General features: G+C 65.5%; 58 protein-coding genes and 2 tRNA genes (2 of these 60 cut by a window edge). 29 read left to right on the top strand and 31 right to left on the bottom strand.

What is annotated here, in order from left to right:
- From PI990_RS23630 to PI990_RS23660, 7 genes are all read right to left on the bottom strand, one after another.
- Positions 1–955: the 5' portion of a sensor domain-containing diguanylate cyclase gene (locus tag PI990_RS23630; RefSeq protein WP_271658668.1), read on the bottom strand. It extends 560 nt beyond the left edge of the window; 955 of the gene's 1,515 nt are visible here — the first part of the coding sequence; it begins with the start codon at positions 953–955; its stop codon lies beyond the left edge, outside the window.
- A 278-nt stretch (positions 956–1,233) separates the two neighbouring features.
- Positions 1,234–1,542 (bottom strand): hypothetical protein, encoded by a 309-nt coding sequence (locus tag PI990_RS23635; protein ID WP_021221270.1) that lies wholly within the window; start codon positions 1,540–1,542, stop codon positions 1,234–1,236.
- Between the two features lie 137 nt (positions 1,543–1,679).
- Positions 1,680–2,012 carry a YnfA family protein gene (locus PI990_RS23640; protein ID WP_021221271.1) on the bottom strand — a complete coding sequence of 111 codons (333 nt, stop codon included), beginning with the start codon at positions 2,010–2,012 and terminating at the stop codon, positions 1,680–1,682.
- A gap of 91 nt (positions 2,013–2,103) precedes the next feature.
- Positions 2,104–2,532: a hypothetical protein gene (locus tag PI990_RS23645; RefSeq protein WP_111260484.1), complete on the bottom strand. Its 429-nt coding sequence runs from the start codon at positions 2,530–2,532 to the stop codon at positions 2,104–2,106.
- 90 nt (positions 2,533–2,622) lie between these two features.
- Complete coding sequence (locus PI990_RS23650) at positions 2,623–3,780, bottom strand: MFS transporter (RefSeq protein WP_184487784.1); 1,158 nt, start codon at positions 3,778–3,780, stop codon at positions 2,623–2,625.
- Between the two features lie 171 nt (positions 3,781–3,951).
- Complete coding sequence (locus tag PI990_RS23655) at positions 3,952–4,764, bottom strand: SDR family oxidoreductase (RefSeq protein ID WP_021221274.1); 813 nt, start codon at positions 4,762–4,764, stop codon at positions 3,952–3,954.
- 137 nt (positions 4,765–4,901) lie between these two features.
- A complete protein-coding gene (locus tag PI990_RS23660) occupies positions 4,902–5,273 on the bottom strand; it encodes a DUF2784 domain-containing protein (RefSeq protein WP_271658669.1) in 372 nt (123 codons plus the stop codon).
- Positions 5,274–5,498: 225 nt separating this feature from the next.
- Between PI990_RS23660 and PI990_RS23665 the strand changes: the two genes are divergently transcribed.
- Positions 5,499–5,657: a DUF3309 family protein gene (locus PI990_RS23665; RefSeq protein ID WP_021221276.1), complete on the top strand. Its 159-nt coding sequence runs from the start codon at positions 5,499–5,501 to the stop codon at positions 5,655–5,657.
- Between the two features lie 378 nt (positions 5,658–6,035).
- Here the strand turns inward: PI990_RS23665 and PI990_RS23670 are convergent, their stop codons facing one another.
- Both PI990_RS23670 and PI990_RS23675 read right to left on the bottom strand, forming a co-directional pair.
- Positions 6,036–7,703 (bottom strand): cation acetate symporter, encoded by a 1,668-nt coding sequence (locus tag PI990_RS23670; RefSeq protein WP_271658670.1) that lies wholly within the window; start codon positions 7,701–7,703, stop codon positions 6,036–6,038.
- Complete coding sequence (locus PI990_RS23675) at positions 7,700–8,011, bottom strand: DUF485 domain-containing protein (RefSeq protein WP_021221278.1); 312 nt, start codon at positions 8,009–8,011, stop codon at positions 7,700–7,702. The genes PI990_RS23670 and PI990_RS23675 overlap by 4 nt, the downstream gene beginning before the upstream one ends.
- Before the next feature lie 228 nt (positions 8,012–8,239).
- Here PI990_RS23675 and PI990_RS23680 point away from each other — a divergent pair, with 228 nt between their 5' ends.
- On the top strand, positions 8,240–8,464 hold the full coding sequence (locus tag PI990_RS23680; RefSeq protein WP_271658671.1) for a DUF2061 domain-containing protein: 225 nt from the start codon (positions 8,240–8,242) through the stop codon (positions 8,462–8,464).
- Between the two features lie 121 nt (positions 8,465–8,585).
- Entirely contained in the window at positions 8,586–10,136 is a 1,551-nt protein-coding gene (locus tag PI990_RS23685; protein ID WP_184487781.1) for a glycoside hydrolase family 17 protein, read from the top strand.
- 876 nt (positions 10,137–11,012) lie between these two features.
- Here PI990_RS23685 and PI990_RS23690 read toward each other — a convergent pair.
- Complete coding sequence (locus PI990_RS23690; protein ID WP_021221281.1) at positions 11,013–11,393, bottom strand: hypothetical protein; 381 nt, start codon at positions 11,391–11,393, stop codon at positions 11,013–11,015.
- Positions 11,394–11,629: 236 nt separating this feature from the next.
- On the opposite strand from PI990_RS23690, the gene PI990_RS23695 reads away from it, so the two are divergent.
- From PI990_RS23695 to PI990_RS23705, 3 genes are all read left to right on the top strand, one after another.
- Entirely contained in the window at positions 11,630–12,925 is a 1,296-nt protein-coding gene (locus tag PI990_RS23695) for a serine/threonine protein kinase (protein ID WP_271658672.1), read from the top strand.
- Positions 12,918–13,685 carry an MlaA family lipoprotein gene (locus PI990_RS23700; RefSeq protein WP_442969296.1) on the top strand — a complete coding sequence of 256 codons (768 nt, stop codon included), beginning with the start codon at positions 12,918–12,920 and terminating at the stop codon, positions 13,683–13,685. Before PI990_RS23695 ends, PI990_RS23700 begins: the two co-directional genes overlap by 8 nt.
- A gap of 143 nt (positions 13,686–13,828) precedes the next feature.
- The gene (locus PI990_RS23705; RefSeq protein WP_021221284.1) at positions 13,829–14,677 is read left to right on the top strand and encodes a pirin family protein; all 849 of its coding nucleotides are present in this window, start codon (positions 13,829–13,831) and stop codon (positions 14,675–14,677) included.
- Here PI990_RS23705 and PI990_RS23710 read toward each other — a convergent pair.
- Positions 14,674–15,870: a patatin-like phospholipase family protein gene (locus PI990_RS23710; RefSeq protein ID WP_021221285.1), complete on the bottom strand. Its 1,197-nt coding sequence runs from the start codon at positions 15,868–15,870 to the stop codon at positions 14,674–14,676. The genes PI990_RS23705 and PI990_RS23710 overlap by 4 nt on opposite strands.
- A 54-nt stretch (positions 15,871–15,924) precedes the next feature.
- On the bottom strand, positions 15,925–16,845 hold the full coding sequence (locus PI990_RS23715) for a lipid A biosynthesis lauroyl acyltransferase (RefSeq protein ID WP_184487777.1): 921 nt from the start codon (positions 16,843–16,845) through the stop codon (positions 15,925–15,927).
- Positions 16,846–16,987: 142 nt separating this feature from the next.
- On the opposite strand from PI990_RS23715, the gene minC reads away from it, so the two are divergent.
- The 7 genes from minC (at position 16,988) to lpcA (ending at position 22,190) form a co-directional block, all read left to right on the top strand.
- Complete coding sequence (gene minC, locus PI990_RS23720; RefSeq protein ID WP_271658673.1) at positions 16,988–17,734, top strand: septum site-determining protein MinC; 747 nt, start codon at positions 16,988–16,990, stop codon at positions 17,732–17,734.
- Positions 17,735–17,833: 99 nt separating this feature from the next.
- The gene (gene minD / locus PI990_RS23725; protein ID WP_021221289.1) at positions 17,834–18,649 is read left to right on the top strand and encodes a septum site-determining protein MinD; all 816 of its coding nucleotides are present in this window, start codon (positions 17,834–17,836) and stop codon (positions 18,647–18,649) included.
- Positions 18,646–18,900, top strand: coding sequence for a cell division topological specificity factor MinE (gene minE / locus PI990_RS23730; protein WP_021221290.1), 255 nt, complete (start codon positions 18,646–18,648; stop codon positions 18,898–18,900). The genes minD and minE overlap by 4 nt, the downstream gene beginning before the upstream one ends.
- Before the next feature lie 60 nt (positions 18,901–18,960).
- On the top strand, positions 18,961–19,596 hold the full coding sequence (locus PI990_RS23735) for an RluA family pseudouridine synthase (protein ID WP_021221291.1): 636 nt from the start codon (positions 18,961–18,963) through the stop codon (positions 19,594–19,596).
- Positions 19,597–19,600: 4 nt separating this feature from the next.
- Positions 19,601–20,176 (top strand): class I SAM-dependent methyltransferase, encoded by a 576-nt coding sequence (locus tag PI990_RS23740; RefSeq protein WP_271658674.1) that lies wholly within the window; start codon positions 19,601–19,603, stop codon positions 20,174–20,176.
- Between the two features lie 122 nt (positions 20,177–20,298).
- Positions 20,299–21,588 carry a M18 family aminopeptidase gene (locus PI990_RS23745; protein WP_043245473.1) on the top strand — a complete coding sequence of 430 codons (1,290 nt, stop codon included), beginning with the start codon at positions 20,299–20,301 and terminating at the stop codon, positions 21,586–21,588.
- A gap of 14 nt (positions 21,589–21,602) precedes the next feature.
- Positions 21,603–22,190, top strand: coding sequence for a D-sedoheptulose 7-phosphate isomerase (gene lpcA / locus PI990_RS23750; protein ID WP_184487774.1), 588 nt, complete (start codon positions 21,603–21,605; stop codon positions 22,188–22,190).
- A gap of 260 nt (positions 22,191–22,450) precedes the next feature.
- On the opposite strand, the gene PI990_RS23755 is transcribed toward lpcA, so the two are convergent.
- On the bottom strand, positions 22,451–23,167 hold the full coding sequence (locus PI990_RS23755; protein ID WP_021221295.1) for a UTRA domain-containing protein: 717 nt from the start codon (positions 23,165–23,167) through the stop codon (positions 22,451–22,453).
- 301 nt (positions 23,168–23,468) lie between these two features.
- Between PI990_RS23755 and PI990_RS23760 the strand changes: the two genes are divergently transcribed.
- From PI990_RS23760 to PI990_RS23785, 6 genes are read left to right on the top strand one after another with little or no spacing between them, the layout of a single operon-like run.
- Positions 23,469–24,527, top strand: coding sequence for an ABC transporter substrate-binding protein (locus PI990_RS23760; protein WP_021221296.1), 1,059 nt, complete (start codon positions 23,469–23,471; stop codon positions 24,525–24,527).
- Between the two features lie 55 nt (positions 24,528–24,582).
- A complete protein-coding gene (locus PI990_RS23765; protein ID WP_271658675.1) occupies positions 24,583–25,389 on the top strand; it encodes an alkaline phosphatase family protein in 807 nt (268 codons plus the stop codon).
- Positions 25,368–26,228, top strand: coding sequence for an ABC transporter permease (locus tag PI990_RS23770; RefSeq protein ID WP_043245477.1), 861 nt, complete (start codon positions 25,368–25,370; stop codon positions 26,226–26,228). Before PI990_RS23765 ends, PI990_RS23770 begins: the two co-directional genes overlap by 22 nt.
- On the top strand, positions 26,215–27,012 hold the full coding sequence (locus PI990_RS23775) for an ABC transporter permease (protein WP_021221299.1): 798 nt from the start codon (positions 26,215–26,217) through the stop codon (positions 27,010–27,012). Before PI990_RS23770 ends, PI990_RS23775 begins: the two co-directional genes overlap by 14 nt.
- Positions 27,009–27,998 (top strand): ABC transporter ATP-binding protein, encoded by a 990-nt coding sequence (locus PI990_RS23780; protein ID WP_271658676.1) that lies wholly within the window; start codon positions 27,009–27,011, stop codon positions 27,996–27,998. Before PI990_RS23775 ends, PI990_RS23780 begins: the two co-directional genes overlap by 4 nt.
- Positions 27,998–28,651, top strand: coding sequence for an HAD family hydrolase (locus PI990_RS23785; RefSeq protein WP_021221301.1), 654 nt, complete (start codon positions 27,998–28,000; stop codon positions 28,649–28,651). Before PI990_RS23780 ends, PI990_RS23785 begins: the two co-directional genes overlap by 1 nt.
- A 62-nt stretch (positions 28,652–28,713) precedes the next feature.
- Here PI990_RS23785 and PI990_RS23790 read toward each other — a convergent pair whose 3' ends face one another.
- Positions 28,714–29,199, bottom strand: coding sequence for a GNAT family N-acetyltransferase (locus PI990_RS23790; protein ID WP_184487772.1), 486 nt, complete (start codon positions 29,197–29,199; stop codon positions 28,714–28,716).
- Between the two features lie 122 nt (positions 29,200–29,321).
- Between PI990_RS23790 and PI990_RS23795 the strand changes: the two genes are divergently transcribed.
- Positions 29,322–29,714, top strand: coding sequence for a VOC family protein (locus tag PI990_RS23795; protein ID WP_184487771.1), 393 nt, complete (start codon positions 29,322–29,324; stop codon positions 29,712–29,714).
- 3 nt (positions 29,715–29,717) lie between these two features.
- Here the strand turns inward: PI990_RS23795 and PI990_RS23800 are convergent, their stop codons facing one another.
- Entirely contained in the window at positions 29,718–29,900 is a 183-nt protein-coding gene (locus PI990_RS23800; RefSeq protein WP_021221306.1) for a hypothetical protein, read from the bottom strand.
- A 201-nt stretch (positions 29,901–30,101) separates the two neighbouring features.
- Here PI990_RS23800 and PI990_RS23805 point away from each other — a divergent pair, with 201 nt between their 5' ends.
- Positions 30,102–30,653, top strand: a complete 552-nt coding sequence (locus PI990_RS23805) for an RNA 2'-phosphotransferase (RefSeq protein ID WP_184487769.1) — start codon at positions 30,102–30,104, stop codon at positions 30,651–30,653.
- A gap of 102 nt (positions 30,654–30,755) precedes the next feature.
- On the opposite strand, the gene ahpF is transcribed toward PI990_RS23805, so the two are convergent.
- The 3 genes from ahpF to PI990_RS23820 form a co-directional block, all read right to left on the bottom strand.
- Positions 30,756–32,312 carry an alkyl hydroperoxide reductase subunit F gene (gene ahpF, locus PI990_RS23810; RefSeq protein ID WP_184487768.1) on the bottom strand — a complete coding sequence of 519 codons (1,557 nt, stop codon included), beginning with the start codon at positions 32,310–32,312 and terminating at the stop codon, positions 30,756–30,758.
- Between the two features lie 140 nt (positions 32,313–32,452).
- Positions 32,453–33,016 carry an alkyl hydroperoxide reductase subunit C gene (gene ahpC / locus PI990_RS23815; RefSeq protein WP_021221309.1) on the bottom strand — a complete coding sequence of 188 codons (564 nt, stop codon included), beginning with the start codon at positions 33,014–33,016 and terminating at the stop codon, positions 32,453–32,455.
- A 178-nt stretch (positions 33,017–33,194) separates the two neighbouring features.
- On the bottom strand, positions 33,195–34,157 hold the full coding sequence (locus PI990_RS23820; RefSeq protein WP_031288407.1) for an NAD(P)H-quinone oxidoreductase: 963 nt from the start codon (positions 34,155–34,157) through the stop codon (positions 33,195–33,197).
- Between the two features lie 128 nt (positions 34,158–34,285).
- On the opposite strand from PI990_RS23820, the gene PI990_RS23825 reads away from it, so the two are divergent.
- Both PI990_RS23825 and PI990_RS23830 read left to right on the top strand, forming a co-directional pair.
- The gene (locus PI990_RS23825) at positions 34,286–36,370 is read left to right on the top strand and encodes a carboxy terminal-processing peptidase (RefSeq protein WP_021221311.1); all 2,085 of its coding nucleotides are present in this window, start codon (positions 34,286–34,288) and stop codon (positions 36,368–36,370) included.
- Between the two features lie 93 nt (positions 36,371–36,463).
- Positions 36,464–38,209 (top strand): bifunctional diguanylate cyclase/phosphodiesterase, encoded by a 1,746-nt coding sequence (locus PI990_RS23830; RefSeq protein WP_021221312.1) that lies wholly within the window; start codon positions 36,464–36,466, stop codon positions 38,207–38,209.
- Positions 38,210–38,236: 27 nt separating this feature from the next.
- Here the strand turns inward: PI990_RS23830 and PI990_RS23835 are convergent, their stop codons facing one another.
- The 7 genes from PI990_RS23835 to PI990_RS23865 all read right to left on the bottom strand — a co-directional run bounded on the left by PI990_RS23835 (position 38,237) and on the right by PI990_RS23865 (position 41,504).
- A complete protein-coding gene (locus PI990_RS23835) occupies positions 38,237–38,707 on the bottom strand; it encodes a hypothetical protein (RefSeq protein ID WP_021221313.1) in 471 nt (156 codons plus the stop codon).
- Positions 38,707–39,072, bottom strand: coding sequence for a hypothetical protein (locus PI990_RS23840; protein WP_021221314.1), 366 nt, complete (start codon positions 39,070–39,072; stop codon positions 38,707–38,709). The genes PI990_RS23835 and PI990_RS23840 overlap by 1 nt, the downstream gene beginning before the upstream one ends.
- Positions 39,069–39,383, bottom strand: a complete 315-nt coding sequence (locus PI990_RS23845; RefSeq protein ID WP_021221315.1) for a helix-turn-helix domain-containing protein — start codon at positions 39,381–39,383, stop codon at positions 39,069–39,071. Before PI990_RS23845 ends, PI990_RS23840 begins: the two co-directional genes overlap by 4 nt.
- Positions 39,384–39,518: 135 nt before the next feature.
- Complete coding sequence (locus PI990_RS23850; RefSeq protein ID WP_043245488.1) at positions 39,519–39,962, bottom strand: YkvA family protein; 444 nt, start codon at positions 39,960–39,962, stop codon at positions 39,519–39,521.
- Positions 39,963–40,384: 422 nt separating this feature from the next.
- Positions 40,385–41,095 (bottom strand): FKBP-type peptidyl-prolyl cis-trans isomerase, encoded by a 711-nt coding sequence (locus tag PI990_RS23855; RefSeq protein ID WP_263403617.1) that lies wholly within the window; start codon positions 41,093–41,095, stop codon positions 40,385–40,387.
- Positions 41,096–41,336: 241 nt separating this feature from the next.
- Positions 41,337–41,413, bottom strand: a tRNA-Asp gene (locus PI990_RS23860).
- A 15-nt stretch (positions 41,414–41,428) separates the two neighbouring features.
- Positions 41,429–41,504 (bottom strand) — tRNA-Val (locus tag PI990_RS23865).
- A gap of 159 nt (positions 41,505–41,663) precedes the next feature.
- Between PI990_RS23865 and rdgC the strand changes: the two genes are divergently transcribed.
- The 3 genes from rdgC to sugE all read left to right on the top strand — a co-directional run bounded on the left by rdgC (position 41,664) and on the right by sugE (position 44,042).
- On the top strand, positions 41,664–42,584 hold the full coding sequence (rdgC, locus tag PI990_RS23870) for a recombination-associated protein RdgC (RefSeq protein WP_021221381.1): 921 nt from the start codon (positions 41,664–41,666) through the stop codon (positions 42,582–42,584).
- Positions 42,585–42,632: 48 nt separating this feature from the next.
- The gene (locus PI990_RS23875; RefSeq protein WP_271658677.1) at positions 42,633–43,580 is read left to right on the top strand and encodes a bile acid:sodium symporter family protein; all 948 of its coding nucleotides are present in this window, start codon (positions 42,633–42,635) and stop codon (positions 43,578–43,580) included.
- A 147-nt stretch (positions 43,581–43,727) separates the two neighbouring features.
- Positions 43,728–44,042: a quaternary ammonium compound efflux SMR transporter SugE gene (gene sugE, locus PI990_RS23880; protein WP_021221383.1), complete on the top strand. Its 315-nt coding sequence runs from the start codon at positions 43,728–43,730 to the stop codon at positions 44,040–44,042.
- Between the two features lie 69 nt (positions 44,043–44,111).
- On the opposite strand, the gene PI990_RS23885 is transcribed toward sugE, so the two are convergent.
- From PI990_RS23885 to PI990_RS23905, 5 genes are all read right to left on the bottom strand, one after another.
- A complete protein-coding gene (locus tag PI990_RS23885; protein ID WP_021221384.1) occupies positions 44,112–45,986 on the bottom strand; it encodes an MFS transporter in 1,875 nt (624 codons plus the stop codon).
- Between the two features lie 152 nt (positions 45,987–46,138).
- On the bottom strand, positions 46,139–46,468 hold the full coding sequence (locus PI990_RS23890; RefSeq protein WP_021221385.1) for an AzlD domain-containing protein: 330 nt from the start codon (positions 46,466–46,468) through the stop codon (positions 46,139–46,141).
- The gene (locus PI990_RS23895) at positions 46,468–47,181 is read right to left on the bottom strand and encodes an AzlC family ABC transporter permease (protein ID WP_043243090.1); all 714 of its coding nucleotides are present in this window, start codon (positions 47,179–47,181) and stop codon (positions 46,468–46,470) included. The genes PI990_RS23890 and PI990_RS23895 overlap by 1 nt, the downstream gene beginning before the upstream one ends.
- Positions 47,182–47,217: 36 nt before the next feature.
- Positions 47,218–48,063, bottom strand: coding sequence for an AraC family transcriptional regulator (locus PI990_RS23900; RefSeq protein ID WP_271658678.1), 846 nt, complete (start codon positions 48,061–48,063; stop codon positions 47,218–47,220).
- Between the two features lie 2 nt (positions 48,064–48,065).
- On the bottom strand, positions 48,066–48,635 hold the full coding sequence (locus PI990_RS23905) for a GNAT family N-acetyltransferase (RefSeq protein WP_021221388.1): 570 nt from the start codon (positions 48,633–48,635) through the stop codon (positions 48,066–48,068).
- A 251-nt stretch (positions 48,636–48,886) separates the two neighbouring features.
- On the opposite strand from PI990_RS23905, the gene PI990_RS23910 reads away from it, so the two are divergent.
- The gene (locus tag PI990_RS23910) at positions 48,887–52,363 is read left to right on the top strand and encodes a hybrid sensor histidine kinase/response regulator (RefSeq protein ID WP_184487762.1); all 3,477 of its coding nucleotides are present in this window, start codon (positions 48,887–48,889) and stop codon (positions 52,361–52,363) included.
- Between the two features lie 245 nt (positions 52,364–52,608).
- Positions 52,609–53,811 carry a GGDEF domain-containing protein gene (locus PI990_RS23915; RefSeq protein WP_271658679.1) on the top strand — a complete coding sequence of 401 codons (1,203 nt, stop codon included), beginning with the start codon at positions 52,609–52,611 and terminating at the stop codon, positions 53,809–53,811.
- Positions 53,812–53,822: 11 nt separating this feature from the next.
- Here the strand turns inward: PI990_RS23915 and PI990_RS23920 are convergent, their stop codons facing one another.
- Entirely contained in the window at positions 53,823–54,635 is an 813-nt protein-coding gene (locus PI990_RS23920) for a MerR family transcriptional regulator (protein ID WP_271658680.1), read from the bottom strand.
- A gap of 312 nt (positions 54,636–54,947) precedes the next feature.
- Between PI990_RS23920 and PI990_RS23925 the strand changes: the two genes are divergently transcribed.
- Positions 54,948–55,274 carry the 5' end (the start) of an alpha/beta fold hydrolase gene (locus PI990_RS23925; protein ID WP_184487759.1) on the top strand. 588 nt of this gene lie beyond the right edge of the window, so 327 of the gene's 915 nt are visible here — the first part of the coding sequence; its start codon is at positions 54,948–54,950; its stop codon lies beyond the right edge, outside the window.

The following is a 55,274-nucleotide window of genomic DNA, read 5'->3' on the forward strand; positions in this document are numbered from 1 at the left end:
GGGTACGCCGCACCAGCACCACGCCGATGCTCATCAGCGCCAACACCAGACCGGTGACCAGGGTCACCAGCACCACGGCCTTCTGCCGCCATTCGGTGAGCACTTCGCTCTTCTGCATCGCGGCCACCACCAGCAGCGGGTAGCCATCCAGCACCCGGTAGGCGTAGACGCGCTCGCGGCCGTCCAGGCTGGAAAGGCCGGCGCCGGTGCCCACCGGCGAGTTCTTCAGGTCGTCCATGAACAGCGGGCTGTCCTTCAGGTTGCCGGTACCGGGCTCCATCACCGGGCGCCGCACCACCAGGGTGCCGTCGTTCTCGGCCAGGAGGATGGCGCCGTTGCGGCCGATGTCGAAGTCCTTGTAGAAGGCGTTGAAGTAGCTGATGCGGATGGTCGCCAGCACCACCCCGGCGAACTCGCCATGGGGGCCGTTGAGGCGGCGCGAGATGGGCAGCACCCACTCGCCGGTGGAACGGCTCTGCATGGGCGAGCTGACCTCGATGTCGCGGCTCACCGAGTTGAGGTGGTGCTGGAAGTATTCCTGGTCGGCACTGCTGGTGGTGGGCGACGGCGGCGCGCTGGTGTAGTGGAGCCAACGCCCGCTGCTGTCGAACACGTAGATGCCGGACAGCTGCTGCGCGCGCAGCTTGTAGGCGGTGATCAGGCCCTTGATGCGCTGCTGGTCGTGCAGGTCGACGCTTTCCAGCAGGTAGACCAGGCCGCTGAGGATCAGGTCGGCTTCCTTGATGGTCTCCTCCGCGTGCTGGGAAACCGAGTAGGCCAGGTTGGCGTTGGATTTGTCCGCCTCGCTGAGGTAGTGAGTGCGGGAGTCGAACACCTGATAGAGGTTGACGCCGATGGCCACCACACCACCGAACAGGATCAGGAAGTAGGCCAGCCATAGAGCCAGGCGCGTGCGCAGGAACAGCGCCAGGCGTTTGGCTTCTACTTTCTCCATCCGTCGCTCCCCTGTGGGCCGGCTGCATGCAGCGGCTGATGTTGATGGTGGTTGAAGCCAGCTCTTCGCTTCAGACAGGAAGCTTAGCCAGCGGTGCCCGGAACGGGCCTGAAATGACGGCGGCAGGCGGAAGATTGCAAAATGCCATCACGCAGGCGGATGCTACGCGATTGCGCCCCTTGCGCGCACCCGCGCTGTCGAGCCGGCGACAGGCATGGCGCTGTGGGAACAGTGCATCGGCAGAATGGCCGCCTGGATAACCGGCAGCCCGGAGCGCCTCAGAAGCCGGCGCGGGAAAGCGCCTGGGCCAGTGCCAGCGGGTCGTGGCCATGGCAGTGGAGCACGCCGTGCTCGTCCGCCACGCCAAGGCCGAAACCCTCGTCCGCCTCCTCGAAATAGAGGAGACCGCTGGGCAGCTCGGCGACGACCAGCACCGGCTCCAGCTCGCCGAGGCGCAGCCGGGTGTGGGCATAGAAGGGAACGCGACAGGCGGCGAACACCACCTGCTGGGCAGGGGAACAGTCGTGCAGTTGCTGATGGACCAGGTTCTTCAATTCGGCAGCGGAAATGCTCTGACAAGTATCCATGGCGGGTCCGTCCTGTTCTTGTTGGGTAACCGGGCCTGGCGAAAGGATGATCGAGACCGAGGACGAAAATCTAGCAGCCCGGGAGCGCCTTGCCACCCCCATCTGTATCAGGATTCGACGAAAGCACGGGTTGCCCTTCAGCTCTGGGAGAAGCGTGGCCCCAGCAGGATGACCAGCGCACCCGCGACGCAGAGCGCCGCGCCCAGCCAATCGCTGGCCAGCGGGCGGGTGCGCTCCACCAGGCCTAGCCAGAGCAGCGAGGTGATGATGTAGATGCCACCGTAGGCCGCATAGGCGCGACCGGCGTAGGCCGCTTCGACGCGGGTCAGCAGCAGGGCGAAGCACAGCAGGCTGAGCAGCCCGGGGGCGATCCACCAGGCGCTGCGATCCAGGCGCAGCCACATGAAGAAGGCATAGCAACCGGCGATCTCGAAGAGTGCGGCGAGGAAGAACCAGAGGTAGTTGAGCATGGGGGGATGTCCTCGTCTGGAGCCGATCAGGGCGCGGCTCACGCTGCAGCTCATTGCAAGGAGCTGAAGGCAAGGAGCGCACCAGGTGTGTTCAGCCGCGCAACGCGCCTTCGCGTTCCCAGGCGCAGCGTACGCGCAGGTTGGCTTCCTGGGGGCTGTGGAAACCCTGTTCGCTTTCCCAGCGGAAGGTGTGGGTGCCGTTGAGCTCGGTCTCCAGGTGCACCACCGCACTGCCCCAGTAGAGCTGCTTGAGCAGGGCCTCGAACTGTTGCACCCACAGGTTCCACTCGTACTCCACCGCCGCGTAGCTGGCACCGAAGTGGATCACCTGGGTCTGGTAGAGCCCCTGGCCGGGGTGGGCGCTGAAGGAGAACATCTCGCGCCCGAGGAAGGGCCAGATGTCGCCGGCAGGCAGGCTTTCGATCACGCGGCGGTTGGTCGCGCGGCGCAGTTGCCGCACCTCGTCGTCGTCCGACGGCCAGTCGCGGATGCAGCCATAGACGATGGATTCAGAGTCCACGCGAGCACTCCAGAAAAACAGTGGCAGCCTTCTATCACAGGGCTGCCAGGCAGGAAAGGAATTGCCGCTGATTTCCTCGACCAGGCCCCATCAGGCCCGGCGCCGGCCCAACATCCAGGCCAGCACGCACATGGTCACCGCCAGGCCGGTGAAGACCATGAAGGGCAACTGGTAGTTACCGCCCAGGTCGCGACCGAGGCCGGCGAGCACCGGCGTCAGGCTGCCCAGGCTGTACCCGGCGAAGAGCATCATCGCCGTCCAGCGGCTCACCGCCAGGGAGGTGTTCACCTCGTACAGCGGCAGCACCATGGACAGCGCGAAGGAGCCGGAAAGCCCCAGCCCCAGCAGCACCGCCCAGACCTCGGGGTAGAGGCCGGGGGCAAAGGTGATCATCCCTAGGCACAGCGAACTGGTGATGCCGCAACCGAGCAGCAGTTGGTAGCGGTTGTCGTAGCGCTGGGCCAGCCAGGGCAGGATGAAGGCGCTGGGCAGCCCCACCAGCATGAACAGGCTGAACAGGCTGTTGCTGCGCAGCACACTGAAGCCGGCCTCGTGGTAACGCGCCACCAGCCAGGTGGTGAGGGCGTAGAACAGCCCGGCCTGGATGGCGAAGAAGGCGGTGATCAGCCAGGCACGCGGCTCACGCCAGGGCAGCCCGCCGGAGCCCCCGGCCTCGCTGCTCGTCTCCGCGCGGTTGGGCAGGAACAGCCAGAGAATCATCGCGGCCAGCGCCGGCAACGCCCAGAACGCCAGGCCCATCGACCACTCGTTGGCCAGCGCCTGGGTCACCGGCTCGGTGAGCACCGCGCCGGAGGCGCCACCGATCGTCATGCTCAGGGAATACCAGGCGACCACGCGGCCGACCTGGTCATGGAAATGACGCTTGATGAACCCGGACACCAGCGGCCCGGCGATGGCGATGCCGGCCCCCAGCAGCACGGCGCTGCCGATCAGCACCGCACTGGCGTGCCCGGCCACGCGCACGCCGCAGGCGATGACGATGAGTAGCAGGCACAGGGCGATCACCCGTTCCAGGCCGAAGCGCATGGCCAGGCGTGGTGCCAGGGGCGCAAGCAGGCCCATGCACAGCACCGGCAACGCGGTGGTGAGGCTGATCAGCCCACGGCTCAGGTCGAGCTCGCTGGCGATGCGTTCGATCAGGGGGGCAAGGGAGGTGATGCCGGGGCGCAGGTTGATTGCCGCCAGCACCAGAGCCAGCATGAACAGGGCTCGGGAAGCAGGTTTCACAGGCAGTCCAGAAGGTAAACGGCATCCAGGCCGGGGGTGCAACCCTACTCCGCGCAAGCGCAACCGGGCAAGCCACCGGCATGGATAAACTGACCGACCGGACAGAAAAACCAGCCACTAAACGCCGCTGGCAGGCCTGGCCCCACCTGCGTGGAGCCGGGCCGGAAGGGCTCACGCCTGCTGGCGGCCCTTGGCGCGCATCTTGTCCGACATGTTGGCCATCTCGTCGTAGAGCATCTGCGGGTTCTTCTGCTTCACCGCCCAGGCCATGCGGCCCTGCTCGTGGGGCAGGATCATGAAGGTGCCGGCGGCCACTTCATTGAAGATGTAGTCGGCGATATCGGCGGCGCTGATCGGCGAGCTTTCCAGCAGCTTGCCCACCTGCTGCTTCATGGCCGGGGTCGGGCCACGGAAGGAGTCCAGCAGGTTGGTCTGGAAGAACGACGGGCAGACCACGTGCACGCCGACACCTTCCTGCTTGAGTTCGATCAGCAGGCTTTCCGAGAGCGCCACCACGCCGGCCTTGGCCACGTTGTAGTTGCTCATCGCCGGGCCCTGCATCAGCGCCGCCATGGAGGCAATGTTGACGATGCGGCCCTTGCTGCGCTGCAGCAGCGGCAGGAAGGCCTTGCAGCCCTTGACCACGCCCATCAGGTTGATCGCGATCTGCCAGTCCCAGTCTTCCAGGGACAGCTCCTCGAAGAAGCCGCCGGAGGCCACGCCCGCGTTGTTGACGATGATGTCGATGCCGCCGAGCTTCTGCTCGCAGGCCTGGGCGAAGGCGGTGAGCTGGCTGTAGTCGCGAACGTCGCAGCGTTGGGTGAAGCCGTCGCCACCCGCTTCGCGGACCAGTGCGAGGGTTTCCGCCAGCCCGGGCTCGTTGACGTCGGAAAGGGCCAGCTTGCTGCCTTCACGGGCCCAGCGCAGGGCGATCTCACGGCCCAGACCGGAGCCAGCGCCGGTGATCATGATGCGGTTCTGCATGGTGAGGTTGCCTTCTTGGTATGTGCGTTGGTGCCCCGCAGTTTAGCGAGGCGCCACCCGCCAAAGCGCGAAATCAGGGCGCTGAATGACGGGGGCAAATCAACGCATCGGCGCCTTGCGCGCACCCTCGACAGGCGCTAGCGGGCGCGACGCAGCAGGCGCACCAGGAGAACACCGTAGACCAGCAGGTTGAGGCCGACGACGATGCCGCCGAGCCAGAGCTGGATGCCCGGCGTGAGGCCCGCCGGGTAGATCACCGGCAACACGTGGTGCTCGATGAAACCGCCTTCGTAGCCCTGCTCGCCGGCCGCGCGGCGCAGGCTGTTTTCCAGCGGTGTGAGCGGGCAGATCAGGTGCAGCCATTCGACGGCCACGCCCCAGCAGGCGGCGGGCAGGTGCAACAGCGCCAGCTTCGGCCAGCGCAGCACCAGCAGGCCACCCAGCAGCACGAAGAGGATGAAACCCAGGTGGAAAAGCACCACCGCGTCCGCTGCAATCCGATAAAGCATCCTGCTGTCCCCGTTCGTTCCGTGACTCGCCCCTAACTTCTGATAGTCGGCAAGCCCTTGTTTTCACTCGGCAAAAACGCCCGCGCAAGAATCTTTCATGAACCTTTGCAAAACAGGCGAAGTCGGAATTTACAGGAGCGGTCACTCACCTTGCATGCAGCGATGCATGAAGTGTGCGGCGGCTCCGGGAAGTCCAAGAACAAGGTTCATAGAAGGAGTTCCACCATGGGTATCAGTACCATTCTGCTCGTCATCCTGATCCTGCTGCTCATTGGCGGCCTGCCTGTATTCCCCCACTCCCGTGGCTGGGGTTACGGTCCCTCTGGCATCATCGGCACCCTGCTGATCATCCTGCTGGTTCTGATGATATTGGGCCGTATCTGACCACGCTCCCTCCCGGGCCACATTGGCGGATGTGGTTCGCGAGGCGAGCACCCCTTACTGTCTCCTCCCCCCCTTCTCATCCCCTCCCACCTGCAGCAGCCCCATAGGCCACACAGGCAGGGCACAGGGTGGACGTAGCATGCGCATAGGGTGGGCGTAGGGTGGGCTTCAGCCCACCGCCTCTCCGAAGCAGACCCCAACCGCGTAATCCAACCTCGCTGATCCTTTCTTCCTCGCTTCACCTCTTTCAATCACCAAAGTCCACGAGCACACCCGGCCCTCTCGGACCTGCACGTTGCCCCTTCCTCTCTCCGTCCCCCCGCCCCAAACAAAAAGGGCAGCCCGAAGGCTGCCCAATGTCACGGAGTGGTGCGTGGATCAGTGGGCGACGGCGCCGCTGGCGCCCAGGCCGGTCTGCGAGCGGACGAACTGCGGGAAGAAGCGTGCGCGTTCCTCGTCTGCAGCGGCGGACTTGTCGGTGATGGAGAAGAACCAGATACCCACGAAGGCCACCAGGATCGAGAACAGCGCCGGGTACTCGTAGGGGTAGATGGCTTCGGCATGACCGAGGATCTGCACCCAGATGGTTGGGCCGAGGATCATCAGGCCGACCGCGGTGACCAGGCCCAGCCAGCCGCCGATCATGGCGCCACGGGTGGTCAGCTTCTTCCAGTACATGGAAAGGATCAGCACCGGGAAGTTGCAGCTGGCCGCGATGGAGAAGGCCAGGCCCACCATGAAGGCGATGTTCTGCTTCTCGAACAGGATGCCCAGGCCGATGGCCAGGACGCCGAGTGCGACGGTGGTGATCTTCGATACGCGCAGCTCATCCTTCTCGTTGGCCTTGCCCTTCTTGATGACCGAGGCGTACAGGTCGTGGGACACCGCCGAGGCACCGGCCAGGGTCAGGCCGGCGACCACTGCCAGGATGGTGGCGAAGGCCACGGCCGAGATGAAGCCGAGGAACAGGCTGCCGCCCACGGCGTTGGCCAGGTGCACCGCCGCCATGTTGTTGCCGCCCAGCAGCGCGCCGGTGGCGTCCTTGAACATCGGGTTGGTGCTGACCAGGAGGATGGCGCCGAAACCGATGATGAAGGTGAGAATGTAGAAGTAGCCGATGAAGCCGGTGGCGAAGAACACCGATTTACGGGCTTCCTTGGCATCGCTGACGGTGAAGAAGCGCATCAGGATGTGCGGCAGGCCGGCGGTGCCGAACATCAGCGCCAGGCCGAGGGAGATCGCCGAGATCGGGTCCTTCACCAGGCCGCCGGGGCTCATGATGGCCTCGCCTTTCGGGTGGACCTTGATGGCCTCGCTGAACAGCATGCCGATGTCGAAGTTGACGTGCTTGAGCACCATGATCGCCATGAAGGAGGCGCCGGACAGCAACATCACCGCCTTGATGATCTGCACCCAGGTGGTGGCCAGCATGCCGCCGAACAGCACGTAGAGCACCATCAGCACGCCCACCAGGACCACGGCCACGTGGTAGTTCAGGCCGAACAGCAGTTCGATCAGCTTGCCGGCACCGACCATCTGCGCGATCAGGTAGAAGGCCACCACCACCAGAGAACCGCAGGCGGACAGGGTGCGGATTTCCTTCTGCTTGAGGCGGTAGGAGGCGACGTCGGCGAAGGTGTACTTGCCCAGGTTGCGCAGGCGCTCGGCGATCAGGAAGAGGATCACCGGCCAGCCGACGAGGAACCCGATCGAATAGATCAGGCCGTCGTAGCCGGAGGTGTAGACCAGGGCGGAAATACCCAGGAAGGACGCCGCGGACATGTAGTCACCGGCGATCGCCAGGCCGTTCTGGAAACCGGTGATGCTGCCGCCGGCGGTATAGAAGTCGGCGGTCGACTTGCTGCGCTTGGACGCCCAGTAGGTGATGTAGAGGGTGAAGCCGACAAATACCACGAACATCACGATGGCGGAGACGTTCAGCGGCTGGCGCTGCACGTCGCCTTCGAGGGCGCCGGCGGCCCACAGGGCCGGGGCCACGGCCATCAGGCCGACAATGCCGCAGATGGAGAGAATGCGCGCGATCATTGCTGCGCCTCCTTGAGGACTTCGCGGTTCAGACGGTCGAACTCGCCATTGGCGCGGCGCACGTAGATGCCGGTGAGCACGAAGGCGGAGACGATCAGGCCGACGCCGATCGGGATGCCCCAGGTGATGGACGAGCCCGGGCTGAGCTTGGTGCCGAGCACCTGGGGCTCGAAGGCGATGAGCAGGATGAAGGCCAGGTACAGGCCGAGCATGATGGCGGAGAGAATCCAGGCGAAGCGTTCGCGCTTGGCGACCAACTCCTGGAATCGCGGATTCTCGTGAATCCGCTGGTAGATGCTGTCGTTCATTGTTGTTGTCCTCTACACAGCACGTTAGTGGTGAAAACAACTCTAGAACGCTCGTACACAGGCAACAGACGACCTTAGTCGTAGCGTCGGGGCTTTCTCGACCAAGGTCGTAGGCCATTCATATAGGCGCTCTATCAGCACCATTTCCCATGCATATTTCCTTGCATGAAACAGGGCCTCTACTCTGCACCTAACTCGGAATCATTCCCATCTGCAGGGAGACCCATCATGCTCAAGACCGTCACCTTCACCGTCATGCACTTCGGCATCGCCTTCACCGTCGCCTACCTGCTCACCGGTAGCGTCGCCATCGGCGGCCTGGTGGCGATCGTCGAGCCGCTGGTCAACTCCGTGGGCTTCTACGTCCACGAGAAGGTCTGGAAGCGCTTCGAGAAGGCCAAGGCCGAAGGCACGACCGCACTTCGGGGCAACTGGCTGCACCAGCACGCCTGAACAGGCCGGAAAACACCTCGGTAATGCGCTGAAACCAGTTAGCAGGTGGCCAGCGCATTCCTACCGAACAGCTGAATCCGCTAAGATGCGCGGCTTTGCCGCCACCACGCGCCCTTAGCCCATGAGCCAGACCCGCCGCTTCCCCGTTCTGCCCTACCTGCTCGCCTCGATCGCCGCCCTGCTGCTGCTCGCCGCCCTCTGGTACGGCCAGGGCAAGCCGGTGATCCTGCCCGATGCGGCCACCCCGACGCACAAGCTGCAATGCGCCTCCTACAGCCCGTTCGACAAGGACCAGTCGCCGTTCGACCAGCCCTTCGTGCTGCGCCCCGAGCGCATGGACGCCGACCTCGAACTGCTCGCCACCCGCTTCCATTGCGTGCGCACCTACTCCATGACCGGCCTCGAAGCCATCCCGGAGCTGGCCCGCAAGCACGGCCTGAAGCTGATGCTCGGCGCCTGGGTCAACGGCAACCCGGTGGACACCGGCAAGGAGATCGACGCGCTGATCAAGGCCGCCAACGCCAACCCGGACGTGGTCGAGGCGGTGATCGTCGGTAACGAAACCCTGCTGCGCAAGGAAGTCACCGGCGCCCAGCTGGCCAAGCTGATCGGCCAGGTGAAGGCCCAGGTCAAGCAGCCGGTCACCTACGCGGACGTGTGGGAGTTCTGGCTCAAGCACCCCGAAGTCGCCCCGGCGGTGGACTTCCTCACCATCCACCTGCTGCCCTACTGGGAAGACGACCCCGCCGGCATCCACGAGGCCCTGGCCCACGTGAAGGACATCCGCGAGGAATTCGGCACGCGCTTCGCGCCCAAGGACATCGTGATCGGCGAAACCGGCTGGCCCAGCGAAGGCCGCCAGCGCGAAACCGCCCTGCCCAGCCGCGTCAACGAAGCCCTGTTCATCCGTGGCTTCGTGCACATGGCCGAAGAGAACGGCTGGCGCTACAACCTGATCGAAGCCTTCGACCAGCCCTGGAAGCGCGAAAGCGAAGGCGCTGTCGGCGGCTACTGGGGCCTGTTCAGTGCTGACCGTACCGAGAAGGGCGTGCTCGCCGGCCCGGTTTCCAACCTGCCGAACTGGCCGCTGTGGCTTTCCGTCAGCGGGCTGATCTTCGCCCTCACCCTGATCGTCGCCGGGCGCCCCGCCTCCAGCCGCGCCGCCCTGCTGCTGCCCCTGCTGGCCGCACTCGGTGCCGGTTGCATCGGTATGTGGGCCGAACTGGCACGCATCACCGCTCGCTTCGCCGGTGAATGGGCCTGGGCGGCCTTCATCGTCGGCCTCAACCTGGTGGTGCTGATGCACGGCGCCCTGGCGCTGTCGACCCGCGAAGGCGCCCGTGGCCGCCTGTTCGCCTGGCTCGACACCCGTGCCAGCTGGTGGCTGTCCGCCTCTGGCTTCGCCGGTGCCGTGCTGATGCTGGCCCTGGTCTTCGACGCCCGCTATCGCAGCTTCCCCAGCGCCGCACTGCTGCTGCCGGCGGTGGTCTACCTGTGCCGCCCGGTGAAGGCACCGCGCCGCGAGATCGCCCTGCTGGCTCTGTTCATCGGCCTGGGCATCATCCCGCAGCTCTATGAGGAGACCCTAGGCAATATCCAGGCGATCGGCTGGGCCGCCACCGCCCTGCTGCTGACCCTCGCCCTGGTACGCAGCCTGCGCCTCGGCCGCTGAGCCAGATGCAACGAAAAAGGGATGCCTCGGCATCCCTTTTTTATGGCCCGCGATAACCGGCCTGCTGGCGTGGGAGCGGTTTCAACCGCGATGCAGCGGGCAGGGCCTTTCGCGAATGAATTGGCTCTGTCTGCGTTAGCTGTTGTGGTTTTAAAGCAAGCGCTCAAGCACGGCCCTTTTCGGGCGTCCAAGAGTTCGTACCACCTCCACCGCATGGGTTTCGCTTCGCTCTACACCATCCTACGAAAGCCCGTGCGCACCACGTGGCGATGCGCTGGACGAAGAAAGGTGGGGCAGCCGCCAACGCCCCTCCAGGAGGCCGAACGCAGTCGTTGCGCCGGGGGACGAGCGGCATGGATGCCGCGAGAGGCGCGCCAGGCCATGGATGGCCCATCGCGCCGGCCCCCAGAGCAACGATGGAGTGAGGGAACCCCGGCGAAGCCGGGGCCGGATGATGGGGCAAGCCCTTTTGGTTCCTTTTAAGGCGATTGTTAAAAGGGACTCGCCCGGGGGGGCGAAACCAGAAACATCACCAGAGCTCGGCAATCAGCTGGGCTCAAATCCTCTAGCAACACTTAACGCAGACAGAGCCAATGAATTCGCCCACGACAACGCCCCAGGGCATCCCGCACACAAACAACGGGTTGCACCCGACCTACAGGCTCACCCACGCCATGTAGGGGCGACTTCAGTCGCCAAGCAGGCCGCAGGGCTGCCACTGCAGGGTGTTCCCCGGCGGCACCGCCTGGTGGATGAGAAGAGCGCCATCCACCCTTACACAGCCCAACGCAACGAAGCCGAATCCGGCCATGCCGCCCCAACCCGCAGGCGAAAAAAAGGACGCCGAAGCGTCCTTTTTCATTCCGCACCGAATCTTCAGGCGATGCTCAGCCCACCACGCGGCGCGCGCACCAGGCGCAGGGCGGCGATGACGATGGCGAACACACCGAGGCTGGCGCTGTAGAGCACCAGGGCCGGCAGGGCGAAGAGCATGGCCGCCACGCCCAGGCCCCAGCCGGCGCGGCCGGGTACGAAGAAGGCGACCAGGGACAGCACCAGGGCGCTCCAGGCGATGACGCGGAAGTGGATGAGCAGGCCGAGGTTGGCACGCACCTGGCATTCCCAGCGCTGGGCATTGTCGACACACAGGCCGACCCACTGGCCGTCCTCCATCAGGCCGTAGCGCAGGCCATAGCTGGCCGCCAGCCAGAGCGACAGGACCACCAGCAGGATGATCAGGGGCAGACGGCGTGACATGGTTCTCTCCGAAGAATTGAAAGCGGCGCCAAGGATAAACGCACGCTCGCCGTATGCAAGACAAAGTCTGTAAACAGCGCTAACAAGGAGGCCTGGACCCGCCGTTGCGCCGGGTGCATGCTGTCCGGCGCCCCGTGAAGGCATTTCGCCTTCCCTCACGGCACTTTGGCGAGCCCGCACTTGTCATAGCATCGGTATCCCCTCAGCCCGACTTCCTGCAAAGGGACTTGAACCTCATGCTCCGTCTCCGCCTCGCTGCCCTGCTCGGCAGCCTGCTTCTGAGTGCCCCGCTGTGGGCGGCCGATATAGATGCTGCCGGCTATGGCTTCCCGCTGACCAACCCGTTCGAGGCGACCATCGCCACCACGCCACCGGAGCTGCGCCCCGACCTGCCGGCGGACGAGGACATCGACCAGGCCGACTACGACCTCAAGCTGCGCCCCGAGCGCGAGTTCAAGCTGCCGGACAACTTCTGGCCGGTGAAGACCCTGCGTTACCGCCTGGCCCAGCAGGACCACGCCGCGCCGCTGATCTTTATCATCGCCGGCACCGGGGCCCACTATTCCAGCAGCCAGGCCGAGTACCTGAAGCGGCTGTTCTACGGCGCCGGCTTCCACGTGGTGCAGCTGTCCTCGCCCACCAGCTACGACTTCATGGCCGCCGCCTCGCGCTTCGCCACGCCGGGGCTTTCCAACGAAGACGCCGATGACCTCTACCGGGTGATGCAGGCCGTGCGCGCCCAGCACCCGAAACTGCCGGTCACCGAGTACCACCTCACCGGCTACAGCCTCGGCGCCCTCGAGGCGGCCTTCGTCAGCAAGCTCGACGAGACCCGCCGCAGCTTCAACTTCAAGCGCGTGCTGCTGCTCAACCCGCCGGTGAACCTCTACACCTCCATCACCAACCTCGACCGCCTGGTGCAGACCCGGGTCAAGGGCATCGACGACAACACCACCTTCTACCAGGTGGTGCTGGGCAAGCTGACCCGGTACTTTCAGCAGCGCGGCTACGTCGACCTCAACGACGCCCTGCTCTACGATTTCCAGCAATCCAAGCAGAAGCTCTCGGACGAGCAGATGGCGATGCTCATCGGCACCTCCTTCCGCTTCTCCTCCTCGGACATCGCCTTCACCTCGGACCTGATCAACCGTCGCGGCCTGATCACCCCGGTGAAACTGCCGATCACCGAAGGCACCAGCCTCACGCCCTTCTTCAAGCGCGCGCTGCAGTGCGACTTCGACTGCTACATCACCGAGCAGCTGATTCCCTTCTGGCGCGCCCGCTTCGACGGTGGCAGCCTCACCCAGTTGATCAACCAGGTGAGCCTCTACGGTCTGGAGGATTACCTGAAACAGAGCGGGAAGATCGCCGTGATGCACAACGCCGACGACGTCATCCTCGGCCCGGGCGACCTGGGCTTCCTGCGCCGCACCTTCGGCAACCGCCTGACCGTCTACCCCCATGGCGGCCACTGCGGCAACCTCAACTACCGCGTCAACAGCGACGCCATGCTGGAGTTCTTCCGTGGCTAAGCACGTTCTCCTCCTCGCCCTGCTGCTGGCCAGCGCCCCCCTTCTCGCCGACGAGCGCCAGGAGCCGGATGGCTTCACCGAGCCGCTCCAGCGCTTGCAGTTCAACCCCGGGCTCGACCAGCGCGAATTCGAGCGCTCCACCTTCGACGCCCTGGAGGTCTACGACCCGCTGGAGTCCTGGAACCGACGCGTCTACCACTTCAACTACCGCTTCGACCAATGGGTGTTCCTGCCCGCGGTGCGCGGCTACACCTACGTCACCCCGCGCTTCCTGCGCAGTGGCGTGAGCAACTTCTTCAGCAACCTGGGTGATGTGCCCAACCTGCTCAACAGCCTGCTGCAGTTCAAGGGCCAGCGTTCGATGGAAGTCACCGGGCGCCTGCTGCTCAACACCACCCTCGGCGTGGCCGGGCTCTGGGACCCGGCCACGATGATGGGCCTGCCCAAGCAGAGCGAGGACTTTGGCCAGACCCTGGGCTTCTACGGCCTCGGTGCCGGGCCCTACCTGATGCTGCCGATCCTCGGCCCCTCCAACCTGCGCGACACCGGCGGCCTGGTGGTGGACTTCGTGGCAGACAACCAGATCAACTTCCTCAACGTGCCCGAGGTCAGCCGCGACCACCCGGAGATCAGCCTGCTGCGGGCGGTGGACAAGCGCTACACCACCAGCTTCCGCTACGGCCAGCTCAACTCGCCCTTCGAGTACGAGAAGATCCGCTACGTGTACACCGAGTCGCGCAAGCTGCAGATCGCCGAGTGATGCAGCCCCAGGCTGGCGCCGACCATGGCGCCAGCCGGGGGCTTAGAATCCATCCAACGGCTCGATAGGAACCACGCAAAATCACGCACCATCGATTCGATTCCCTGGATTAGCATCGCCCCATTCTTTTCAGGGAGGCTCCTATGAACCGCTATCGCCAGATCATCGAACAACGCCCCGGCCAGCCCGCATCCGACGGCGCTGGGGTCAACCTGACCCGCGTCTTCGCCGAGCAGGGCATTCCGCGCTTCGACCCCTTCCTGATGCTCGACGAGTTCGGCTCGGCCAACCCGGACGACTACGTCGCCGGCTTCCCGCCCCACCCCCATCGAGGCTTCGAGACCATCACCTACATGATCGAGGGGCGCATGCGCCACGAGGACCACCTGGGCAACGTCGGCCTGCTGGAGAACGGCGGCGTGCAGTGGATGACCGCCGCGCGCGGCATCATTCACAGCGAGATGCCGGAGCAGCAGGAGGGCGTGATGCGCGGCTTCCAGATCTGGCTCAACCTGCCGGGCAAGGACAAGCTGGGCGACCCGGGCTACCGCGACTTCGCACCACATGAAATCCCGCGCCTGCGCACCTCGGGCGGCGTCGACGCGCTGGTGATCGCCGGGCACTTCGATGACGGCGAGCAGCAACAGGACGGCGCCGTGCAGCGCCCGCACACCGAACCGCAGCTGTTCGACCTGCACCTGCAGGCCGGCAGCCACGCGGCCCCGCGCCTGGCGGATGGCTTGCGGGTGCTGCTCTACGTCTACGAGGGCGAGGTGCACGTCAACGGCAACCCGGTGGCCAAGGGTCGCCTGGTGCGCCTCTCGGAGCAGGGTGCGCTGGAACTGGCCAGCACCGAGGGTGCCCGTGTGTTGCTGCTCGCCGGTCGCCCTTTGGGGGAGCCCATCGTGCAGTACGGCCCCTTCGTGATGAACACCCGTGAGGAAATCGAACAGGCCCTGCGCGACTACCGCGACGGCCGCCTGGCGGGCTAGTAGGCCACCGGCGTCGGCAGCACCGACGCCGTCTCAAGGCCGAGGAAGCTTTGCAGGTCGGCCTTTTGCGCCATGGCGTCCTGGTAGCCCAGCTCGATCAGTTCATTGCAGTAGCCGGGTTCGAACAGCAGGTAACTGATCACCCCGGCACCACTGGCCTTGGTCGCTCCCGGCCCACGCAGGAAGGTGCGGATCGCCCGCGGCATCTCGCGGCGGTGACGCGCGGCGATGGTGTCCAGCGGCTGGCTCGGCGAAATCACCAGCACCTCCACAGGCTTCAGGCCCAGGTTTCGCGGGCGCTGCCCGGCAGGGATCGCCTGGCTCAGCTGGTTGATGCGTTCCAGCAGCTCGATGTCGCTTTCCAGGTTGTCGATGAAGGTGCTGTTGAGCATGTGCCCGCCGATCTGCGCCAGGCTCGGCGGGTTGCCCGTACTGGCGCGGACCACGCCATCGTTGACGTTGCCCACCCGCGGGTTGCCGCTCACCCCCACCACCAGGATGCGATTGGCCCCCAGGTGCAGCGCCGGGCTGATGGGCGCCGACTGGCGCACCGCGCCGTCGCCGAAGTATTCGCGGTTGATTCGCACCGGCGGGAAGATCAGCGGAATGGCCGCACTGGCCAGCAGGTGGTCAAGCGCCAGGCGCGTGGGCACGCCGACGCGGCGGTGGCGGAACCAGGGGTCGATGGTGGCGCGGCCCTGGTAGAAGGTCACCGCCTGGCCGGACTCGTAGCCGAAGGCGGTCACCGCCACGGCCCGCAACTGGCGCAGGCGTACGGCGGCGGCGATGCCGGTGAAGTCCAGCTCGCGCTCCAGCAAGCCGCGCAGGGGGGCGTTGTCCAGCAGCGCCACCGGCGCGTGGCGGTTCATCCCCAGCAGGCTGTGACCGAGGAAGCGCGCGCTCTGGCGCAATACACCGGGCCAGTCGCTGCGGTACACCTGGGAGGTGTGGAAGCCTTGCCAGACGGCGGTGAGGCGGCGGATCGCCTCGCTGAAATGCAGGGCACCGCAGGCCAGGCCCACGGCATTGATGGCGCCGGCCGAGGTGCCGACTATCACCGGGAAGGGGTTGTGCATCGAGTCGGGCAGCAGGTCGGCGATCGCCGCCAGCACGCCCACCTGGTAGGCCGCTCGCGCGCCGCCGCCCGAGAGGATGAGTCCGGTCACGGGCTTGGTTGCGGCGGGTTCACTCATGAAAGGCTTCCGTTTTTTTCCGCGAGTATAGGGCCCGCGTGGGCCCGGCGCTGCTCAGTAGAGCTTCGGCTCGCCTTCCGGCCGGGTCTTGAAGCGGCGATGGGCCCAGAGGTACTGCTCGGGGAGGCGGCTTACGGCCTGTTCGATCCACTGGTTGATGCGCAGGCAATCCGCCTCCTCGCTCTCGCCCGGGAAGTCGGCCAGCGGCGGGTGGATCACCAGGCGGTAGCCGGAGCCGTCGGCCAGGCGTTCCTGGGTGAAGGGCAGCACCCGCGCGCGGCCCAGGCGGGCGAACTTGGTGGTGGCGGTGACGGTGGCGGCGGTGACGCCGAACAGCGGCACGAACAGGCTCTGCTTGCGCCCGTAGTCCTGGTCCGGCGCGTACCAGATGGCACGCCCGGCACGCAGCACCTTGAGCATGGCGCGTACGTCTTCACGCTCGATGGCCGTGGCGTCGAGATTGTGCCGCTCGCGCCCCTGGCGTTGGACGAAGTCGAACAGCGGGTTCTTGTGCTCGCGGTACATGCCGTCGATGGTGTGCACCTGGCCGAGCAGCGCGGCGCCGATCTCCAGGGTGGTGAAGTGCAGCGCCATGAGAATCACGCCCTGGCCGTCCGCCTGGGCCTGGCGCAGATGCTCCAGGCCTTCTATATGGGCGAGTTTGCGCAGGCGCGAGGCCGGCCACCACCAGCTCATGGCCATCTCGAAGAAGGCGATGCCGGTGGAGGCGAAGTTCTCCCTGAGCAAGCGCTTGCGCTCGGCAACGGACAACGCGGGGAAACACAGCTCCAGGTTGCGCCGGACGATGTGTCGACGCGAACCGGCGACCCGCAGCATCAGCCAGCCCAGGGCGCGCCCCAGGCGCAGCAGCACCGGGTAGGGCAACAGGGTAATCAGCCACAGCACCGCTAGGCCCAGCCACAGGGGCCAGAAGCGCGGGTGGAGGAAGGCGGCGCGGAAGCGGGGACGTTCCATCGGTGGATCCGTAGGGCTGCGTGGGCAAAGGCCGGCATTCTACAGAAATAGCTGCCGGCCGGCGCCCATCCCGCCCCGCGCGTCTTGCGACGGCCCGGCGTTCTCGCTATAAGTCCTGCCCATCAGACCCAGCAGAAAGACCATGAGCCAAGCTGACCTTCTCGACCAAGATCCCGTGTTCCAGCTCAAGGGCAGCATGCTCGCCATCACCGTGATGGAGCTGGCGCACAACGACCTCGAACGCCTCGACCGGCAACTGGCCGACAAGGTCGCCCAGGCCCCCAACTTCTTCCAGAACACCCCGCTGGTGATGGCCCTCGACAAACTGCCGGCCAGCGAAGGCGAAGTGGACCTCGCCGCGCTGCTCGACGTCTGCCGCCGCCATGGCCTGCGCACCCTGGCCATCCGCGCCAGCAACGAACAGCACATCGCCGCCGCCAATACCCTCGACATACCCGTGCTGCCGCCCTCGGGCGCTCGCGAGCGGGTCATCGACCCGGTGGGGCCCGGCGCCAAGAAGGCGACGAAAGTCCCGGAGAAACCCGCCGAGCCCGTGACCCGCCCGACCAAGGTGGTGACTACCCCGGTACGCGGCGGCCAGCAGATCTACGCTCCCGGCGGCGACCTGGTGGTAGTCGCCCCGGTGAGCCCGGGTGCGGAACTTCTCGCCGATGGCAACATCCATGTGTACGGTCCCATGCGTGGCAGGGCACTGGCAGGCATAAAGGGCGATACCAAGGCCCGGATCTTCTGCCAGCAACTGGCCGCCGAACTGGTGTCGGTAGCCGGTCAATACAAGGTCGCCGAAGACCTCCGGCGCGAGCCGCTCTGGGGGCATTCGGTGCAGGTCAGCCTGTCGGGAGATGTGTTGAACATCACCCGCCTTTAACGGATACTGCCGCGAATTTTCAGGGACCTGAACGGGAGCCAGGACGGCCGACCAAGGCCTGCAAGTTCCCGCTTTTCTTATTATTTGGGGTGAATCACCTTGGCCAAGATCCTCGTTGTCACGTCCGGCAAGGGTGGCGTGGGCAAAACCACCACCAGCGCCGCCATCGGCACCGGCCTCGCTCTGCGCGGGCACAAAACCGTCATCGTCGACTTCGACGTCGGCCTGCGTAACCTCGACCTCATCATGGGCTGCGAACGCCGCGTGGTGTACGACTTCGTCAACGTCATCAACGGCGAAGCGACCCTGACCCAGGCCCTGATCAAGGACAAGCGTCTCGAGAACCTCTACGTCCTGGCCGCCAGCCAGACCCGCGACAAGGACGCGCTGACCCTCGAAGGCGTCGGCACCGTCATCGAAGAGCTGGCGAAGAATTTCGAATACGTGGTCTGCGACTCCCCCGCCGGCATCGAGAAAGGTGCCCACCTGGCCATGTACTACGCCGATGAGGCGATCGTCGTGACCAACCCGGAAGTTTCCTCGGTACGCGACTCCGACCGCATGCTCGGCCTGCTGGCCAGCAAATCGCGCCGCGCCGAGAAGGGCGAGGAGCCGATCAAGGAGCGCCTGCTGCTCACCCGCTACAACCCGGAGCGCGTCACCAAGGGCGAAATGCTCGGTGTCGAGGACGTCGAGGAAATCCTCGCCATCCACCTGCTCGGTGTCATCCCGGAATCCCAGGCGGTGCTCAAGGCATCCAACCAGGGTGTTCCGGTCATCCTCGACGAGCAAAGCGACGCCGGCCAGGCGTACAGTGATGCCGTCGATCGCCTGCTCGGCAAGGAACTGCCCCACCGGTTCCTGGACGTGCAGAAGAAAGGACTCTTGCAACGCCTTTTTGGAGGCCGTGAATGAATATTCTTGACTTCTTTCGCGAGCGGAAGAAGCAGAACAGCGCTTCGATCGCTAAAGAACGACTCCAGATCATCGTCGCCCACGAGCGCGGCCAGCGCAGCCAGCCGGACTACCTCCCGGCGCTGCAGAAGGAACTGGTTGAGGTGATCCGTAAGTACGTCAACATCGACCAGGATCAGGTCCAGGTCCTGCTCGAGGACCAGGGCAACTGCTCCATCCTCGAGTTGAACATCACCCTGCCCGATCGCTGATCAGGGCTGGTGTGCTGGACGGCGGCTGCGGCCGCCGTCTTCATTTCCGGATATAGAACCATGCCTCTCTCGCAGATCGAAATACTCCACCAGGACCCGGCCTTCCTGGTCATCAACAAGCCGACCCTGCTGCTTTCCGTGCCGGGCCGCGCCGATGACAACAAGGACTGCCTGATCACCCGACTGCAGGAGAACGGCTACCCGGAAGCGCTGATCGTCCACCGCCTGGACTGGGAGACCTCGGGCATCATCCTCCTTGCCCGTGACCCCGACAGCCACCGCGAGCTGTCCCGCCAGTTCCACGACCGCGAGACCGAGAAGGCCTACACCGCCCTCTGCTGGGGCCAGCCGGAACAGGACAGCGGGCGCATCGAACTGCCCCTGCGCTACGACCCGCCGACCAAGCCGCGCCATGTGGTCGACCACGAGCAGGGCCGCCACGCCCTGACCTTCTGGCGCGTGCTGGAGCGTTGCGGCAACCACTGCCGCGTCGAGCTGACCCCCATCACCGGTCGCTCCCACCAGTTGCGCGTGCACATGCTCTCCATCGGCCACCCACTGCTGGGCGACCGCCTCTACGCCCACGACGAAGCCCTGGCCGCCCACGAGCGCCTGTGCCTGCACGCCAGCATGCTCGCCTTCAGCCACCCGGTGACCGGCGAGCGCCTGCGCTTCGAGTGCCCGGCGCCGTTCTGAGGCGATGACCGACAGCCTCTACTACGACCGCACCCAGGGCGCCCCGCCCTGGCCGGCCCTGTTGATGGCCATCGAAGCCCTCGGCCGCCCCGGTACCCGTGGCATCGACCTCGGCTGCGGCGCCGGCCGCGACACCCTGGAAATGCTCCGCCGTGGCTGGGAGGTGCTGGCCATCGACCGCGAGCCCGAAGCCATCGAACGCCTGCTGGGCCAGGTGCCGCCCGATCAGTTGCCACGCCTGCAAGCGCGCTGCGCCCGTTTCGAGGACTGCGAGCTACCGGCCGCCGACGTCGTCAACAGCGCCTTCGCCCTGCCCTTCTGCGCCCCGGCGGACTTCCCCGCCCTGTGGCAGCGCATCGACGAGGCCCTGGCAGGCGGCGGTATCTTCTGCGGCAACCTGTTCGGCGAACGTGACGACTGGGCCGGCCCCGAGCTGAGCATCTTCAGCGAGGACCAGGTCCGGCAGCTGTTCGCGGACTGGGAGCTGCTGCACTTCGAGGTGATCGACCGCGAAGGCAGCACCGCCCGTGGCCGTACCAAGCGCTGGCACCTGTTTTCAGTGGTCGCGCGGCACCGCTGAATCCATGACGGCCGGCGCAAGAACCCTGCTATCGCCGCCATGGTGAAAATTCACCGGCCTGCGCCTCCTAATCACCAAGCCCGATGCGATAAACTCCGGCCCATCGCTGTCTGGAGTCCGTTATGCGCGAAGAGTTGAACCAGGGCCTTATCGATTTCCTCAAGGCCTCCCCCACCCCCTTCCATGCCACCCGCAGCCTGGCCCAGCGCCTGGAGGCAGCGGGCTACGTGCACCTCGACGAGCGTGATGCCTGGCGCGCCGAGGCCGGTGGGCGCTACTACGTGACCCGCAACGACTCCTCGCTGATCGCCATCAAACTGGGCAAGCGCCCCATGCTCGACGGCGGCCTGCGCCTGGTCGGCGCCCACACCGACAGCCCTTGCCTGCGGGTCAAGCCCAACCCGGAACTGCACCGCCAGGGCTTCTGGCAACTGGGCGTCGAAGTCTACGGCGGCGCCTTGCTGGCGCCCTGGTTCGACCGCGACCTGTCCCTGGCCGGCCGCGTCACCTACCGCGCCGCCGGCAAGGTGGAAAGCCAGCTGGTGGACTTCCAGGCGCCCATCGCCGTGATCCCCAACTTGGCCATCCACCTCAACCGTGAAGCCAACCAGGGCTGGGCCATCAACGCCCAGACCGAACTGCCACCGATCCTGGCCCAGCTGGCCACCGGCGAGACCCGCGAGTTCCGTGACCTGCTGGCCGAGCAACTGACCCTGGAGCACGGCGTCAGCGCGGATGCGGTGCTGGACTACGAACTGAGCTTCTACGACACCCAGAGCGCCGCCGTGATCGGCCTCGGCGGCGACTTCATCGCCGGTGCGCGCCTGGACAACCTGCTCTCCTGCTATGCCGGCCTGCAGGCCCTGCTCGCCGCCGAAGGCGACGAAAGCTGCGTGCTGGTATGCACCGACCACGAGGAAGTGGGCTCCTGCTCCGCCTGTGGCGCCGACGGCCCCTTCCTGGAGCAGGTGCTGCGCCGCCTGATGCCCGAGGGCGATGCGTTCGCCCGCACCATCCAGCGCTCGCTGCTGGTCTCGGCCGACAACGCCCATGGCGTGCACCCCAACTACGCCGACAAGCACGACGGCAACCACGGGCCCAAGCTCAACGCCGGCCCGGTGATCAAGATCAACAGCAACCAGCGCTACGCCACCAACAGCGAAACCGCCGGTTTCTTCCGCCACCTGTGCCTGGAAAACGAAGTGCCGGTGCAGAGCTTCGTCACCCGCAGCGACATGGGGTGCGGCTCCACCATCGGCCCCATCACCGCCAGCCAACTGGGCGTGCGCACCGTGGACATCGGCCTGCCGACCTTCGCCATGCACTCCATCCGCGAACTGGCTGGCAGCCATGACCTCGCCCACCTGGTGAAGGTGCTGGCCGCCTTCTACTCCAGCCACGACCTGCCCTGAACGGAGACAGCCGCATGCTCAGCCACATCCGCAACAGCCTCGAGGAAGCCCGGACGGCGCTGGACAACTTCATCGCCAACGAGCAGGCCCTGCGCAGCATCGAGCGCGCGGCGGAACTGCTGGTGGAAAGCTTCGAGAACAAGGGCAAGGCCTTCTCCTGCGGCAATGGCGGCTCCATGTGCGACGCCATGCACTTCGCCGAGGAACTGACCGGGCGCTACCGCAAGAACCGCCCGGGCATCGCCGCCATCTCCATCAGCGACGCCAGCCACATCAGCTGCGTGGCCAACGACTTCGGCTACGACCACATCTTCTCGCGCTACATCGAATCCCACGGTCGTGAAGGTGACGTGCTGCTGGCCTTCAGCACCAGCGGCAAGAGCCCCAACGTGATCAAGGCCGCCGAAGCCGCCAAGGCGCTGGGGGTGAAGGTCGTCGCCCTCACCGGCAAGCCCGGCTCGCTGCTCGAAGGCCTCGCCGACGTGTGCATCTGCGCCCCCGGCGGCGACTTCGCCGACCGCGTGCAGGAGCTGCACATCAAGGTGGTGCACATCCTCATCGAGCTGGTGGAACGCAAGCTCGCGCCTGAAAACTACGCTTAAAGAAGCTGGAAGCTGGAAGCTGGAAGCTGGAAGCTGGAAGCTGGAAGCTGGAAGCTGGAAGCCAGTCAGCGTGCCAGGCCCAGCTTCCTGGTCAACTCAGCCCGCCTCAGAACGCATTGGTAGGTTGGCGCCGAGCGCAGCGAGGCCCAACGACGCACACTTCACCCTCGCCATGTTGGGCTTCGTACCTCAGCCCAACCTACACCCGCCCCCGCTCTGCCCTTCACTTCCAGCTTCTAACTTCTGGCTTCCAGCTGCCCTTATTCCGGCACCTCCACGCTGACGTGGATCGCGTCGTGCCGCCAGAACTCCAAGTCGCAGTCAATCAACCGGCCATGCTGGTCGCGGTTGACCCGGGTGATGCGTAGCGCCGGGCTGCCGGGGGCGACCTTGAGGGTCGAGGCGGCTTCGGGGTGCAGCGCCGTGGGCACCATGTCGAAGCGCACGCGGCCGTAGCGGATGCCGTACTCGCTGCCATAGAGATCGGTCAGCGAGCGGGTCAGGTCGAAGTCGAGGATTCCGGCGAAGTACTGCGGGTTGAGGTAATGCTCGACGTAGAGCACCAGGCGCCCATCGATACGCCGTGCCCGGCGGATCTGGTAGACGCTGGACAGTGCCGGCAGCTCCAGCAATTCGCAGACTTCCACGGTCGCCGGCATCAGCCGTGCGCTGAGCACTTCGGTGGCCGGCACCCGGCCCTGCTCGCCAACCATGGCGTGGAAGTGACTGCGCACCAGGGGGTTGTAGGCCACCCGTGGCGGCGAGACGAACCAGCCGCGACGCTCTTCACGGTAGATCAGCCCCTGCGCCTCCAGCTGGCCCAGCGCCTCACGCAGGGTGATGCGGGTGGTGTCGAACAGTTCGCTCAGCTTGCGCTCGGCCGGCAGCTTGCCGCCCAGAGGCAACAGGCCATGCTCGATCTGCTCCTGCAGGGCGCGGCAGATGGCGGTAACGGTACGGGGCGCCTCTTCGCGCATCGAAAAACTCCAATCTGGAATAGACCAGCACCATAAAAGTGCGATGCCGATGGTGGTGTGACCATCCTATGCAGCCTAGATGACTGTCCCGTGACAGCACCTGCGACCTGCAGGGTGCGTGCCAGCGACAAGGTCCCGCGCCAAGCACCATGGGACGTGCAGCCATGGTCTACGCTTGCTGACGCCGGAAGAACGGGGCCCGCAGAGCCACGCGGTGCAATGAAACCGTCATCTATGGCCTTTAGATTGGCCTGGGTCTTGCTGATCTAGACCAATACTCAACCCTGCTAAGGAGCTTCATATGAAACGCCTGCTGCTGGCTTCACTGATTGGAACCACCCTGGCCCTGAGCACCCAGGCCATGGCGGATGACGCTGCACTGAAGGCCCTGGAAGACGCTGCCCGCAAGGAAGGCGCGGTAAACAGCGTGGGCATGCCCGACAGCTGGGCGAACTGGAAGGACACCTGGGTCGACCTGGAGAAGAAGTTCGGCCTCAAGCACATGGACACCGACATGAGCTCGGCGCAGGAAATCGCCAAGTTCGCCGCCGAGAAGGACAACGCCACCGCCGACATCGGCGACGTCGGCGCGGCCTTCGGCCCCATCGCCACCCAGCAGGGCGTCACCCAGGCCTACAAGCCCAGCACCTGGGACCAGGTCCCCGCGTGGGCCAAGGACCAGGACGGCCACTGGGCCCTCGCCTACACCGGCTCCATCGCCTTCATCATCAACAAGCAACTGGTGAAAGAGCCGCCGAAATCCTGGGCCGACCTGGAGAAAGGCAAGTACAAGGTCGCCATCGGTGACGTCAGCGCCGCCGCCCAGGCCGTAAACGGCGTGCTGGCCGCCGCCATCGCCAAGGGCGGTGACGAGAAGAACATCCAGCCGGGTCTGGACCTCTTCGCCAAGATCGCCGAACAGGGCCGCTTGTCCCTGTCCAACCCGACCATCCAGACCCTGGAGAAAGGCGAAGTCGAAGTCGGCATCGTCTGGGACTTCAACGGCCTGTCCTACCGCGACCAGATCGACCCCAGCCGCTTCGAGGTGCTGATCCCCTCCGACGGTTCGGTGATCTCCGGCTACACCACCATCATCAACAAGTACGCCAAGAACCCGAACGCCGCCAAGCTGGCTCGCGAGTACATCTTCAGCGACGCCGGCCAGATCAACTTGGCCAAGGGCAACGCCCGCCCGATCCGCGCCGAGCACCTGACCCTGCCGGCCGAAGTGCAGGCCAAGCTGCTGCCCAACGAGCAGTACGCCAAGGTGCAGCCGATCAAGGACGCCAAGGCCTGGGAAGAAACCTCCAAGGCACTGCCGAGCCTGTGGCAGGAAAACGTCATCATCAACATGGAATAAGTGACACACGGGCGCCGGCCTTGGCCGGCGCCTCGTCACATCTGGGTGCCAGCTCATGAAGCACAAAGCAATCCTGGTCCTGCTGGACGGCCTCAACTACGGCGTCGCACAACACGCTATGGGCCACCTCCAGGCTTATTGCGCCGCCGGCCGTGCTGCGCTGTACAAACTGGAGTGCGAGCTACCGGCGCTGTCCCGCCCCCTCTACGAATGCATTCTCAGCGGGGTGCCGCCGATCGACAGCGGCATCGTGCACAACGACGTCTCGCGCCTGTCCGACCAGCGCAGCGTGTTCCACTACGCCCGCGATGCCGGGCTGACCACCGCCGCTGCGGCCTACCACTGGTTCAGCGAGCTGTATAACCGCTCGCCCTTCGACGCCGCCCGCGACCGCCACACCGAGGCGCCCGAACTGCCCATCCAGCATGGCCACTTCTACTGGGCCGACCACTACCCGGACGCGCACCTGTTCGCCGATGCCGAGAGCCTGCGCCTGCGCCACGCTCCGGACTTCCTCCTGGTGCACCCGATGAACATCGACGACGCCGGCCACAAGCACGGCCTCGACACGCCGCAATACCGCAACAGCGCGCGGGTCGCCGACATCATCCTCGCCGAGTACCTGCAGCGCTGGCTCGATGCCGGCTACCAGGTGCTGGTGACCGCCGACCACGGCATGAACAACGACCGTTCGCACAACGGCCTGCTCACCGAAGAGCGCGAAGTGCCGCTGTTCGTCCTCGGCGACGCCTTCAGCCTCGACGGCTATGCGCAGCCGAAGCAGACCGACCTTTGCGGCACCCTTTGCGAACTGCTGGGCGTGCCCCACGACAAACCTGTATGCCGGGAGCTGTTGAAGTGAATTCAGCCAACCGCGGCAAATGGCTGGCGCTGCTGTGCCTGCTGCCATTCGCCATTTTCTTCATCGCCTTCCAGATCGCGCCGCTGGCCTGGGTGGCGATCAATAGCCTAAACAGCCCCGAAGGCTGGGGCCTGGGCAACTACGCCAAGGTGTTCGCCTCCAAGTTCTACCTGCAGGCGATCAAGCACAGCCTGCAGATCGCCTTCTGGTCGAGCCTGATCGGCATCTTCATCGCCATCCTCGGCAGCTACTCGCTGCGCCAGGTGGACAGCCGCCTGCGCGACTTCGTCATGGCCTTTTCCAACATGACCAGCAACTTCGCCGGCGTGCCCCTGGCCTTCGCCTTCGTCATCCTCTTGGGCTTCAACGGTGCACTGACCCTGCTGCTCAAACAGAGCGGGCTGATCGAGGACTTCAACCTCTACTCCAAGACCGGCCTGATCGTGCTCTACACCTACTTCCAGATCCCCCTCGGCGTGCTGCTGCTCTACCCCGCCTTCGACGCCCTGCGCGCGGACTGGCGCGAATCCGCCTCGCTGCTCGGCGCCAGCACCTGGGACTTCTGGCGGCACATCGGCCTGCCGGTGCTGACCCCCGCGCTGCTGGGCACCTTCATCATCCTGCTGGCCAACGCCCTGGGCGCCTACGCCACCGTCTACGCCCTGACCACCGGCAACTTCAACGTGCTGCCGATCCGCATCGCCGCCATGGTCGCCGGCGACATCGCCCTCAATCCCAACCTCGCCAGCGCCCTGGCCATGGTGCTGGTGGGCCTGATGGCGCTGATCACCGTTGTCCACCAGTGGCTGCTGAAGAGGAGCTACCATGTCGCGCGCTGAAGCCCCGGTCGCCAGCCTCTACCACCGCATCGTGGTCTGGCTGCTGTTCCTGATCCTGCTGCTGCCCCTGGCCGGCACCCTGCTCTATTCGCTGTCCACCAGTTGGTCGGCGTCCATCCTCCCCGATGGCCTGACCTTCAAGTGGTACCTGGCGCTGTGGAGCGATGCCCGCTTCCTCAACGCCTTCGGCCAATCGCTGCTGGTGTGCTTCGGCGCCCTGGCGCTGTCGGTGGTGCTGATCCTGCCGCTGCTGTTCGTGGTGCACTACCACTTCCCCAAGCTGGACGCGCTGATGAACATTCTCATCCTGCTGCCCTTCGCGGTGCCGCCGGTGGTGTCTTCGGTGGGCCTGCTGCAGCTCTATGGCTCCGGCCCGCTGGCCATGGTAGGTACGCCGTGGATCCTCATCGGCTGCTACTTCACCGTGGCGCTGCCATTCATGTACCGGGCCATCACCAACAACCTGCAGGCGATCAACCTGCGTGACCTGATGGACGCCGCCCACCTGCTCGGCGCCAGCACCTGGAAGGCCGCTCTGCTGGTGGTGCTGCCCAACCTGCGCAAGGGCCTGATGGTTTCGCTATTCCTGTCGTTCTCCTTCCTCTTCGGCGAGTTCGTCTTCGCCAACCTGCTGGTGGGCACGCGCTACGAAACCCTGCAGGTCTACCTGAACAACATGAAGAACAGCAGCGGCCACTTCAACAGCGCCCTGGTGATCTCCTACTTCTTCTTCGTGCTGCTGTTCACCTGGGCAGCCAACCGCCTGAACAAGGACAAATCATGAGTTTTCTGAGCATTCAGGGGCTGCACAAAAGCTATGCCGCCACCTCGATCTTCAGCGACATCAACTGCGAGATCGGCCAGGGTGAATTCGTCACCCTCCTCGGCCCTTCCGGCTGCGGCAAATCCACCCTGCTGCGCTGCATCGCCGGGCTCACCGAGGTCAATGGCGGCAAGATCGTCCTCGACGGCCAGGACCTGGTGCCGCTGGCACCGCAGAAGCGCGGCATCGGCATGGTGTTCCAGAGCTACGCGCTGTTCCCCAACATGACCGCCGCGCAGAACGTCGCCTTCGGCCTGCGCATGCAGAAGGCCAGCAAGGAAGAAAGCGCCCGCCGTGTGCAGGAAGCCCTGGCCATGGTCGAGCTGGACACGTACGCCGACCGCTACCCGCACCAGCTCTCCGGTGGCCAGTGCCAGCGCGTGGCCCTGGCCCGCTCCCTGGTCACCCGCCCGCGCCTGCTGCTGCTCGACGAGCCGCTCTCGGCCCTCGATGCGCGCATCCGCAAACACCTGCGCGAACAGATCCGCAGCATCCAGCAGGAGCTGGGGCTGACCACCATCTTCGTCACCCACGACCAGGAGGAGGCGCTGACCATGTCCGACCGCATCTTCCTGATGAACGCCGGGCGCATCGTCCAGAGCGGCGACGCCGAGACCCTCTACACCGCCCCGGTGGATGCCTTCGCCGCCGGCTTCATCGGCAACTACAACCTGCTCGAAGCCGAAGACGCCGCACGCCTGCTGGCGCGCCCGGTGGCCAGCCGCATCGCCATCCGCCCGGAAGCCATCTCGCTGAGCCGTGACGGCGCCATCGAAGCGGAAGTCCGCAGCCACAGCCTGCTGGGCAACGTCATCCGCTACCGCGTGGAAGCTCGGGGTGTGGAACTGGTGGTGGACGTGCTCAACCGCAGCGCCGACGACCTGCATGGCAAGGGCCAGCGCATCGGCCTGTCCATCGACGACAACGCAATCCGGGAGGTGGCGTGATGACCCTGGCGATCTTCGATCTCGACGACACCCTCATCGACGGCGACTGCGCCAGCCTATGGAGCGAACACATGGCCGCCATCGGCTGGGTGGACGGTGAATCCTTCGTCAAGAAGGACCACGAACTCATGGCGCTCTATGCCGAAGGCAAGCTGGCGATGGAGGACTACATGGCCTTCAGCCTCTCGCCCCTGGTGGGCCGCACGCCGGAGGAAGTGGCCTTCGTCGTCGAGCCCTTCGTCGAGGACGTGATCGAACCCATCTTCCACAGCGACGCCACCCGCTGCCTGGCCAGCCACCGCGAAGCCGGCGACCGCATCCTGGTGATCTCCGCCTCCGCGCACTTCCTGGTCAGCGCCATCGCCGAACGCCTGAAGATCGACGAAGTGCTGGCCATCGACCTTGAAGAACAGCACGGCCACTACAGCGGCAACACCCGTGGCGTGCTCACCTACCGCGAGGGCAAGGTCACCCGCCTGCACGCCTGGCTCGAAGCCGAAGGTGAAAGCCTCGACGGCGCCTACTTCTACTCCGACTCGCGCAACGACCTGCCGCTGCTCAAGCTGGTCAGCAACCCCCGCGTGGTCAACCCCGACCCAGCGTTGCGTGAACACGCCGAACAGGCCGGCTGGCCGATCCTCGACTGGCGTTGAGTCACCCCGTCCTGCGTATGACGTAGGGCGGGTGAAACCCGCGTGCCTGGTTTGCCGAGGACTCAGCTATCGCCGTGGGCGAAGGCCTTGAGCTCGTCACCGGCCATGCGGTAGCGCACCCACTCGTCCTGGGGGCTGGCGCCGATGGATTGGTAGAACTGGATGGCGGGTTCGTTCCAGTCCAGCACGCTCCATTCCAGGCGGCCGCAGCCGCTGTCGCAGGCCAGGCGCGCGAGATGGCGCAACAGCGCCTTGCCGGCACCGACGCCGCGTTGCTGGGGGGAGACATAGAGATCTTCCAGGTACATGCCCTTGCGGCCGAGCCAGGTGGAGTAGCTGTAGAAATACACGGCGAAACCGATGGGCGCGCCGTCCAGCTCGCAGATCACCGCACGGGCCGGGGTGTCGCCCTCGAACAGGCTCTGCTCGATGTCGGCAACGGTGGCGATGACTTCGTGTTCGGCCTTCTCGTAGATGGCCAGTTCGGTGATGAAGGCGAGAATCTGGCGGGCATCGCTGCGTACGGCATCGCGGATATGCAGGCTCACGGGAATTCCTTTCAGGGGGTGTTGGCGCCGAGGCGCGAAGGCGGACATGCTAGGCGCCGGCTGGCCGGCAAGAAAGAGGGCCGAGCATAATCGGCGTTCGTAGCCGCCTAGGAGAGTCGCTCATGCTGTCCCACGTCTGCATCGGTACCAACGATTTCCCCCGTGCCCTGGCCTTCTACACGCCACTGATGGAGGCACTGGGCCTGCCGCAGAAATTCTGCGACCCGTCCCGCCCTTGGGCGGGCTGGATGCCGGCGGATGCACCGCGCCCGTTGCTGGTGCTGGGCGCGCCGTTCGATGGCGAGGCGGCAACCGTGGGCAATGGCCAGATGGTCGCCCTGCTGGCGCCGGACCGCGCCAGCGTCGACCGCTGCCACGCCCTGGCGCTGGCCAATGGCGGCCAGTGCGAAGGTGCACCAAGCTTGCGACCGCACTATCACCCCGACTACTACGGCGCCTATTTCCGCGACCCGGATGGCAACAAGCTGTGCGTGTGCTGCCACCGGGCAGAGTGACGCTCAAGGCACCGTATTGTCGCCCTCGCCGGGCAGCTCCGGCTGGTGATGGCGCGGACGCAGGTCGGGCTCGGGGTCACGCGGTTTCTGCAGGCGCTCCACCTCGGCCTGGTTCTCCGCTTCCTCGTCGGGGGTGATCTCGGGCAGCTCGCCGTCCTCGGTAACGCTCGGGTCGCTGTCGATCATGGCGCGTCCTCCCTCAGGTGCCGTACTTCAGAGAGGCCGATGCCCTGGCTCAGGTCATGTTTGACGGGCATGTTCCACCTCGTGGTTTCGTGGTCGTCAGGAGCTGTGAGGGAGCTGGCCGATGAAGGTTCGAGGTATTTGGTCGGTCGTGCCGTCGTGGCAGAATCTGCCCCTCAATCACGCAGGATGCAGGAGCTCACCATGAGCAATGGACCGGATGTCGAGATAAGCCGTTTCCTCAGCTTTGTACTGAGGCACAAACCCGAGGCCATCGGCCTGCAGCTGGACAGCGAAGGCTGGGCCGATATCGAGGCGTTGATCACCGGTGCCGCACGCACGGGCAAGGCGCTCGATGAGCGAGCGATCCGCCGCGTGGTGGCGAACAACGACAAGAAGCGCTTCGCCATTTCCGAAGACGGCCGGCGCATTCGCGCGGTACAAGGCCATTCGACCGCCTCGGTGCAGCGCCAGTACGACGCCGTGGTGCCGCCGCAGCGGCTGTTCCACGGCACCGCCAGCCGCTTTGTCGACAGCATCCTGCAGAAGGGCCTGATCGCCGGCTCGCGCCACCACGTGCACCTCTCCGAAGACCGCGAAACCGCCACCCAGGTGGGCCAGCGCTATGGCGAGCCGGTGATCCTCGAGATCGCGGCCAGCGCCATGCACGAGGTCGGTTTCGAATTCCACCAGGCGGAGAACGGCGTGTGGCTGACCGCGCGGGTGCCGGTGGATTACCTGAAGCGGGAGGGGTGAGCGGCAGGGCACTCTCCCCGGGCTGAAGCCCGGGCTACAAGGTCAAAGGCGACATGAAAAAAGGCAGCCCGAGGGCTGCCTTTGTTGTTGGAGCAGGGTGAATCAGGTGGTGCGGATCAGGTGGTCGAAGGCGCTCAGGGAGGCCTTAGCACCCTCACCCACCGCAATCACGATCTGCTTGTAAGGCACGGTGGTCACGTCACCGGCAGCGAACACACCGGGCAGCGAGGTCTCGCCACGGGCATCGACGATGATCTCGCCACGCTGGCTCAGCTCGACGGTGCCTTTGAGCCAATCGCTGTTGGGCAGCAGGCCGATCTGCACGAAGATGCCTTCCAGTTCCAGGGCCTTGAACTCGTCGGAGTTGCGGTCCTTGTAGGTGAGGCCGGTGACCTTCTGGCCATCGCCCTTCACTTCGCTGGTCAGCGCGCTGGTGATGATGTCGACGTTGCCGAGGCTGCGCAGCTTCTTCTGCAGCACGGCGTCGGCACGCAGCTGGCTGTCGAACTCGATCAGGGTGACATGGGCGACGATGCCGGCCAGGTCGATGGCCGCTTCCACACCGGAGTTGCCGCCACCGATCACCGCCACGCGCTTGCCCTTGAACAGCGGGCCGTCGCAGTGCGGGCAGTAGGCAACGCCACGGCCGCGGTATTCCTGCTCGCCGGGTACGTTCATTTCGCGCCAGCGGGCACCGGTGGAGAGGATCACGGTCTTGGCCTTGAGGCTGGCACCGCTCTCGAACTTCACTTCATGCAGCTCGCCTTCGGCCTTGGCCGGGATCAGCTTGCTGGCACGCTGCAGGTTCATGATGTCGACGTCGTATTGCTTGACGTGCTCTTCCAGCGCGCGGGCCAGTTTCGGGCCTTCGGTCTCCTGCACGGAGATGAAGTTCTCGATGGCCATGGTGTCCAGCACCTGGCCGCCGAAACGCTCGGCCGCGACGCCGGTACGGATGCCCTTGCGGGCGGCGTAAATGGCAGCCGAGGCACCGGCCGGGCCACCACCGATCACCAGGACGTCGAAGGCATCCTTGGCATTGAGTTTCTCGGCATCACGGGCGGACGCGCCGGTGTCGATCTTGGCGAGAATTTCTTCCACGCCCATGCGGCCCTGGCTGAACAGTTCGCCGTTCAGGTAGATGCTCGGCACCGACATGATCTGGCGCTGCTCGACTTCATCCTGGAACAGCGCGCCATCGATGGCGACGTGGCGGATGTTGGGGTTGAGCACGGCCATCAGGTTCAGCGCCTGGACCACGTCCGGGCAGTTCTGGCAGGACAGCGAGAAATAGGTTTCGAAGTTGAACTCGCCCTGGATGCCCTTCACCTGCTCGATCACATCGGCTTCGAGCTTGGAGGGGTGGCCGCCGACCTGCAGCAGTGCCAGCACCAGGGAGGTGAATTCGTGGCCCATGGGGATGCCGGCGAAACGCAGGCTGATATCCGCACCGGGGCGCTCCAGCGAGAAGGAAGGCGTGCGGGCGTCGCCACCGTCTTCGCGCAGGGTGATCTTGTCGGTCAGGCCGACGATGTCGTGCAGCAGGTCGCGCAGCTCCTTGGATTTGTCGCTGTCATCGAGGGACGCGACGATCTCGAACGGCTGGGTGACCTTTTCCAGATAGGCCTTCAACTGGGTTTTAAGATTGGCGTCCAACATGATTCGGCTCCTGCTTGTTTCGGGCAAAGGGGACCCCGCGGCGGACGCGTGCGCGTCCGCCCTGCTCGCTCGGATTCGGGCTTTTTGCAGGGTGGTCGGCATGAGGCCGACCACCGGGGGGAGGTACTGCGTTTTGTAGCTTAGATCTTGCCAACCAGGTCCAAGGACGGAGCGAGGGTCTTCTCGCCTTCCTTCCACTTGGCCGGGCAGACTTCGCCCGGGTGGGCAGCGGTGTACTGGGCAGCTTTCAGCTTGCGCAGGGTCTCGCCGACATCACGAGCGATTTCGTTGGAGTGGATCTCAACGGTCTTGATGATGCCTTCCGGGTTGATCACGAAGGTGCCACGCAGGGCCAGGCCTTCTTCCGGGATGTGCACGCCGAAGGCGTTCGTCAGCTGGTGGGTCGGGTCACCGATCAGCGGGAACTGGGCCTTGCCGACTGCCGGGGAAGTCTCGTGCCACACCTTGTGGGAGAAGTGGGTATCGGTGGTCACGATGTAGACCTCGGTACCGGCCTTCTGGAACTCGCCGTAGTTGTTGGCGGCGTCTTCGATCTCGGTGGGGCAGTTGAAGGTGAAGGCTGCCGGCATGAAGATCAGGACCGACCACTTGCCCTTGAGGGATTCTTCGGTGACTTCGATGAACTTGCCGTTGTGGAAAGCGTTGACCTTGAAAGGTTGAACTGCGGTGTTGATCAGAGACATCGAGTGGACCTCTTATGAGTTGGAAGTGTGGGTTGAGAAATTTACCAGACGAATACTAGGTGGTTGCGCTGTAAAGAGCTTATTGATTGAAGGAATCGACCTCATTGATTTCCTATATCACTCTGAAGCCCAGTAGCCACGGGCCTTCCAGCCTGTCACGCAAGGTATCGAAAGGAAACTAGACGAGGGATTCGTCCAGTACGACAACCACTTTACCCGACACCTGGTTACTGTTCAGAGCGGCGAAGGCAGCTTCCACGTCCTTGGCAGCGAAGCTTTGTTCCAGTTGCGGCTTCAGGCGGCCTTCGGCGAACAGCGGCCAGGCATGCTGGCCAAGATCACGCAGCAGGTCGGCCTTGAAGGCGTCGTCGCGGTTGCGCAGGGTCGAACCGATCAGCTGGATGCGCTTGCCCAGCACCAGGGCCATATCCAGCTCGGCCTTGCGGCCGCCCATGAGGCCGATATTCACCCAGCGGCCATCACGGGCCAGCAAGTCGAGGTTGAGCGCGGCGTAGTTACCACCGACCGGGTCGAGGATCACATCGAACGGGCCGAAGTCGCGCAGGCTCTCCAGCGTTTCGCCGCGCAGTGCGCCGCCCTGGGCGCCGAGGCCCTCGCAATAGGCTAGGCGCTCGGCGGAACCAACGCTGACCCAGACTGGGCTACCAAAGGCCTTGCACAGCTGGATGGCGGCGGAGCCGACGCCGCTGGCCCCCGCGTGCAACAGCACCTTCTCACCGGGCTTCAGGCCGGCCAGCTGGAACAGGTTGAGCCAGGCGGTGGCGTACACCTCCGGCAGCGCAGCCCCCTCCGCCAGGCTGAGGCCCTCGGGCACCGGCAGCACGTGACCGGCATCCACCACCACCTCTTCGGCCATGCCGCCACCAGCCAGCAGCGCGCAGACACGATCGCCCACCTGCCACGCCGCACCCGCCCCCACTTCGGTAATCACGCCCGAACATTCAAGGCCGATGATGTCGCTCGCACCGGGAGGCGGAGGGTAATGCCCCGCCGCCTGCAACAGATCGGCGCGGTTCAATCCCGCGGCCGCCACACGAATGCGGACCTGCCCCACATCACAGTCAGGAATGGGGTATTCAGCCCATTCCACGCGCCCTTCCACGCCTTGCAATGCTTTCACGCTGCCTCCATAGTGACCCAGGACTCGCCCAGCGGCTGACCGCCGGGCTTTTGCTTTGCGCCGATGGAACCCGGCGCCCTCAAATACGGCCTAATATGCGTTATCACCTCCCCCGACGTCGAATAAGCATGAAGCGTTCACTGATCTGCTCCGCCCTTGCGTTTGTATTCAGCATCAGCGTTCTGCCGCTGCATGCGTCCACCACCTCGGCAAGCGACAGCTGGGACTCCATCCAGCCCGACCGTGAGCAGGTGATAGCCAGCCTCAATGTGGTGGAGCTGCTCAAGCGCCATCACTACAACAAGCCGCCACTCAACGATGAGCGCTCGGTGAAGATCTACGAGGGCTACCTCAAGCTTCTCGACCCGGCGAAGATGTATTTCACCGCCGGCGACATCGCCGAATTCAACCAGTGGAAAACCCAGTTCGACGACTTCCTCAAAAGCGGCGACCTGGACCCGGGCTTCACCATCTACAAGCGTCATCTCGACCGTCTCAAGGAACGCCTGGACTTCGCCCTGGCGATGCTCGACAAGGGCGTGGACAAGATCGACTTCAGCGCCGACGAAAGCCTCGAGACCGACCGCGAGAAGGCCACCTGGGCCAAGGACAGCGCCGCCCTCGACGACCTTTGGCGCAAGCGCGTGAAGGACGAGGTGCTGCGCCTGAAGATCGCCAATAAAGAGCCGAAGGCGATCCAGGAACTGCTGGTCAAACGCTACAAAAACCAGCTTTCGCGCCTCGAGCAGACCCGTGGCGAGGACGTGTTCCAGGCCTATATCAACGCCTTCGCACAGACCTACGACCCGCACACCCAGTACCTCTCCCCGGATAACGCGGAGAACTTCGACATCAACATGAGCCTGTCGCTGGAAGGCATCGGTGCGGTGCTGCAGAGCGACAACGAGCACGTCAAGGTGGTGCGCCTGGTGCCTGCCGGCCCCGCCGAGAAGAGCAAGCAGATCGCCCCGGCCGACAAGATCGTCGGCGTCGCCCAGGGCACGGGCGAGATGGTCGATGTGATCGGCTGGCGCCTGGACGAAGTGGTCAAGCTGATCCGTGGCCCGAAAGGCTCGGTGGTACGCCTGGAAGTGGTCCCCGCGAACAACGCGCCCAACGACCAGAGCAGCAAGATCGTCTCCATCACCCGCGAGGCGGTGAAGCTCGAAGAGCAGGCCGCGAAGAAGTCCGTGCTCAACCTCGAACATGAAGGCCACACCTTCAAGCTCGGCGTGATCGAAGTGCCGGCCTTCTACCTCGACTTCAAGGCCTTCCGCGCCGGTGATCCCGAGTACAAGAGCACCACCCGCGACGTGAAGAAGCTGCTCGGCGAGCTGCAGAAGGAGAAGGTCGACGGCGTGGTCATCGACCTGCGCAACAACGGCGGCGGCTCCCTGCAGGAAGCCACCGAGCTGACCGGCCTGTTCATCGACCAGGGCCCGACCGTGCTGGTACGCAACAGCGACGGCCGAGTCGACGTACTGGCCGACGAGAACACCGGCATCTTCTACAAGGGCCCGATGGCCGTGCTGGTCAATCGCCTGTCCGCCTCGGCCTCGGAGATCTTCGCCGGCGCCATGCAGGACTATCACCGTGCGCTGATCATCGGTGGCCAGACCTTCGGCAAGGGCACCGTGCAGACCATCCAGCCGCTCAACCACGGTGAGCTGAAGCTGACCCTGGCCAAGTTCTACCGCGTCTCCGGCCAGAGCACCCAGCACCAGGGCGTGATCCCGGACATCGAGTACCCCTCGGTGGTCGACACCAAGGAAATCGGCGAAAGCGCGCTGCCCGAGGCCATGCCCTGGGACAGCATCCGCCCGGCCATCAAGCCCGAGGTCGACCCCTTCAAGCCCTTCCTCTCCGAGCTCAAGGCCCGTCACGATTCGCGCACCGCGCACAATCCCGACTTCGTCTACAGCCGCGAGCGCCTGGCCCTGGCCCAGAAGCTGATGAAGGAAACCACCATCACCCTCAACGAGGCCAAGCGTCGCGCCCAGCAGGCCGATATCGAAGCCAAGCAACTGGCGATGGAAAACACCCGTCGCAAGGGCAAGGGTGAGGAGCCGCTGAAGGAACTGAAGAAGGAAGACGAGGACGCGCTGCCGCTGGACGATGACAAGACCAAGCCGGAAGACGACGCCTACCTGACCGAGACCGGGCAGATCCTGCTCGACTACCTGGGTCTGAATTCGACGGTCGCCAAGCACTGATCGAACGTCATCAGAACGTCACGAAACTGTCGTGAAATGCAGGGGCCGCTGATGCGGCCCCTTTGCTTTTGAGCCGCATTCACGAGAGCCAACATGACAGTCACCGAGCAGTTGAGCGCCTTGGGCCAGATCCTCGCTCACGGCGACCTGAACAGCCTTTTCCAGCCGATCATCTCGCTTTCCGAACGCCGCATCCTGGGGTACGAGGCCCTCACCCGAGGCCCCTCCAACAGCCCCCTGCACTCCCCCGTCACCCTGTTCGCCGTCGCCCGCCATGCGGGGCGCCTCAGCGAGCTGGAAATGGCCTGCCGCAAACGCGCGTGCACGCGCTTCCATGAGCTGAAGCTCGACGGCAAGCTGTTCCTCAACGTGTCCCCCGAATCCCTGCTCGACCCGGCTCACCAGCCCGGTCGTACCCTGCAACTGCTGCAGTCCTTCGGTATCCCGCCCAGCCAAGTGGTAATCGAGCTGACCGAGCACGCCCCCACCGAGGACTTCGGCCTGCTGGACACTGCCCTGCACCACTATCGCGCCATGGGCTTCTCCATCGCCCTGGATGACCTGGGCGCCGGCTACTCCAGCCTGCGCCTGTGGTCGGAGCTGCGCCCCGACTACGTGAAGATCGACCGCCACTTCATCGACGGCATCCACCAGGACGCGGTGAAGCGCGAATTCGTCGGCTCCATCCTCAAGATGGCCAAGGCCTCACGAGCGCAAGTGATCGCCGAAGGCATCGAACTGCCTGAAGAACTCGCGGTACTCGCCGAAATGGGCCTGGACCTGGTCCAGGGCTACCTGCTCTGCCGCCCCCAGGAGCAGCCACCTCGGGATGCCCGACCGCTGCTGCCGCAACTGGAAAGCACCAGCCCCCTCGCCGACGATGGCTCCGATCTGCAAGCCCTGCTCAACGAACAGGCAGCGGTGGACCAGAACACCCCCATCGCCGTGGTCCTGGAAGCCTTCCGCGCCCAGGCCAACCTCAACTCCCTGGCGGTGATCGACGCCCAGCAGCAACCGGTGGGCATCGTCCATCGCCACCTGCTTTCCGATGCCCTGCTCAAGCCCTTTGCCACTGACCTGTTCGCCCGCAAGCCCATCAGTCGGCTGATGAGCGACGACTTCCTTGCAGTGGAGCTGAGCCAGTCCTTGCAGCGGGTCAGCCGCCTGCTCACCAGTCGCGCGCGCCAGCGTATCGAGGAAGACTTCATCATCGTTTCCGAAGGCCGCTACCTGGGCCTGGGGCGGGTGATCGATGTGCTCAAGCTGATCACCGAGATGAAGATCCAGCAGGCCCGCCACGCCAACCCGCTGACCCTACTGCCTGGCAACGTGCCCATCCAGCAGTGCCTGGCGCGCCTGCTGCAGCAAGGCCGCCCGGCGATGGTCTGCTATGTGGACATCGACAGCTTCAAGCCCTTCAACGACCTCTACGGCTATGCCAAGGGCGATGAAGTACTGCTGTGCCTGGCGCAATGCCTGAACGAACGGGTCGACCCCGCGCGGGACTTCGTCGGCCATATCGGCGGCGACGACTTCATGCTGGTGCTGGGTTCGGAAGACTGGCGCGCCAAGCTCAACTACCTGCTGGAGGATTTCCAGGGCCAGTGCCGGCGCTTCTACCGCAACGACCACCTGCAAGCGGGCTGCTTCATCGCCCACAACCGCCGGGGCGAGCGCGAGGAATTCCCGCTTCTGTCCCTGTCCATCGGCGTGGTCAATCTAAGGGCCGAAGCCTGCGCCCACCTGGACGCCAGCCAGCTCGCCGCCCTCGCCTCGGAAGCCAAGCGCCACGCCAAGGAAGTGCCCGGCTATAGCCTGCACATCATCGACGCGGTCTGATCCGAGAGAAGGCGATCGGCGGTGGGGTCAGAAGCCCCGTTGAACGGCGCTGGCAGCCATACGCTCGGCAGCGGCGGGGTCGGGTGCCAGGCCCGGCCCGCCATCACGGTACAGGTCGGCCAGGCGCTTGGCCGCCAACGGGTGCCCGGCGGCCTCGGCAATCACCCACCAGGACGCGGCTTCACCGGCGTCCGGCGGGTTACGGGTATCACCCGCCAAGGCCACCACACCGAGCTGGTAGGCGGATTTACCGTCACCGGCACGGGCCGCCAGGCGCAGCATGCGGATGCCCTCCTCCCGAGCACCGAAGCCCTGGCCACGGTGCAGCAGGAGATGACCGTAGAAGCTCTGCGCGGCCACATCGCCGAGGTTCGCCATGCGCGCGTACTGGCCCTGCATCCAGTTCCAGGCACGGGGCTGACGGACCAGCGAAGGCCAGCGCAGCAACCAGCGGGCGACCCGGTAACCGACATGGGCCCGCAGCTTCCACAGCAACATCAGACTTCCTCGGGGTAAGTGAACTCGAATACCCGGACCACTTCTGCGGCATGCCAGGACGCCGCGGCGATGCCATCCGGAGGACCGGGGAAACGCCCCAGGCGTATCACGCATTCGAAGAAGCCGGTGCGCGGCAGGCGGCTGGCGCCCTGGCTGATCACCAGCGAGCTGCGCAACGGGCGTTCGGCCCGAGCATCCAGTGCAGCCAGGTGCTCCAGCGCAGCGGTAAGGGTCTGCATCGCGGGGGTGGGGAGTTGCAGCCGCTCCACCAACGCGCGATAGGTCAGCAGGTGGCGCTGGCGGCGCGCATCTTCGAGCTCACCGAGCAAGGCCTGCCAGTGCTGGCGGCTGATGCGCACGCTCAAGATTCGGACTCCCAACCGGCGACACCCAGAATATGGGCCAGCGAGCGCTTGATGGCCGTATCCGGCTCGCGCTCGCCGCTCTCGATCAGGGCCAGGTAAACCGGGCTGATGCCAACGGCGCGGGCCAATTGTTCCTGGCTCTGCCCCTGCGCCTCGCGCAATGCCTGGAGCTGCGAGAAAGCAGGGGTGGCGGCGGCGCTGCTGGGCGCCTGGGTGGCTTGTCCGGCAGCCTGTAGCAGTGCCTGGTAATCAGCCCAGGGCAACACTGCGTACTCTGCTTCACCGTCACGCATGATCACTTGCACGTTCATTGAAACTCCCGTGGACAGCAGTGCCGACAGCTTCAGCACTTTCCTTGCAGATCGCCATATTAACAGGGCGAATCAGCCTCCGGGGGCCATCAGTGAACAAGCTGTGAACCCGTGTGCGCCTGCACTTCGCCGGTCTCAGAGCACCTCGTCGATCACCTCTTCACGAGCCGGTATGCGCTCCAGGGAAGCGCTCACTTCCGGCGTCTGCGCCTCGCGCCAATGGCGGAAGGCGTCGATCTCGGCGCTCCAGGTCTTGAGCACCCAGGCGAGCACGCCGAGGTCATCGATCAGGCCGACACCGAGCACCCAATCTGGGATGGCATCCACCGGGGTGAGGAAGTACACCAGCCCGGCAACGATGGAGAGCAATGCCTTGGGGCTGATGTCACGGTACTGGCCACGCAGGCGCGCCACGCAAAGGGCCAGTAACACCTGCAGGTCGTCCTTCACCGCCCCCAGGCGGCCGCTCTGTTTCGCGCTCTTGCGGGTCACCGCCAGCAACAGCGCAGGCAATCTTCCGCGCGCCAGGAAACGCCGCGCAATGGGCAGGTAACGCTCGAGATTCGGGGGTATCTTCATGGTCGCTCCTCGGCAAACCGCATGGGAACGGGCCTATGGGCGGTTACCCACAGAAGCTGTGGATAACCTTGTTAGCAGTTTATCCCGACAACCTGCAAAAGCCCGCGCCACGCGGCTTCGCTACAGATCGGCGATTTTTTGGCCAAGCTAAAAACACCAGCAAAATCAACTGGTTGAAAATCGACCAGCGCCTGCGACAGCAAACCGCAGTGACAAGTCCCGTGGTTACTCGGTCATGTGCATAACCGTAACACCAGGATGCCGGAACACCTTCGTTCAGACCCGGCAGTCAGCACCAGGTTCGCTCCGTGACCGCATCGGCAAAACCGGTTACCGAAACGCAGCGCGGCTATCCGAAAGAGTGGCCGCGGCCGCAGAAACGAAAACGCCCCGCAATGCGGGGCGCCTCGAAAGACAACGGCTTACTGCTGGGGAGCGGCAGCCGGGTCCTTGATGCCGATCAGCTCCAGGTCGAACACCAGAACGGAGTTCGCCGGGATCGCCGGGCTCGGGCTCTGCTCGCCGTAGGCCAGCTCGCTCGGGATATAGAGTTTGTACTTCTCGCCGACATGCATCAGCTGCAGGCCTTCGACCCAACCCGGGATCACGCCGTTGACCGGCAGGTCGATCGGGCTGCCACGCTGGATGGAGCTGTCGAAGACGGTGCCATCGGTCAGCTTGCCTTCGTAGTGAACGGTCACCACATCGGTGGCCTTGGGCTGCGCGCCATCGGCCTTCTTCACGACTTCGTACTGCAGGCCGGAAGCGGTGGTGGTCACGCCCTCACGCTTGCCGTTCTCTTCGAGGAACTTCTTGCCCGCCTTGGCGGATTCCTCGTTGAGCTTGGTCATGCGCTCTTCGGCACGCTTCTGCAGGAAGGCGAAGGCCTCGACCAGCTCGTCGTCCTTCAGGCGCTGTTCCTTCTTGCCGATGGCATCTTCGATGCCCTGGGCGACAGCTTTGGAATCCAGATCGTCCATGCCTTCCTGGGCCAGGCTCTTGCCCATGTTCAGGCCGATGCCATAGGAGGCCTTCTGTGCCGGAGTCTTGAGCTCGACGCTGGTCTGCGAATCGCAGCCCGCGAGCACCAGGCCCACCAGAGCCACAGCCGCTGCCAACCGATGTTGTTTCATGCTGATTCCTTGTCTGTCCGCCGTGATGGCATGTTCTATGAAGTCGCGAGCTTAGCAGGCCCCTGCGACCAGTGGCTATGGGCATATAGGATCGGAGAACAGGCAAATAGTTCAGCGCTGGGCGGCGAGAAACGCATGAATTGCCAGCATTTTTTCGCAGAGGCGGGGCAGGACGTCAGGGGGCTTTTTCGCAGGCAAAGAAAAAGCCCCCAGGTATCGCTACCTGAGGGCTTTCTATATATGGCGCAGCGGACGGGACTCGAACCCGCGACCCCCGGCGTGACAGGCCGGTATTCTAACCGACTGAACTACCGCTGCGCGTTACTGCAAGATTGGTGGGTGATGACGGGATCGAACCGCCGACCCTCTGCTTGTAAGGCAGATGCTCTCCCGGCTGAGCTAATCACCCTTCACTCTCGAAGTGGGGCGCATTCTAGAGTGGTATCCCGACCCTGGCAAGCCCCTTTTTAAAAAAATTTTGCTAGCCGTTCCAAAGGCTTAGCTCAGGGTTGGCCTGAGTGCTCCGGGGGAGAATAATGCGCGCTTTGTGTCCGGAGAGAATTCCCCCATGTGGTTCCGTAACCTGCTCGTCTACCGCCTCACCCAGGATGTGCCCTTCGACGTCGAGGCCCTGGAAGCCGCCCTGGCCACCAAGCCGGCCCGCTCCTGCGCCAGCCAGGAACTGACCACCTACGGCTTCATCGCCCCCTTCGGCAAAGGCCCCGACGCGCCCCTCGTCCACTCCAGCGAAGGCTTCCTGCTGGTGGCCGCGCGCAAGGAAGAACGCATCCTCCCCGGCAGCGTGGTGCGTGACGCCCTGAAGGAGAAGGTCGACGAGATCGAAGCCGAACAGATGCGCAAGGTCTACAAGAAGGAGCGCGACCAGCTCAAGGACGAGATCGTCCAGACCTTCCTGCCCCGCGCCTTCATCCGCAAGTCCGCCACCTTCGCCGCCATCGCTCCGGCCCAGGGCCTGATCCTGGTCGATGCTTCCAGCCCGAAGCGCGCCGAAGACCTGCTCTCCACCCTGCGCGAGGCCATCGGCTCCCTGCCCGTGCGCCCGGTCTCGGTGAAGATCGCCCCCACCGCCACCCTCACCGAGTGGGTCAAGACCCAGGAAGCCGCCAAGGACTTCTACGTGCTCGATGAGTGCGAACTGCGCGACACCGACGAAGACGGCGGCGTGGTGCGCTGCAAGCGCCAGGACCTGACCAGCGACGAAATCCAGCTGCACCTGTCCTCCGGCAAGCTGGTCACCCAGCTGTCCCTGGCGTGGCAGGACAAGCTGTCCTTCATCCTCGACGACAAGCTGGTGGTCAAGCGCCTGCGCTTCGAAGACCTGCTGCAGGACAAGGCCGAGCAGGACGGCGGCGAAGACGCCCTGAGCCAGCTCGACGCCAGCTTCACCCTGATGATGCTGACCCTGGTGGAGTTCCTGCCCCAGCTGATCGACGCCCTCGGCGGCGAAGAGATCCCGCAAGGTATCTGACGCCCCCGCGCCCGGCAGATGCCGGGCGCCCCTCCCTAAGGAACGAGCATGCGCGCACTGGCCGCCCTGAGCCGCTTCGTCGGCAACACCTTCGCCCTCTGGATCCTGTTGTTCGCCGTGCTGGCGTTCTACCAACCCGCCTGGTTCCTGCCGCTGGTGAAATGGATAGTGCCGCTGCTCGGCCTGATCATGTTCGGCATGGGCCTGACCCTGAAGACCGAAGACTTCCGCGAAGTCGCACGCCGCCCCTTGCGCGTGCTGATCGGCGTGCTCGCCCAGTTCCTGATCATGCCCGGGCTCGCCTGGCTGCTGTGCCAGGTACTGCGCCTTCCGCCGGAAGTGGCCGTCGGTGTGATCCTGGTGGGCTGCTGCCCCGGGGGTACCGCGTCCAACGTGATGACCTGGTTCGCCCGCGGCGACCTGGCGCTCTCCGTGGCCATCACCGCCGTCACCACCCTGCTCGCTCCCCTGGTGACTCCGGCGCTGATCTGGTTATTGGCCTCCGCCTGGCTACCGGTGCAGTTCGGCGCACTGTTCATGTCGATCCTTCAGGTCGTGCTGCTGCCCATCGCCCTCGGTTTGATCGCCCAGCGCCTGCTCAGCGTGCGTGTGCGTCACCTGGTCGAGGTCCTGCCCCTGGTTTCGGTGGTGAGCATCGTCGTCATCGTCGCGGCGGTGGTTGCCGCGAGCCAGGCGAAGATTGCCGAATCCGGCCTGCTGATCATGGCCGTGGTGGTGCTGCACAACGGCCTCGGCCTGGCCCTGGGTTACCTCGCCGGCAAGGTCTTCGGCCTGCCGCTGGCCCAGCGCAAGACACTCGCCATCGAGGTGGGCATGCAGAACTCCAGCCTCGGCGCCGCCCTGGCCAGTGCCCACTTCTCGCCCCTGGCGGCCGTGCCAAGCGCCCTGTTCAGTGTCTGGCACAACCTCTCGGGCTCCCTGCTCGCTGCGCTGTTCCGGCGCATGAAGGATGAGTCCGACAAGCCTGCCGTCTGACATCTGTCAGGCCGCCCGTCCCATGCAACTTGTCCGGGCGGCCAGGATGTGCAAAATACTGCGCAGTGCAGGGACGGCCCTGCCACTCGCCGAGTGACCATTCCGGGGACGGCCCCGATCCAATCAGTCGTACCTTTGGAGGTCACCATGTCCTGGATCATCCTGTTCTTCGCCGGCCTGTTCGAAGTCGGTTGGGCCGTCGGCCTGAAATACACCGAGGGCTTCACCCGCCCCATCCCCACCGCGCTCACCGTATTGGCCATGGCCATCAGCCTCGGCCTGCTGGGCCTGGCCATGAAGCACCTGCCGCTGGGTACCGCCTATGCGATCTGGACCGGCATCGGCGCCATCGGCACGGTGATCGCCGGCGTCATCCTCTTCGGCGAATCCGTGGCGCTGATGCGCCTGGCCAGCGTGGCGCTGATCCTCTGCGGGCTGATCGGGCTGAAGCTGAGCACCTGAGTGCCCTGACGAAGCCGCCGCCCACAAAAAAGCCCGCCGATATGGCGGGCTTTTTCATGCCTGCAGCACCTAGCGCTGGTCACCGCGCAAGGCCGCCACCGAAGCCTGAAGGCTCAGGCGGTCGACACCTTCCGGCGCCAGCGGCTGGCCAGCCACCAGGTTGATCCGCGACCAGAAGCGCTTGAACAGGCCCTTGCCCGGGTCACGGCTGAAGAAGCTGCCCCACAGCCCCTGCAGCGCCATCGGAATCACCTGGACCGGGTTCTCCTCGAGGATGCGCTCGACACCGTTCTTGAACTCGTTCATCTCGCCATCGGTGGTCAGCTTGCCTTCCGGGAAGATGCACACCACCTCCCCTGCGCGCAGGTACTCGGAGATCTTCTTGAAGGCGCGGTCGTAGACCAGCAGGTCCTCGTTGCGCCCGGCGATGGGCACCGTGCCCGCCGTGCGGAAGATGAAGTTGAGCACCGGCAGATTGTAGATCTTGTAGTACATGACGAAACGCACCGGCCGCCGTACCGCACCGCCGATCAGCAGGGCATCGACGAAGGACACGTGGTTGCACACCAGTAGCGCGGCGCCCTCGTCCGGAATCGCCTCCAGGCCCTTGTGCTCGACGCGGTACATCGAGTGGCCCAGCAGCCAGATGAGGAAGCGCATGCTGAATTCGGGGACGATCTTGAAGATGTAGCTGTTCACCGCGATGTTCATCAGCGACACCACCAGGAACAGCTGCGGAATCGACAGCCCGGCGACGCTGAGGAACAGGATCGAGGCGATGGCCGAAACCACCATGAACAGTGCGTTGAGGATGTTGTTGGCAGCGATCACCCGCGCCCGCTCGTTCTCCGCGGTGCGCGACTGGATCAGCGCATACAGCGGCACGATGTAGAAGCCGCCGAACAGGCCGATGCCGAAGATGTCGGCGAGGATCAGCCAGGCCTGGGGCACGCTGATCACCGCCAACCAGTCATGGGGCGCAGTGCCTTGGGGGAAGCCGCCCGAATGCCACCAGAGCAGGATGCCGAAGACGGTCAGGCCGATGGAGCCGAAGGGCACCAGACCCACTTCCACCTTGCCGCCGGAAAGGCGCTCGCAAAGCATCGAACCCATGGCGATGCCCACCGAGAACACGGTGAGGATCAGGGTCACCACGCTCTCGTCACCGAACAGCAGGTCCTTCGAGTAGGCGGGAATCTGCGTCAGGTACACCGCACCGAGGAACCAGAACCAGGAGTTGCCCACCAGCGAGCGCGACACCGAAGGACGCTGGCCAAGGCCCAGCTGCAGGATGCGCCAGGACTGGCTGAAGATGTTCCAGTCGAGCTTCAGCTCCGGCATCGCCGCCGCGGCGCGGGGGATGCCACGGCTGGCCAGGTAGCCGAGGGAGGCGGTGATCAGGATGGCGGCGGCGACTATGGGCTCGTAGCGCTCGGCGGACATCATGATCCCGGCGCCGATGGTGCCGGCGAGGATGGCCAGGAAAGTGCCCATCTCCACCAGGGCGTTGCCGCCCACCAGCTCGTTCTCACGCAATGCCTGGGGCAGGATCGAGTACTTCACCGGGCCGAAGAGTGCCGAATGGGTGCCCATGGCGAACAGCGCGGCCAGCAGCAACCAGAGGTTGTCGAGGTAGAAGCCCAGGGCACCCACCGCCATGATCCCCACCTCGGCCGCCTTGATCGCGCGGATCAGCGAGTCCTTGGCGAACTTTTCGCCGAACTGCCCGCCGAGGGCGGAGAAGAGGAAGAACGGCAGGATGAACAGCAGGGCGCACAGGTTGACGTAGACCGTCTTGTCACCAGAGATCGCCAGCTTGTAGAGGATGGCGAGGATCAGCGACTGCTTGAAGATGTTGTCGTTGAAGGCGCCGAGCAGCTGGGTCACGAAGAACGGCAGGAAACGTCGCTTGCCCAGCAGGGCGAATTGCGAATGTTGGCTCATCTTCCTTGGTACCTGGGTAATGGCTGGGGTAAAGCCGGTGCACGAAGCACGTCGCTGATTTGACAGCAACTGGCCAGCTCCAGGCCACACTTTGAGACGAAAAATGCCGAATCCCCACATAAAAAGGGCGCCTTTCACGGCGCCCTCTTCCCTCAGATGGGCAACTGCCCCAGCCCCCAGCGCAGGGCGAAGAACAGCAGCAGGCCGCCGAGGATGGTCGCCAGCAGGTGGCGGGTGACGGCGGCGATGAGGATGCAGCCCAGGCCCCCCAGCAGGTAGGCGTTATCCAGCGCCAGCGCGGCGTGGACGCCATCGGGCATCACCATGCCCGGCACCACGATGGCGGTGAGCACCGCCGTGGGCACGTAGTGCAGGCCCTGACGCACCACGGGCGGGAAGCGCAGGTCGGGCCAGGCGAACAGGCTGTAGCGGATGGAGAAGGTGATCGCGGTCATGCCGAGGATCAGCAGCCAGGTTTCCATCAGAGCACCTCCTCCAGTTGGCCGAGCCGATAGCGGCGCTCCAGCACGATGCCGACGACGATGCCGCTCAGGGCCGCCGCCATCAGCCCCAGCTTGTAGGGCAACCCGTGGCACAGCAGCGCCACCGCGCCGGCCACCAGTGCCGCCGCCACCTGCGGACGGTTGCGCAGCATGGGTACGACGATGCCGATGAAGGTCGCCAGCATGGCGAAATCCAGCCCCCAGGCGGCCAGGTTAGGCACCGCCTGGCCGAACACCACGCCAACCAGGGTGCACAGCTGCCAATTGAGGTACATGGCCAGCGCCGCGCCGAGGAAGTACCAGTGTTTGTGTGGCGAAGCGTCCGTCTCCGCGTAGCGGTGCTGCACCACGGCGAAGGCCTCGTCGGTGAGCCAGAAGGCCAGGGGCATGCGCCAACGCTTGGGCAGGTGGCTGACGAAGGGCTGCAGGCTGGCGCTGTACAGGGCGTGGCGCAGGTTGACCACCAGGGTGGTGAGCAGTACCACCGCGATGCCCGCGCCACCACCGAGCAGGGTGATGGCGATGAACTGGGCGGAGCCGGCAAACACCAGCAACGACATGCCGAGGGTCTGCCAGGCACTGAGCCCGGCGCCGGCGGCGAGGGTGCCGAAGATGATGCCGAAAGGCACGGCGCCGATGAGCATCGGCACCATATCGCGCCAGGCGCGGAGGAATTCGGTTGAGCGGGACATGGGTTCTCCTTGTCCGCGCAGCTTAGAAGAGGCGTTTCAGTGAGTCTTGAACGATCTTGCGCAGGCGCTGCGGTATTCACCCGGCGCCACACCATAGGTCTGCTTGAACTGCCGGCTCAAATGGCTCTGGTCGGCGAAGCCCAGTTGCATGGCCACCGACAGCGGCGCGCAGCCCTCGCGCAGCAATGCCCGCGCCTGCTCCAGGCGACGCTGCTTGAGCCAGGAATGCGGCGGTAACCCGGTGGCCCGGCGGAACACCCGGGCAAAGTGGAAAGGCGAGAGCCCTACCGCTGCGGCCAGTTCCTCCAGGGATGGCGGTTCGGCCAGGCGTGAAGCCAACAGCTCGCGGGCAAGGGTCACCGCCTGGGGCTCATGCCCGGCGGCACGGGGCGCGCCGATGCGTGCATAGCGTTGAAACAGCAGCAGTACCGCTTCGCGCCAGGCCATCTGCTGCTCCAGCGCCGTGGCGCCCTGCTCCAGCAAACGGTGCAGGGCGAGGAAGCGATTGGTCACCTCGGGGTCGTGCAGCACGCTGTCAGCGAAGGTGGGCAGGCCGCCCGTGGAGATATCCAGCTCCTCCAGCACCTCGGTCACCCGCTGCAGATCGGGGTAGAAACCGCGATAGCGCCAGCCTTCGTCGTGGGCCTTGGAGCCGGTGTGGAGTTCGTCGGGGTTGATCAGCACCATGCTGCCCTGCTCCGCCAGGTGGTCGCTGCCACGGTGGCGGAAACGCTGGGCGCCGGACTCGATCACGGTGAAGACATAGCCCTCGTGCACATGGGGCGCGAAGCGCTGCTCGATGTAGCGCGCATGCAGCAACTCGACACCGCCGAGCTCGCTGGCCTGCCAGAAATGCGTCTGTTCGCCGCCGATGCCACTCATGTTCAGTTGCCGAAGGAAGCTTCCAGGGCCTGCTTCACCGCCGGCCATTCACGGTCGGTGATGCTGTAGAGCACGCTGTCGTCGAGGCGCCCATCGGCCAGGCGGCGGTTGTTGCGCAGCACCCCTTCGCGCTGTGCACCGAGCTTCTCGATGGCCTTCTGCGAGCGCAGGTTGCTGCCCGCGGTCTTCAGTTGCACACGCACCACCTGCCACTCCTCGAAGGCGTGGCGCAGCATCAGGTATTTGATCGAAGCATTGAGGCCACTGGCATGCTCGCTGCGGGCCAGCCAGGTCCAGCCGATCTCCACCGCCGGCAGGGCAGGCATGAAATCCGCGAAACGGCTGGTGCCCACCAGGCGGTCGCCCAGGCGGATGGCGAACACCACGGCCAGGCCTTCGCGCTGCTGGGCCAGGCCCTGGCGGTACCAGTCCGGGCGCAGCGGGCCGCTCATGTAGACCAGTTCGTCGCGGTTGGCTTCAGCGAGGGCCGAGAGCTCGGTGATGTCGGCCTCAGTCAGCGGTTCCAGGCGCAAGGCGCCACGCTGCAGGATGACCGGTTGCGGATTGAACATCTGCGCCTCCTCAGGCGAAAGACCCCTGCTGATCAGAGCGTCCGGGCACCCGGAAGTGCCCTGCAGGGCGCCGGCCTGGACGATTGGAAGTCCGCCGACAAGGTTGCCACGCTAGCAGCCCCGCCAGCAGCGCTCAACCCCGCCTGCGACCTTGGTCGCAGCTGCCTGACGGACAACCGGCTTTGGTGCGAAACTGCCGCATCGAGACACAGGTGGGCGCATCCGTCCGCCGCTTTCACTTCGGAGTCTGCATGTCGTTGTCCAGCGGGCTGATCGCCGCGGTCGCCCTTCTCTATATGGCCGTGCTGTTCGCCATCGCCTTCTATGGCGACCGCCGTCGCGCGCCCATGCCGCCGAAGGGCCGTGCCCTGGTCTACAGCCTGTCGCTGGCGGTGTACTGCACCAGCTGGACCTTCTTCGGCGCCGTGGGCCAGGCCGCCGGTCAGCTCTGGGCCTTTTTGCCGATCTACCTCGGCCCCATCCTGCTGATGGTCTTCGCCCCCTGGGTGCTGCAGAAGATGGTGCTGATCAGCAAGCAGGAGAACATCACCTCCATCGCCGACTTCATCGCCGCCCGCTATGGCAAATCCCAGGCCCTGGCGGTGGTGGTGGCGCTGATCTGCCTGGTCAGCGTGCTGCCCTACATCGCCCTGCAGCTCAAGGGCATCGTCCTGGGCGTCAACCTGCTGATCGGCTCCGGCGCCGAATCCACCGGCACCCGCGCCCAGGACACCGCGCTGATCGTGTCCCTGGTGCTGGCGCTGTTCACCATCCTTTTCGGCACCCGCAATCTCGACGCCACCGAGCATCACCGCGGCATGGTGCTGGCCATTTCGTTCGAGTCGCTGATCAAGCTGCTGGCCTTCCTCGCCGTCGGCATCTTCGTCAGCTTCAGCCTGTTCGATGGCTTCGACGACCTGACCCTGCGCGCCATGCAGGCCACCCACCTGGAGAGCTTCTGGCTGCAGCCGGTGGACTGGCCGACCCTGATCGTGCAGACCGGCGTGGCGATGGTGGCGTTCGTCTGCCTGCCCCGGCAGTTCCATGTCGCGGTGGTGGAAAACATCGAGCCCCGTGACCTGCGCACCGCGCGCTGGGTGTTCCCGCTCTACCTGGGGCTGGCGGCGCTGTTCGTGGTGCCCATCGCCCTGGCCGGCAAGATGCTGCTGCCCGCCGGCGTGATGCCCGACTCCTTCGTCATCAGCCTGCCCCTGGCCGAGGCCCATCCGTCCCTCGCCCTGCTGGCCTTCATCGGCGGCGCCTCGGCCGCCACCGGCATGGTCATCGTCGAAGCCGTGGCGCTCTCGACCATGGTCTCCAACGACATGCTGCTGCCCTGGCTGCTGCGCCGGCAGAGCGCCGAGCGCCCCTTCGAGGTGTTCCGTCACTGGATGCTCTCGGTGCGCCGGGTCAGCATCGTGGTGATCATCCTCCTCGGCTACGTCAGCTACCGCCTGCTGGGCTCCACCGCGAGCCTGGCCACCATCGGCCAGATCGCCTTCGCCGCCATCGCCCAGCTCGGCCCGGCCATGGCCGGCGCCCTCTACTGGAAGCAGGCCAACCGTCGCGGCGTGTTCGCCGGGCTGGCCACCGGCGCCCTGCTCTGGGCCTACACCCTGGTGCTGCCACAGGTGGCCCGGGGGCTCGGCTGGCCGCTGGAGGCCTTCCCCGGTCTCGCCGGGCTGATGGCCAACCCGCTGAACCTGCCCATCGACCCGCAAACCCAGGGCGTGGTGCTGTCCCTGGCCGGCAACTGGCTGCTGTTCGCCTGGGTCTCGGTGTTCTCCCGCACCCGGGTGTCCGAGCACTGGCAGGCCAGCCGCTTCATCGGCCAGATCGTTTCGGCGCGGCCGAGCAACCGCTCGCTGCTGGCGGTACAGGTGGAAGACCTGCTGATGCTGGCGGCGCGCTTCGTCGGCGAGGAACGTGCGCGGCAGAGCTTCGTGCGCTTCGCCTACCGCCAGGGCACCAGCTTCAACCCGGTGCAGAACGCCAACCAGGACTGGATCACCCACACCGAACGCCTGCTCGCCGGCGTGCTCGGCGCCTCGTCCGCCCGCGCGGTGGTGAAGGCCGCCATCGAGGGCCGCGAGATGCAGGTGGAGGACGTCGTGCGCATCGTCGACGAAGCCTCCGAGGTGCTGCAGTTCAACCGCGCCCTGCTGCAAGGGGCCATCGAGAACATCACCCAGGGCATCAGCGTGGTCGACCAGTCCCTGCGCCTGGTGGCCTGGAACCGCCGCTACCTGGAACTCTTCGACTACCCGGACGGGCTGATCAGCGTCGGCCGGCCCATCGCCGACATCATCCGCTACAACGCCGAACGCGGCCTGTGCGGGCCGGGCGACGCCGAGGCCCACGTCTCGCGCCGGCTGTTCTGGATGCGCCAGGGCAACGCCCACACCTCCGAGCGCCTGTTCCCCAATGGCCGGGTCATCGAGCTGATCGGCAACCCCATGCCGGGCGGTGGCTTCGTCATGAGCTTCACCGACATCACCGCGTTCCGCGAAGGGGAAAAGGCCCTCAAGGACGCCAACGAGGGGCTGGAGCAACGGGTCACCGAACGCACCCTCGAACTGTCCCAGCTCAACCAGGCGCTGATCGAGGCCAAGGGCACCGCCGAAGCGGCCAACCAATCGAAGACGCGCTTCCTCGCCGCCGTCAGCCACGACCTGATGCAGCCGCTCAACGCCGCGCGGCTGTTCTCCGCCGCCCTCGCCCACCAGCAGGACGCGCTGCCACCGGAATCCCGCGAACTGGTGGGCCACCTCGACAGCTCCCTGCGCTCGGCGGAAGACCTGATCACCGACCTGCTGGACATCTCGCGCCTGGAAAGCGGGCGCATCACCCCCGACCGCGCCGCCTTCCCCCTGGCCGCGCTGTACGACGCCCTCGGCGCCGAGTTCAAGGCCCTGGCCCAGGAGCAGGGCGTGGACTTCCGCGTCAGCGGCAGCAAACTGCGCATCGAGAGCGACATGAAGCTGCTGCGCCGGGTGCTGCAGAACTTCCTCACCAACGCCTTCCGCTATGCCAAGGGCCATGTGCTGCTGGGCGTGCGCCGCGAAGGCGGCCTGCTGCGCCTGGAAGTCTGGGACCGCGGCCCGGGCATCCCCGAAGATAAGCGCAAGGTGATATTCGAAGAGTTCAAGCGCCTGGACAGCCACCAGACCCGCGCCGAGAAAGGCCTGGGCCTGGGCCTGGCCATCGCCGACGGGCTCTGCCGCGTGCTCGGCCACCACCTGGAAGTCCGCTCGTGGCCGGGCAAGGGCAGCGTCTTCAGCGTCAGCGTGCCCCTGGCGCGCACCCCGGCACCGGCCCCCGTCGTGCCGCAGAAGGAAGCCAACGGTCACGCCCTGGATGGCACCCAGGTGCTGTGCATCGACAACGAAGACAGCATCCTCACCGGCATGCACAGCCTGCTCTCGCGCTGGGGCTGCCAGGTGTGGACGGCGCGCAACCGCCTGGAGTGCGAACACCTGCTGGCCGAGGACGTGCGCCCGCAACTGGCACTGGTGGACTACCACCTGGATGAGGGCGAGACCGGCACCGAGCTGATGGCCTGGCTGCGCACCCGCCTCGGCGCACCGGTGCCGGGCGTGGTGATCAGTGCCGACGCCCGCGCCGAACTGATCGCCGAAGTCCACGCCGCCGGCCTCGACTACCTGGCCAAGCCGGTCAAGCCCGCCGCCCTGCGTGCCCTGCTCAGCCGACACCTGGTGTTGCGCTGAGCGGCTCGCGCTGCGCACCCGGTAATTCTTCGTCGCAGCTCGGGAGCAACCCGGCAGGCCTCACGGGCCGGATTCCCCGGCCTGACTCCCCGCCCCCGTCGATGGCGTATCCGTCACCGTCCAGCGTCTAGACTTCTGCCATCCGCGCAGCTGCCGAGAGGCCGCTGTTCACCTCGGCGACGCGGCCCGGTATAAGGAGTGCCTGGCGCACCTGCCGCCACGCCGTAGAGACAGGAGTCTTCGCAATGAATCTTTCCAGTGGGTCGGGCCCGGTGCCGACCCACCTTCCCGAGCGCCCGGCCGAGGACTACCTCGCCGAACGGGTCGCCACGCTCTTCTCCACCAGCCCTTCGACGGCAGTCGGCAACGTCTTCTCCGGCTCCATGGTGTTCGGGGTCTACCACGCCAGCGCGCCACTGCGCGGGCTGTGCATCTGGCTGGCCATCCTGGTGGTGCTGATGGTGGTGCGCCTGTCCCTGGTGCGCGCCTGGCGTCGTGATCCGCAACGCTTCCCGCCGCTGACCTGGGCGCGCATGACCATGTGCCAGTGCGGCGCCGTGGGCGTGGCCTGGGGTGTCGGCGCCATCTGGCTGATGGGCTATGGCACGCCCTACGAGGACGTGATCTTCGGCTGCATCGCCCTGGCCTCGGTGATGGTCGCCATGAGCAACGTCTCCTATTGGCCGGCGCACCTGGCCTTCCACGTGCCCATGTTCTTCTTCCTCGGCATCGCCTACGGCCGTGACCCGGAGCCCCAAGCGATGTTCCTCGCCGTCTCCGCCTGGGTGGTCTGCCCCTTCATCGCCGAGATGGGCCGGCGTCTGCAGATCCGCTTCAACGAAGCCCTGAAGCTGGCCTGGGAACACCAGGTGCTGGCGCACAAGTACGCCCTGGCCAACCAGGAACTGGCCATCCTCAGCCGCACCGACGACCTCACCCGCATCGCCAACAAGCGCCACCTCGACGAAACCCTGAAACGTGAATGGCACCGCTGCGCGCGCAATCACGAGCACCTGGGCGTGCTGATGCTGGATATCGATCACTTCAAGCTCTACAACGACAGCTACGGCCACCTCGCCGGCGACATCTGCATCCGCCAGGTGGCCGAGGCGATGCGCGCGAGCATCCGCGAGCACTGCGATTTCGTCGCACGCTTCGGCGGTGAGGAGTTCACCGTGGTCATGCCCGGGGCCGACCTGGAAACCGCCTGCGCCATCGCCGAGCGCATCCGCGCGGCCGTGGAGGAGCTGGACCAGCCCCACGCCGGTGCCGAGCGCGGCCACCTCACCGTGAGCATTGGCGTGGCCTCTACCGAGCAGGGCACGGCGATCAGCGAGGAGGCCCTGGTGGGTAACGCCGACGTGGCCCTCTACGCGGCCAAGCACGCCGGGCGCAACCGGGTGGAAGCCTTTCGCGGGCAGTCCACCCTCCTCGCCCCCGTGCACTGAAGGCGCGGGCTTCAGCCCTTGAGAAAGCCCCTGAGCAGCTCGCCCACACGGCCACCCAGCTCCTGGTTGGCCGAGAGTTGCAGCCCGCGCGCCAGCTCGCTGTCCACCACCTGCTCCACCAGCGGGCGCAGCGCCAGCAACTGACGGTTGAGGCCTTCCAGTTCGGCGACATGGGGCAGGCTGGTGCTGAGCAGCGGGTTGACCAGGTGATCGACGATCATCCGCACGATGCCCTCCGCCACCGGCTCAACCTGCTGGCGGATCGTGGCGAACTGCTCCAGCAGCACCAGCAGCGGAATCCCTGAACGGTGCAACTGCACCCCGGCATTGAAGATGCGCGGGTTGAGCACGCGCAGGTGGTCCCCGGCGAACTCGATCAGCCCCAGCTCCTGGGCGATGTCCATGGCTTCATCGGTGAGCTCGTCGCCGAACAGCGCCTGCACCTCGTCGAAGCCCAGGGGCGTGGGCTCCAGCTGGGTCCAGTCGCCGACTATGGCCTGCTCCAGGCCGAGCACATGGGCCAGGTCGCGGCCCTGTTCCCAGGCCTCGAACAGCTCGCGGATGCTGGCAATGCTGTAGCCACGCTCCAGCAACTGGCCGATCAGGCGCAGGCGCGCCAGGTGCTCGCCGCTGTAGATACCCACACGACCCCGGCGCTCGGGCGGTGGCAAGAGCCCGCGATCCTGGTAGGCACGCAGGTTGCGCACGGTGGTACCGGCCTCGCGGGCCAGCTCGTCGACCGTGTATTCCTCACCGGGAACGGGCTCGGGGATGTGCGGCGCCTGGGCGAGCAGGCGCTGCAGGAAACTGGGGGAATTCTTCATGGGCGGATCATATCTCCGTGCCACAACGGCCAACAACAGCGCCGCCAGAGGCCCAACCTATGGCTGGACCTGCCGGCACAGAGGGCCCGCCAAAACCCGGATAACGCCACGCAAGCCCCCTGCCACGGTACTTTGCGGGCAGCGGTAACGCGGTAACAGGCGCACCGGCGAAAGCGCCCCAGCATCTGGCCAGCACCGCATCCCTGGCCGACAATCGATGACATCGAATGATGTAACGATTCAGGCCCGCAGGAGATCCGCCATGCCCGCCACGCACCCCGCCCCCCTTTGCCCGCACCGGGAGGCGAGCCGATGAACGCGCCCCTCACCCTCGAACCCCAGCGCGTGACGGTGCAAGGCGACGGCGTGCGCCTGGCCACCTACCAGTGGGGCAATGCCAAGGGGCCGACCCTGCTGCTGGTGCACGGCTACCCGGACAGCCACGAGGTGTGGCTGCCGCTGGTGCGCGAACTGGCGGCGGACTACCGCATCATCGCCTACGACGTGCGTGGCGCCGGCGCATCGGAGGTGCCGCCGCGCATCCGCGACTACCGCCTGCCGCGCCTGGCCAATGACCTGGAAGCCGTGCTGCGTGCCCTCAGCCCGGATCGCCGCGTGCACCTGGTGGCCCACGACTGG

Origin of the sequence: Pseudomonas sp. TUM22785, assembly GCF_028198105.1 — a bacterium.
In the GTDB taxonomy this organism is placed as follows: domain Bacteria; phylum Pseudomonadota; class Gammaproteobacteria; order Pseudomonadales; family Pseudomonadaceae; genus Metapseudomonas; species Metapseudomonas solani.

Bases quoted from the DNA above. Each gene is read 5' to 3' on its own strand.
- PI990_RS23760 (WP_021221296.1), top strand. From the start codon at position 23,469: ATGAAACGCCTGCTGCTGGCTTCACTGATTGGAACCACCCTGGCCCTG.
- rdgC (WP_021221381.1), top strand. From the start codon at position 41,664: ATGTGGTTCCGTAACCTGCTCGTCTACCGCCTCACCCAGGATGTGCCC.
- PI990_RS23705 (WP_021221284.1), top strand. From the start codon at position 13,829: ATGAACCGCTATCGCCAGATCATCGAACAACGCCCCGGCCAGCCCGCA.
- PI990_RS23825 (WP_021221311.1), top strand. From the start codon at position 34,286: ATGAAGCGTTCACTGATCTGCTCCGCCCTTGCGTTTGTATTCAGCATC.
- PI990_RS23905 (WP_021221388.1), bottom strand. From the start codon at position 48,635: ATGTTCAATCCGCAACCGGTCATCCTGCAGCGTGGCGCCTTGCGCCTG.
- PI990_RS23900 (WP_271658678.1), bottom strand. From the start codon at position 48,063: ATGAGTGGCATCGGCGGCGAACAGACGCATTTCTGGCAGGCCAGCGAG.
- PI990_RS23655 (WP_021221274.1), bottom strand. From the start codon at position 4,764: ATGCAGAACCGCATCATGATCACCGGCGCTGGCTCCGGTCTGGGCCGT.
- PI990_RS23845 (WP_021221315.1), bottom strand. From the start codon at position 39,383: ATGAACGTGCAAGTGATCATGCGTGACGGTGAAGCAGAGTACGCAGTG.
- sugE (WP_021221383.1), top strand. From the start codon at position 43,728: ATGTCCTGGATCATCCTGTTCTTCGCCGGCCTGTTCGAAGTCGGTTGG.
- PI990_RS23685 (WP_184487781.1), top strand. From the start codon at position 8,586: ATGAGCCAGACCCGCCGCTTCCCCGTTCTGCCCTACCTGCTCGCCTCG.
- PI990_RS23695 (WP_271658672.1), top strand. From the start codon at position 11,630: ATGCTCCGTCTCCGCCTCGCTGCCCTGCTCGGCAGCCTGCTTCTGAGT.
- PI990_RS23735 (WP_021221291.1), top strand. From the start codon at position 18,961: ATGCCTCTCTCGCAGATCGAAATACTCCACCAGGACCCGGCCTTCCTG.
- PI990_RS23855 (WP_263403617.1), bottom strand. From the start codon at position 41,095: ATGAAACAACATCGGTTGGCAGCGGCTGTGGCTCTGGTGGGCCTGGTG.
- PI990_RS23795 (WP_184487771.1), top strand. From the start codon at position 29,322: ATGCTGTCCCACGTCTGCATCGGTACCAACGATTTCCCCCGTGCCCTG.
- PI990_RS23675 (WP_021221278.1), bottom strand. From the start codon at position 8,011: ATGAACGACAGCATCTACCAGCGGATTCACGAGAATCCGCGATTCCAG.
- PI990_RS23920 (WP_271658680.1), bottom strand. From the start codon at position 54,635: ATGAAGAATTCCCCCAGTTTCCTGCAGCGCCTGCTCGCCCAGGCGCCG.
- ahpC (WP_021221309.1), bottom strand. From the start codon at position 33,016: ATGTCTCTGATCAACACCGCAGTTCAACCTTTCAAGGTCAACGCTTTC.
- PI990_RS23835 (WP_021221313.1), bottom strand. From the start codon at position 38,707: ATGTTGCTGTGGAAGCTGCGGGCCCATGTCGGTTACCGGGTCGCCCGC.
- PI990_RS23665 (WP_021221276.1), top strand. From the start codon at position 5,499: ATGGGTATCAGTACCATTCTGCTCGTCATCCTGATCCTGCTGCTCATT.
- PI990_RS23745 (WP_043245473.1), top strand. From the start codon at position 20,299: ATGCGCGAAGAGTTGAACCAGGGCCTTATCGATTTCCTCAAGGCCTCC.
- minC (WP_271658673.1), top strand. From the start codon at position 16,988: ATGAGCCAAGCTGACCTTCTCGACCAAGATCCCGTGTTCCAGCTCAAG.
- PI990_RS23885 (WP_021221384.1), bottom strand. From the start codon at position 45,986: ATGAGCCAACATTCGCAATTCGCCCTGCTGGGCAAGCGACGTTTCCTG.
- PI990_RS23775 (WP_021221299.1), top strand. From the start codon at position 26,215: ATGTCGCGCGCTGAAGCCCCGGTCGCCAGCCTCTACCACCGCATCGTG.
- PI990_RS23780 (WP_271658676.1), top strand. From the start codon at position 27,009: ATGAGTTTTCTGAGCATTCAGGGGCTGCACAAAAGCTATGCCGCCACC.
- PI990_RS23805 (WP_184487769.1), top strand. From the start codon at position 30,102: ATGAGCAATGGACCGGATGTCGAGATAAGCCGTTTCCTCAGCTTTGTA.
- PI990_RS23660 (WP_271658669.1), bottom strand. From the start codon at position 5,273: ATGCTTTATCGGATTGCAGCGGACGCGGTGGTGCTTTTCCACCTGGGT.
- minE (WP_021221290.1), top strand. From the start codon at position 18,646: ATGAATATTCTTGACTTCTTTCGCGAGCGGAAGAAGCAGAACAGCGCT.
- PI990_RS23915 (WP_271658679.1), top strand. From the start codon at position 52,609: ATGAATCTTTCCAGTGGGTCGGGCCCGGTGCCGACCCACCTTCCCGAG.
- PI990_RS23710 (WP_021221285.1), bottom strand. From the start codon at position 15,870: ATGAGTGAACCCGCCGCAACCAAGCCCGTGACCGGACTCATCCTCTCG.
- PI990_RS23770 (WP_043245477.1), top strand. From the start codon at position 25,368: ATGCCGGGAGCTGTTGAAGTGAATTCAGCCAACCGCGGCAAATGGCTG.
- PI990_RS23890 (WP_021221385.1), bottom strand. From the start codon at position 46,468: ATGGAAACCTGGCTGCTGATCCTCGGCATGACCGCGATCACCTTCTCC.
- PI990_RS23830 (WP_021221312.1), top strand. From the start codon at position 36,464: ATGACAGTCACCGAGCAGTTGAGCGCCTTGGGCCAGATCCTCGCTCAC.
- PI990_RS23850 (WP_043245488.1), bottom strand. From the start codon at position 39,962: ATGAAGATACCCCCGAATCTCGAGCGTTACCTGCCCATTGCGCGGCGT.
- PI990_RS23765 (WP_271658675.1), top strand. From the start codon at position 24,583: ATGAAGCACAAAGCAATCCTGGTCCTGCTGGACGGCCTCAACTACGGC.
- PI990_RS23635 (WP_021221270.1), bottom strand. From the start codon at position 1,542: ATGGATACTTGTCAGAGCATTTCCGCTGCCGAATTGAAGAACCTGGTC.
- PI990_RS23690 (WP_021221281.1), bottom strand. From the start codon at position 11,393: ATGTCACGCCGTCTGCCCCTGATCATCCTGCTGGTGGTCCTGTCGCTC.
- PI990_RS23910 (WP_184487762.1), top strand. From the start codon at position 48,887: ATGTCGTTGTCCAGCGGGCTGATCGCCGCGGTCGCCCTTCTCTATATG.
- PI990_RS23715 (WP_184487777.1), bottom strand. From the start codon at position 16,845: ATGGAACGTCCCCGCTTCCGCGCCGCCTTCCTCCACCCGCGCTTCTGG.
- lpcA (WP_184487774.1), top strand. From the start codon at position 21,603: ATGCTCAGCCACATCCGCAACAGCCTCGAGGAAGCCCGGACGGCGCTG.
- PI990_RS23895 (WP_043243090.1), bottom strand. From the start codon at position 47,181: ATGTCCCGCTCAACCGAATTCCTCCGCGCCTGGCGCGATATGGTGCCG.
- PI990_RS23680 (WP_271658671.1), top strand. From the start codon at position 8,240: ATGCTCAAGACCGTCACCTTCACCGTCATGCACTTCGGCATCGCCTTC.
- PI990_RS23740 (WP_271658674.1), top strand. From the start codon at position 19,601: ATGACCGACAGCCTCTACTACGACCGCACCCAGGGCGCCCCGCCCTGG.
- ahpF (WP_184487768.1), bottom strand. From the start codon at position 32,312: ATGTTGGACGCCAATCTTAAAACCCAGTTGAAGGCCTATCTGGAAAAG.
- PI990_RS23670 (WP_271658670.1), bottom strand. From the start codon at position 7,703: ATGATCGCGCGCATTCTCTCCATCTGCGGCATTGTCGGCCTGATGGCC.
- PI990_RS23875 (WP_271658677.1), top strand. From the start codon at position 42,633: ATGCGCGCACTGGCCGCCCTGAGCCGCTTCGTCGGCAACACCTTCGCC.
- PI990_RS23800 (WP_021221306.1), bottom strand. From the start codon at position 29,900: ATGATCGACAGCGACCCGAGCGTTACCGAGGACGGCGAGCTGCCCGAG.
- PI990_RS23785 (WP_021221301.1), top strand. From the start codon at position 27,998: ATGACCCTGGCGATCTTCGATCTCGACGACACCCTCATCGACGGCGAC.
- PI990_RS23640 (WP_021221271.1), bottom strand. From the start codon at position 2,012: ATGCTCAACTACCTCTGGTTCTTCCTCGCCGCACTCTTCGAGATCGCC.
- PI990_RS23755 (WP_021221295.1), bottom strand. From the start codon at position 23,167: ATGCGCGAAGAGGCGCCCCGTACCGTTACCGCCATCTGCCGCGCCCTG.